The following is a 57,066-nucleotide window of genomic DNA, read 5'->3' on the forward strand; positions in this document are numbered from 1 at the left end:
GAAAGTAAAAGTCTAGAGTCAGTATTATCAAGTTAAAAACGAGGGAAAGGCTTAGCGACAGGATTGACTTGAGCCGCGCTGTAACGATAGCGTAACCAAGCTTCCTGGTTTGAGTAAACTTGTGTGCCATTGGCATCTTGCAGTATCCAATCTGCTTCCCAAGGGGCGTGTACACGATTGCCATTGACATAAAATTTGACTACTTCACTTAGAGGGAAGTTTGGATCATCCCAATAGCGACAGCAAAAGGCTAGCTCAGATGAAGTGATTGCAACATAATCGTCTTTATTGGGTAGGCTGTCTTTTCTTGCCATAGTGCCAAGATCTCCTAGACCATCTAGAACAAAATGAACCTTAGCATGAACGCCACGGTATAAATGGGATGATGCCACCATCGCAATACCACCTTTACAAGCTCGCCTCACTCCTTTAACCATTCTTGCATGGGCCCAATAATGTTTGCGAGCGGTTCTTTCTCCTTGTGCTCCTGCTGCTTCTCTGTTTCGCATAAACCCGAAATTAATATGAGTATCTTTTTTAAGTTTTGCTTCTGACATACTAAAAACTTCAGTTGGGTTGTAGCGACTATTAAGCAAACCAGTGGAAAATACTTGGCGTGTTGCTTCACTTCTCACTAATGTTGGTGCGCTCGAACCCTGTTGAATGCTGGTGGTAGCTTGTCTTTGAGAAGTATTAAAAAAACCTGTTCCATTCCATTGACGTCCAAACGCTAGTCCAGTACCTATATTAGATGCATTATTATAGTCATCGCACTGAAGAGGGCGTCCTGCTGGCAATAAATAGGGAGCATAGGATCGTGCATTTGCAATGCCATACATTAAATCAACGTACTCAGTAGTTTGGTCCATTGTGGCGTAATAATTTAAAAAATTTTTTCGATTTGTTAAACGCCCATTTGTGACTTGGTTTAACACAATACCTTGAGAGATGGCGGCAAGGTGAAAAGCAACATAACGTATTACGCGCTTATATTTAGTTCGTTTAGCTTGGGACATGCGAGAAATACGTAAACTAACTGCCTGCTTTAAAATACTGGCTGGTGGGCGAGATAGTAATTCACGAAGACTGTCTAAGCTTGAATTACCAAAGTTGATGTTTGGGTGACATTCTCTAGCAAGGCGATCAAATTCAGTAAGCGAAAAAGTAACAGGGGCGTTGTTGATAGTAAAAGGCATAACAAATCCTTGTAGTGGCAATTAAAAAGTAGTGAAGGCGTTAATCCTGCTGCCTTAAGTTTTATATTATTAAAGAATTCTTAAGGTAAGCTTAACTAAATTAGAAAAAACTTATGAAAGCGACTTTTTGTTTTAGTTCATTTCTTTAGACCAAAAAAAAGCAGAAAGCTTTAATTAAATAAAGACTTCCCGCTTTTCGTTATTTTAGTTTGAAAACTTGTTTAGATTAAGCTTCCCTAACGGCGTTTAAAGTCCACCTTGGGTTAATTTCGCTGGATCTAGCAATTGTGTTAGTTCCTCTAAACTAAGGTCTGTATTTTCCTTAGCCACATCAATAACCGGGCGGCCTTCTTTATAGGCTTGTTTAGCGATTTCTGCTGCTTTTTGATAGCCGATAATGGGGTTTAGCGCGGTGACTAGAATAGGGTTACGAGCTAGGGCTTCTTTTAGTTTGTCTTCTTTTACGGTGAAGCTGCTAATGGCTTTATCTGCCAACAAATGGCTCACATTACTAATTAACTGAATACTCTCTAATAGGTTACGAGCAATCAAAGGCAGCATGACATTCAACTCAAAGCTGCCAGATTGTCCGGCCACTGTGATGCTGGTGTCATTGCCCATTACTTGGGCCGCGACCATAGCAGCGGCTTCTGGAATGACGGGGTTCACTTTACCCGGCATGATAGAGGAACCTGGTTGCAGGGCCTCTAATTCAATTTCACCTAAACCGGCTAGTGGGCCTGAGTTCATCCAGCGCAGATCATTGGCTATTTTCATCAAAGAAACCGCTGTGGTTTTTAACTGGCCTGAAACTGATACGGCAATATCTTGGCTCGCAATATGAGTAAACAAGTTAGCCGCTGGGGTAAATTCAATCTCTGTTAAAGCAGATAACTCTTGGTTGAAGGTCTTAGCAAAGTCGGGGTGAGCATTGATGCCTGTCCCTACTGCTGTACCACCTTGGGCCAAACTTTGTAATGCAGGTAAGCTTAATTCAATGGCTTGGATATTTTGTTCTATTTGTGTCGACCAACTTAATAGCGATTGATCCAAACGAACTGGCATCGCATCCATAAGGTGAGTACGACCTGTTTTTACATACTGCTTCACACTCTCAGCTTTTGCTTGGATGCTAGCTACAAGGTGCTTTAGAGCTGGCAGCAGGCTTTGATGTATTTCTAACGCGGCACTGATATGAATGCTGCTTGGGATAATGTCATTACTGCTTTGGCCATAGTTAACATGGTCATTCGGGTTAACTTCAAAGCCAGCAATACGAGAAGCGAGAGTCGCTAAGACTTCATTGGCATTCATGTTAGAGCTTGTGCCTGAGCCTGTTTGGAATACATCAACAGGGAAGTGCTGGATAAAATTCTCTTGGGCAAGTAGTTCATCGACCGCTTGAGTTATAGCGTGGGAAATTTCTTTATCTAATAAACCTAATTTTAGGTTAGCTTTAGCGGCAGATTTTTTAGCAAGCAATAATCCACGAATAAAAGCAATCGGCATGCCCTGACCACTAATGGGGAAGTTATTAATCGCACGCTGAGTTTGGGCAGAATAGAGAGCGGATTCTGGGACTTCAAGTTCACCCATACTGTCACGTTCAATTCGAGTTTTCATCTTGGTTCCTTATGGTGTCTGGCGTTATTTAATAAAATTAGGAGAGAAATAGTGGGAAATCACATTAATTTCGGATAACAAATCCTGTAGCTCACTTTGTTGCTGAGGGCGTTTAACAATACGGTTTAAGCTACATAGAGGCCTGGCAATATGATCTAGGCAAGTCACACGCCAATGGTCAGGGTTCATAGTGTCGGCAAAGGTTTCTAACAAAAATTGTACTATCCCTATATAACTTTTCCATTGCTCTTCAGGGGTTATTTTCTGGCATCTACCTTCTTCGAAGGCTAACCAGATAGAAAGTAAGGCTGGGTTATTTGGCTCCATGCCGTAACGTATTTTATTTTTCAGCTGATCTATCATGATGAGGGCTTACTGCTTGAATATTAAATAAATTAACGATAATGAGAATTGTTATCATTAAATAATAAGCTCAGTTAAAGGTCAAGCAAACTCAAAAATCAAAGGAAAATAGCCATAAATTAGGCTTATTCATAATGTGAAATCGATAGGGTCAAACTTATATGATAAATACTAGATCCGTATATTAGGGGTATTGCTACTTGTTTGTTTTTCAGTCAAATTGTCTGAATACAAATAAGGTGCTCGCGTTAAAGGATGTTAAATCGCAGTGATAAAATGGTTTTTGTGCTCTTGTTTTTGCTATTTCTGACCTGTTTAAATTCCATTGGAAATAGTTAGAGTTGATTATTAATTCATTTAAAAACAAATTCTTATAATGTTTTTTAGATAAGTTTTAGGTTTTTAATGCGATTTTGATAATGATTTTCGATAAACAATTCTTCTGATCTAGTCAGCGTTTTTAGCTTGATAACATTATCTTGCTTGAAAGTATCAAATTGCCTAGAGATGAAACAATTGTTTTATATCTATTGATTATAAAAATAATTAAACAAAGACATAATTGATCTAATTCAAGGGTTTTGAACACATGACTTAGTTAATTTGTTTTGCTAATGTTTTTATCTCGATTTGGTAGATCAACACGAAAGTCACTGCCATGTACCTAGAACTGTGGGTGCATGGCCAGATTTATGGCATGCACCCTTTAATAAGAGTGCGTGTTATGACAAAGCAATCTGTTTTATGGATAAAATCACCTCTTTCGACCTTTACGGCCAATAGTGAAGATGCCAGCAATGGTATCTTGATACAGGGTCAAACCATCCTTGAGTTGGTGCCAAAAGGTCAAAGCCCCAAGCGTCAGTATGATCAAATTTTTGATGCCAGTGCCCATGTGCTTATGCCTGGTATGGTTAATACTCATCATCATTTTTATCAAACCCTGACCCGAGCTTGTCCGCCTGCTTTAAATAAAAAACTCTTTCCTTGGTTACAAACCCTTTATCCAATTTGGGCCAAACTCACACCAGAGCAACACGCTTTAGCCACAGAGCTGGCCATGGTGGAGTTACTGCTAAGCGGTTGTACCACGGTAAGTGATCATCACTATTTATTCCCTGAAACCTTAGTCAATGGCATAGATCAGCAGGTAGAAGTTGCGCAACGCTTAGGCATGCGTGCGACTTTTACCCGAGGCTCCATGAGTTTAGGCCAAGATCAAGGTGGCTTGCCGCCTCAGTCCGTTGTGCAAAGTGAAGAGACCATCATGGATGACAGCGCTCGTTTGATTCAGGCTTATCATCAAAAAGACGACCTTATCGAAATAGCACTCGCCCCTTGTTCTCCTTTTTCTGTCACACAAGATTTGATGAAGAGCACGGCCGCACTGGCGAAAGAGTTCGATGTGAATATTCATACCCACCTTGCTGAAACAGAAGATGAAAACAATTTTTGCTTAGAAATGTTTGGTCAAAGGCCATTGGACTATTTAGAGACAGTTGGTTGGTTGCATAACAAAACTTGGTTAGCCCATGGTATTCACTTTAATGATGTAGAAGTGAAACGGCTTGGCGCTGCCAAAGTAGGGATATGTCACTGTCCTTCTTCCAACATGGTATTGGCCTCAGGAATTGCCAGAGTGAAAGAACTTGAAGCGGCCGGTGTTCGTGTTGGTTTGGGCGTTGATGGCTCGGCTTCTAATGACCATAGCAACTTGATGCAAGAAATTAGACAAGCCCTTTGCATACAAAGGTTGAGATACCAAGCAGATGAGTTTACTCACCTTGATGCCCTAAACCTTGCCACAAAAGGCTCTGCGCAGGTGCTAAATCGCCCAAATATTGGGCAGTTAGCTGTGGGTATGAAGGCGGACCTCGCACTTTATAAATTAGATGAACCAAGGTTTAGCGGCAGTCACGATCCATTAGCGGCCATGGTGTTATGCGGTGCTCATAAGGCTGATGCTGTCATGATCAACGGCCAATGGAAAGTGCAACAAGGGGTCTGGTTAGAAGGGGAGATTGCCGAGTTAATGCAAAAACATACGGCAGCGGCAAAAGCCTTATTTCAGTCGGCTGGCTATTAAAAAGCCACCACTATAAGACTCATTCTTAATCAGTTATCAAAAGGAGATGAAGCAACAGGGAAAGACATAAATAGTATTGGCTGGTTGAAGAGGCCAGCCATTTAAACCATTAACTCAAAAACTATGAACTCAAACTTGTAAGTATCTCGTAAAAAAATAATAAGCGGAGCAACAGCATGAGTAAGAACAATCAGTTAGATCAACAGTCAGAACAAGAATCCAGTAATGATAAAAACGAATTAATTTATGGTCTTAATGATAGGCCAGAATCCCTTAAAGCCTTATTTGCTGCGTTTCAGCATATTTTGGCAAGCTTTGTCGGTATCACCACACCCGCTTTAATTATTGGTGGTGTGTTAGGTCTCGGCGAGCACCTTCCTTATCTAATCAGCATGGCCCTGATCGTCTCGGGTGTCGGTACCTTTATTCAAGCCAAGCGAGTCGGCCCTATTGGCTCTGGTCTTTTGTGTGTACAAGGGACAAGCTTCGCTTTCTTAAGTGCTGTATTAGCGGCGGGCTTTTTAGTGAAAAACCGAGGTGGAAGCTCAGAAGATATTCTTGCCATGATCTTTGGTGTGTGTCTTTGCTCAGCCTTTATCGAAATTATCTTAAGTCGCTTCATGCATAAACTGGGGCGCATTATTACTCCTGTGGTGACGGGTATCGTCATTACTACTATAGGCTTATCTCTTATCAAAGTGGGTATGACAGATTTAGCGGGTGGCTTTAATGCTGAAGATAAGGGCGCGCTGCATTATCTTGCGATTGGTGGTATCACACTCAGTACTATTATTTTGTTAAACCGTTTTAGTAACCAAACACTGCGTCTTTCAGCCATCATGATAGGTATGGTTGTTGGCTATATTAGTGCGGCTTTCATGGGGATGGTTAATTATGATATTGCCGAAGTGGCGCTGATTACTATCCCAACACCTTTCAAATATGGGCTGGATTTTGATATTGCTGCTTTCATTCCTGTTGCCATTATTTCGGTTGTGACTGCGATAGAAACTACGGGAGATTTAACCGCTAACTCTATGGTGTCTAATGAGCCAGTAAAAGGCCCTGTTTACATGCGCCGTATTAAAGCAGGTGTATTGGGTGATGGTACTAACTCAACCATTGCTGCGATTATGGGTAGCTTCCCTATGTCGACCTTTAGTCAAAATAACGGTGTGATTCAGCTTACCGGTGTCGCAAGTCGTTATGTGGCTTTCTACATAGCTGGCTTATTTGTTTTGTTAGGTATGTTCCCAATTATTGGAGCTTTCTTACAAACCATGCCTAAGCCAGTACTAGGTGGTGCAACACTTGTGATGTTTGGTACTGTGGCTGCCGCTGGTATTCGTATTTTGGCAACTGCTGAGCTTGGCCGTCGTGACCTATTAATTATGGCCGTGTCTTTTGGCTTAGGTTTAGGTGTCACCGCTGTGCCAGAAGTCACTAGCGCTATGCCTCCGCTACTTAAAAATCTAATGGGCTCTTCTGTTACTGTTGCAGGTCTTTCAGCCATCTTAATGAGTCTGCTTTTGCCTATGAGTAAGCGTGAGCTTAAAAATCTTGAAGCGGCTGAACAGCAAGCTGAAAAAGATGCAGAAGCGTTAGATAAATCGGATAAAGCGTTAGATGCCGTGTAAGGCTAAATATAAATTAAAGGATAAAAAGGGCATGCGCTTCGTTCACTAAGCGTATGCTCAATATTATCCAGTTTAAAAATAAAACCTATTTTTCGGTTTAGGTTGCCTTTTACCTGAGGGTGGCCTTTTTTAAGGGATGAGAGTTAACTAATTGATTAGGGATGAATGATAAACTGCCGAAATGTCAGGGCTTTAATTAATCTTCAAAAAAGTAAATGAATGGGGTTATAACCCGACACTTTAGCGTATTATGCTTTACTAATGTAAAAGTGCTTTGCTTTTAATAGCGTAATTAAGCAGTGATTGAGAAAGCAATGAAGATAGAAATTACAGACATCAGCAATAGTGTCACTGCCCCTTCGGCTAGCTCCCCAAATGAGGTGAACTGCTCAAACTGCCATGCATCCTGCTGTCATTACGAAGTCATGCTTATTTCAGAAACGGGTGTCCCCGAACGGCACATTACCGAAAACGAATACGGTGTCGAGGTAATGCTACGTTTAGAAGATGGTTGGTGTTCTGCTATGGATAGGCATACCCATATGTGTACCATTTATGAAAACCGCCCTTGGGTGTGCCGCGAATTTGAAATGGCCTCGCAAGATTGTAAAAGTGCACGTCATCAATACATGAATACTAAAGCATAAAGTCCCTTTCCTGATTCAGTTTGTTACCTTACGTGCAAGAAACGCATGATAAAGTGACAAAAAAATATATAAGTTATTGGCTTTCATAGTATGTTTTTAAATTAACTCTCCTATCCTTAGTGTTCAATAGACATATTAGATGGCTCTTATGTATGCCTCTTAACGCTTAGTAATAAGTATCTAGGGAGAAACTAATCTTAAGATGAAAGACTTTGATTTCGAATTTAAAGACATAGTTGAGACAGCAAAAGATGTTGTCATAGTGACAAAAGCTGAGCCTATCAATGAGCCTGGACCTGAAATTATTTATGTTAATCAGGCCTTTACCGAGTTGACTGGTTACTCAAAAGAAGAAGTTATAGGTAAAACGCCAAGAATTCTTCAGTCTAAAGGTACAAGTGAAAAAGCGAAAAGTTTGATTCGTAAAGGCTTGGAAGACAAGGTCGCTGTGAGAGTCACAATAAAAAACTACTCTAAGGCAGGGAAAGCCTATTGGTTAGATTTGAGCATCACGCCGCTTTTTAATGATCAAGGCGAGGTGACACATATTGTCTCGATTCAACGTGATGTAACTGAATACATAGATGTTCAAAATAAATTAAAACTACTTTCAAGAACAGATCCGCTAACCGGCCTGATGAATCGACGTATGTTTGATGAAATGGCTGAAAAGGAGTTTCTTCGCTATAAAAATGAGAATATTCATTACTCATTATTAGCGTTAGATATAGACCATTTTAAGTTGATTAATGATAAATATGGCCATCCGATAGGAGACTATGTTCTCACTTCATTTTCTTCTTTTTGTGAGACGCATATTCGCTCTCAAGACAAGGTTGCTAGAATCGGTGGCGAAGAGTTTTGCATTATTTTACCTGCTACCAATAAGGCTGGTGCCATTGAGGTAGCCGAAAAACTGAGAAGGGAAATTTCGAATGCCCGTTTCAGTCAGAATGATCATGACATCGCTATCACCGTCAGCATAGGTGTGTCCGAAGTAAAAGAATCGGATTATGACTATGTGGCTATGCTCAAACGCGCTGATGAGAACCTTTATCGTGCTAAGCGTAAGGGCCGTAACCAAGTTTATAGCTTAGATAGCTAAAGCATTAGCACGCGAAAAACTAACTTTCCGACCAAGTTTTAACCTGGTTCTTGCCATGGCTTTTAGCTTGATACATGGCTTCATCAGCATACCTGATAAGTTGTTTAGGCGTTTGGGTATGATCAGGAAAAAGACTAATCCCGATGCTTAGGGTGATATCACAGAGCTTATCGTCTAATTTGAAGGATCTACTGCATTTAGTCAGTATTTCTTTCGCTATGGCTTCGGCAATATCTAGCGCTTCTAGCTCTTTAATTAAGATCACAAACTCATCACCGCCTATACGATAAATGCAGTCTTGCTTTCTCACATGTTGGTTAAAACGAGCTGAAATACGTTGTAGCAACTTGTCGCCAATATCATGACCATGGGTATCGTTAATTTGCTTGAACCCATCTAAATCAATAAAGAGTAAGGCTAAATTTCTACCTGATTTATGGTGTAGATCCATCAAGGGTTGTAAGTTTTCAAATAGCTTTTTACGGTTATAAAGGCCTGTTAGAGGGTCTGTAATACCAGCCCGTCTATGACCTTCAATTGTACGATAAATCCAATACAAGAAGCCTAACAAGGCAAGTACTGTGATAACGAGGATTGTGGTAATAATTAAAATTTGAGATTGAATAGTTTTATGTTCAGCTTCGGTCTCTATGTAAGCCATAGAAAGCTCATCTAATAAAAGTGTTAGCAATAAGGTGTGTTCAGGATTATAAAAATCATCTTTAGCTTGGTTGGATAAAAGGATTTTATCTTTCAACAGGCCTAGGTGTAGATTCACCTTATTAAACGCTTTTTTCTGATCCATATCACACCGGTCACAGCTGTCATAACCCTTGTGCTGTTTTAGCTGGATATTCTGGTTTAACGCGACATAAATAGAAACTTGGTACTGGGCATGGGCTAAAAATTTAAGAAACTCGTCATCATCCTGATATGTTTCATGTAATGAAAATAAGAGAGTGTCTAAGAACTTGAATGAGTTTCGAGTAATCGCTATATCGGATAGATAGTCATTCATAAGACGCTGTTTATCTTTACTTAACCTATTCAGTTCTACCCCAATATTTTGCAAGGGTCCTTGAATGTTTGAGGACATTTGTAGAAACAGCTGTAATTCGGCTTGGTAATTTTTAGCTGCCTGATTAACTAAATCATAATGGGGGAAATTATTACTATGAATGCGATTAAGTTCAAAATTCCATTTAGCATCAGCAGACCTTAGTTCGACTACCTGAAAAATACTGTTTTGAATCCCCATAGTATCTTTCAAGTCTGAGTAGCGATTGTAAGTACCATAAATGGCTAACATTATGGCTAAACTCAACAGAACAAAGATAAGAGGTAGCTTAATTTTATTCATAAGCAGCTGGCTCTATTTGGCTATTGAGTGATTTTAAAAAGGCTTTAATCTGTCTTATCTCTGTATTCGTCAGTGTTTGACCAAGTTGATACTGGGCCATAATCTTTATCATAGACTCTAATGAATCAACTGACCCATCATGGAGATAAGGCGCGGTCAGAGCGACATTTCTTAAAGATGGCACACGTAATTTCTTGGCTCTATATTTGCCGTCTTCACCCATATAAGGGGCAACAACGCCAAGAGACTGAAACAGGTTACCACCAACATTGGCACCTTGATGACAGGAAATACAGCCATAGTCTTTAAACTTTTCATAACCATATTTAGCGGTTTGGCTAATCGCTTGCTCATTACCTAGAAGGTACTCATCAAATTTGCTTGGCACTATTAGGTTTGTTTCAAAATATAAAATGGCATCAAAAATTGTCTCTTGGGAGATTTTACCTTGATATGCCTTCCTAAACTTAGGGGTAAAACTGGTGTCGGCTTTTAGTGATGTTACAGCTCTTGGCCAATTTGTTCCCATTACTTTAGGGTTAGCTAGCACCCCACCTAAATGATGGCCTAAGCTTTCGAATTGACCACGCCACCCTACATGGAAATTCTTACTTGTATTGAAAATAGTAGGGGAGTTAGTTGCAACATTTTTACGAATTTTTAGCTCGTCTCCACCACCCATACCTAAGTCATGGCATGTATGACAAGAGGTGTCATTGTTTAAAGATAAGCGAGTGTCTTTAAACAGGGCTTTACCTAGTTCAAACTTATCTTGGTCTAAATTTTCAGCTGGAAAGATAGGCGAGATAGGCTCGTTAGCCCAGCTGTTATGCACACCAAAACTAATCAAGATGAAGATTAAAGCTAAGGATTTCGAGCAAAGTTGTTTAGCAAATAGAATCAATATAACAATTCCTAGGGAAATCTTTTTTATATTAGAAGTTACTAAAACCAATATTTCAAGATAAGTCTGCCGTATTAAACTGTTTTTAGCAGTGATATGAGGCTGGTATTTCCTCTTTGAGCACCTGGGTCGAAATAACAAACTTATTTAGAAGCGCATTATTAAATTATATCACTAAAACACAGTTTCATTTTTAGAGTATTGTTGTTCAAATGTAGAGCCGTGAGCAGCCATTAATAAATTGTCTGATAGGAGACCCAATGAAATTTCTGCTTTTTTTAGGTACCTCAAGAGACAGCTCTCCACCGAGACCAAAACGCCTTGGGTTACGTGTTGCAAAAGTCTGTCTCCAACATTTTGAAAGTCAGCGTTTTAAAAGCCAAGATAATGATGTGGAAATAGAGCTAGTAGATGTTTTAGATTATCCGTTAGAGTCAGTTTTTAAGCCTCACTTTGCCTACGTTAAAGGCAGAGCGCCAAGAGCGTTAGATGAGTTGGCTGAAAAAATAAAAACAGCGGATGGCTATATCATGGTGAGCCCTGAATATAACCATTCGATGAGTCCTGCCTTAGCTAACTTGCTTAACCATTTTGGTAGCTCACTCTTTTCTTATAAACCTAGCATTATTATGACTTACTCAGCGGGTCAATGGGGTGGCGCAAGAGCAGCCGTGAATATGCGTACCTATTTGGCTGAACTTGGCTGCTTGCCTGTCTCTGCCATGATACACATCCCAAAAGCACAAGAGGTCTTCACTCAAGAAGGTAGTTATGAAATCAACCAAAATGAAACTGAGTGGGAAAGCTACTTTGACAGAGGCTTCTCTCAATTAATTTGGTGGACAGAGGCGTGCAAGCTGCAAAGAGATAAGCAAAACCCTAATGATTCGTTTGTAAGAGATCCATCTCAGAGGAATGCCCCTGAGAGCTAATTAAAACTATTGTGCTCAGTTATACAGCGTTAAAAAGTACTTAAAATGCTCATTTATCTCGATAAACCCTGCTTTAGCATACTTTTTGGCCTTGCCTAGCTATCACTCATAACGTTTTAAGCGTGGTTGGTTTCGTTTAATCGATAAAGCAGACCTGATAGTGCTTTTCTTTTTAAAATTTTAAAAGCGCTTTTACCCAAGTGAACAAGGCGTCATATTCTTGATGCCTTTGCGTCTTCTCTCGGGTGATGAGATAAAAAGCCGCTTCTAGTTGGATCTTAGTGCCTGATAGGGCAATGAGCTCTTTCTTTTCTAATTCGTGTTTTGATAAGGGCAGTATGGCCAAAGTAATACCTAGACCTGCTTTAGCTGCCTGTATTCCTGCTTCATAGGAGTCAAAATGTTCTGACGCTATCGTCTTATATTCAGCATGTTTGAGTTTGGTTTCTGATTTGAAATAACGCCACCAATCATCCTGTTCAGGGCGACAATGAATTAGACTTTGCGTTTGCCAATTTATTTCATCTGCAAGTTCTTTACGTTCAAAATAGTCTGGTGAGCAGGCAAGAGCGAGATAGGCTGGAGAAACGAGACGAGCGTTAGTGTCAGGTTTAGCCGTAAATCGAATAGCGGCATCTAGAGCATGTTTTTCAAGGGATACATAGCTCTCGGAAGCTTGCAGCGCTAATTTGATATTAGGGTTAGTGTTATGAAAGTCTGCTAGGTTTGGAATGAGGTACTGATTAGAAAGATAGGTCGTAGTGGTTAACTTAATAGGTTGATTCTTTTGTGAACTGATAAAGTCTTGAAAGCCTGCTTCATATTCCTGTATCACATGCTCAGCTAGGCTCAAAAAGCGCGAACCTGCTGAGGTTAAAGTAAGTTGCTTCTTGTCTCGATTAAATAAGTTAGTAGATAGGTGTGTTTCTAAACTCTTAATCTGTTGGCTAATCGCACTGGGTGTCAAATATAGCTCGAAAGCAGCTTCCTTAAAGCTCATATGCTTAGCAGCCATGACAAAGGTTTTAAGGTATTGAATTGGCGGTGCTTTTTGCATATCCATTGAGCGAATTTCCTGTTGAGTTAGATTTTCTAATCTCATCATAAAATAAGATCGTTTGTGTCTAAAGCTTGAAGGCTTTTATTATCTTTACACATGGTTCCCTAGACCCAATTCAGATAATAAAAGTGCAAAGGAGTTTAAATGCCAGATAACTACGTAACATTCGAGCAAGCTAAGTCTCTTACAGGTATCAAACTGCAAGTGATAAAAGGTATTCCTAGTCCTTGGAGTGAAGCGGCTAAAGCCATTTTAAATTTGAAAGCGATTCCTTATACCCCTGTTGCCTTCGATGCCTTTAATCCTGAACAGCAAGCTTGGTTTGAAGCCAATAATGCACCTTCTTTAAAACCTGAAAATGGCCCTGCTTTGAGTGATTGGTTAGACATACTTAATTTTGCAGAAGCCTATTATAAAAACAGCTCTCAAGAAGAAAGCAGCTTATTACCAGGAGATAATGCAGAGAGGGAAGAGCATCTTGCTTTATGCCATACACTTTGTAGCAAGCATGGTTTAGGTTGGCAACGCCGCTTGCAAAGTGTCCACCTGGGTTTGAATGAAGCGGGTGGTTTTCCTATCAAGATAGCTCAGTATTTAGCGGCAAAATATGGTTATCATGCTGAAGATGTTGTCGTGTATGAGTCTGAAATAGTCCGTATTTTAGATCTATTAACTGCGCGTCTTAAGAAACAAGAATCTCATCAAAAACACCAATCTCATCAAAAACAAAAGCCTCTTCAAAAACTCGCTTCAGACAATCAAGAAACGAGAGAGTCCATTTATTACTTTGGTGAAAACCTCACTGCTCTAGACATCTATAGCGCCATGTTTATGGCCTATTTTAAGCCCTTAAGTGAAGAGGTTTGTCCTATGTACCCGAGTATTCGAGTCGCATTTGAGACTTATCCTGAAATAGTGGCAGAGGCGCTAGACCCTATCCTTTTTAAGCATAGGGATTATGTTTCTGACACTTATTTTTTATCGAGTTAAGCCTACAGTGCTTAGTGATATCTCGTTATAGGGTGAGCTAACAATGCTTATTTTTCTTGATGAGGTAAAATCTTTTATACTTAGGCGCTCTGTGAGTTGCTTAGTTTTTTGTGCCTCTTGAGGAGCTCATAAAATATAAAATTATAGGAAGATAATAGAATTGAATCAGGTAATTTTAGATGCAGTTATGCTTGTTGTGAGTTTTGCTGTAGCGGGTTATGTATTAGTACTCGTTGAAAGGTTAACGCAAAAGAACGCTGCCTTCTGGTATGTGAAAATGTTGCTACTTATTAGTGTGGTTTCACTGCCCATTATCTTTATCGAAATATTTAACGGAAACTTTTATACGACTCTTTTGGCTGGCGCTGGATCGGCTTATTTCTTGTTCAAAGGTGAGGCCTTAGGTCGGCGTCAAGAATCAGAGTAAGTTTTCATTAATGCTGGTGTTTATAAAAACTAAGGCTTATTTCAAGTTTAAAACCATATAAAAAGGCGAACCTTGATTCAAGGTTCGCCTTTTTAGTTTTAATGCTTTTATCGCAACGTTTTACTGTATTTCTTAGATTAAAAACTTAAGCTGTTAGTGTTGCTTGTACTGCTGGCATTAGTTTGCTCTTACGAGACATCAAGCCTGGTAGGTACATCAAGTTAGCTTCAGTTGTGTAACTTGATGCTGTTGCAATGAATTCTGCTTTATCTTTATGTTAACCTCGAAAAACTCGCAAGAACTTGCCGAAATTAAAGTATTTAATATTAGATTGATAAGAATATTAGACTTATTTAGTTTTAAAATATAATGTGTCTGATTTTAGATTAGGGCATTTGAATTGTTCTATAAGAATGATAATCGATTAAAATTTAATATGTTGAAAACAAGCATTGTAATTAGTGCCTTTTTCTTTAGTCAGTTAGTCTTTTCTGAATCTGAAGAGTCATGCCAAACCTTCTTTACCCCTTCTCAAGTTTACAATCTTGATTCTCTAGATAAAAATCACAGGGTAAATAATGCCGAAGGAAAAATTATTCGAGAAATTAATTTTTATTTATTAGATGTATTTGATGAAACTAACGAGGATGAGAATAATTCAGTTTTTCGTTTTCTAAATAAAGTGCATGTAAATACAAAAGAATATGTCATCAAAGATCAATTGCTTTTTGGTGAAGGTGAAATTGCACAAGTTTCAACACTTGTTGAAACTGAAAGATTACTCCGTAAAAAGCATTATTTGACAGATGCTTTTATACTTCCTGAAAAGGTGTGTGGTGACTTGGTTGATATTGCTGTTATCACAAGAGATACATGGGCACTAGAGTTAGAAGCCTCATTTGGGGAGTCTGGCGGAGAAACAAATACAGGTATTGGCTTTAAGAGTGGTAACTTGCTAGGTACTGGTAATCTATTGACTGTTGAGCATTTAACAGAAGATGGCCATAGTAAAATTGTAACTAAGACCCAAAATCCAAGTTTATTTGGATCACGCTTCTCCTCTGCCGTTGCTTATGCCGATACCTCAGATGGAGAGGAAAAGCATTTAGCTCTTAATCGACACTTTTATTCATTAGACGCTAAATGGAGCTTTGAATCTGAGTTCACTAGTTCTGAATTATTAGAAAATGAAGAGCATTTAAATGGGGCTACTGGCAAATATTTTGAAAAAAATGGATTATTAAGTATTGCCTACGGTCTTTCTGAAGGGCTTATTGATGGAGAGGTAACTCGATATTATTTTGGATTTACCCAAGACAAGTTTGAATTTAGAAATGCCTATAATACAGAAGGCTCTTTACCTGATAATAGGATAAGAAATTATGGGTGGGTAGGAATAAAAACGATTGAAAATAAATATGAAAAGTTTAGAAATATCCATCAAATTCAAAGAACAGAAGATATACAGTTAGGACAAGAATTTGATTTTAACTTTGGTATAGGACCAAAAGGGTTAAATAATGAAAAAGCATTTCTCCGCTCAGACTCCTCTTATGAAAATACAATTAGTATTGGGAAGCATCATTTAACAAAAGTGGGTGTTTCGTATCAAGGTAACTATTTAACGGAAGCAAGGAAGTTAGAAAATTTTATTGTTGGAACACGATTGGATTACTACCATTACCTTACTCAAAATCAGCGATGGTACGCGGGTTTAAAGTTTGATAAAGGTGTTGGTTTAACGTCAGATCAAGCTTTAACATTTGAAGATAAAACAATAGTAAGAGGTTATCCAAGCTATCATCAAAAAGGAGATCGAAGACTTTTAGCATCTCTTGAACATAGGCGTTTTTATAATACGCACCTTTCAATATAGTAAGAGTCGGACGAGTCTTTTTTGCTGATGTCGCAAGAGCTTGGGACAGTGAAAGCAAATCTGAATCACGCCTGCTGTCGGATATCGGCTTTGGGCTAAGGTTTAGTTCAAGCAAGGTTAGAGTTGGCAATGTTGCTCATTTAGATATCGCAATCCCTCTGACAGACAAATCAGCAGTAGATAGCTATCAGTTTACTTTAAAGGCTTATCACAGGTTCTAATACAGATTGGCTTTTAAATAACTAAAAAGGCGAACCTTGATTTAAGGTTCGCCTTTTTAGTTTTAATGTTTTTATCGCAACGCTTACTGTGTTTCTTAGATTAAGAACTTAAGCTGTTAGTGTTGCTTGTACTGCTGGCATTAGTTGGCTCTTACGAGACATCAAGCCTGGTAGGTACATCAAATTAGCTTCAGTTGTGTAACCATATGCTGCTGCAGCAAGTTCTGCTTCTGCATCAGAGTAGACAACTAGGTGAGCATTTTTGGTTTTAGTATCAACAATCGCAAAGAAGATGAAATCTAAACCTTGCTTAGCTTTTTCGCCTTCCATTTCAGAAAGAAGGTCTGCTTTACGTTCTAAAAGCTGTTCTGGAAGTAGCGTTTCTGCGACACCAAAACCCACTTTCTTGCCGTTGATTTCGTAGTGTTTGAAATCACCTTTTAATACATCGTAAGTAGAAACGTCCGCTAAGTCTGATTTTGCTTCCATCATCTTTTGGCCGAAATCGTATAGATCTTCGATACCTGCGATTTTCGCTAGCTTCTCAGCATATGGCTTGTCGACAGGACAAGTAGTAGGTGATTCAAATACTAGTGTGTCTGATAGGATGCCTGCTAAAAGTACACATGCTGTTGTTGGGCTCATCTCTTTACCCATTTTCTCGAAACGATCAGCAAGAATGGTTGCAGCGCTGCCCCAAGGACGAATATCAACAGATACTGGTGTGTTAAATGTGATTGGCTGATCTTGGATAGCGTGGTGGTCGATAATGGCAACGATATCGCCGTTATCTACGTCTTTGTGTAGTTGAGTTTTCTGGTTAAAGTCAACAAGACCCACTTTTTGGCCTTCAACTTTAGAGATTAGCTTAGGTACTTCAACGCCACAGTATTCAACAACAAAGGCGGTTTCTTTGTTTAGTTCGCCAGCGCGACGTGCTTCGCCACCAAATAATTCGGCTGCACCAATTGCTGATCCAATGGTATCACTGTCAGGGCTAAGGTGGCCTAACCATACTAGATTGTCTGTTTCGTTGTTTTCTGGTGATTCTAAGTCAAAAAAAGCCATTTCTTACCCTATGTACTGCCCTAAAGTGGGAATGTTAAAAAATTGGGCCAATTATAAGCAAAAAACAGACTTTTGGTTAGACAAATTTTGTCTTGTTTACTTGGAATTATAGGTGTTTGCCTGCGACTTTAGTCTTGTATTTTCTTTACTGCTTTTTCTTCTTAAAAACTTATTTGTTCAATAGGTGTTCACTTTAAGTGAGTTTTAAAGGTTGTTGATTATTCTTCTTTTTATGTTGTAAAGCAGTTTATGTGACTGCATTATGTGATTTTACTGGTGGTTATATCTTTGTTTACGGCAAATATAAGTATGTTATTCTTTTGAAATATTCCTATACTGATATTAGAAATTTACTCCTGTTTTGAGTAAAGCACTGTTACTAAGTGCTGCTTAGATAGGTTCTTGTAGCAAATAAAAATAAGTCGTTAGGAGAATAAGTATGTTAATCGGTGTCCCTAAAGAGATTAAAAACCATGAGTATCGTGTTGGTATGGTGCCTGCGAGTGCCCGCGAGCTTATCAGTCATGGTCATCAGGTAATGATTGAAACGAATGCAGGTAGTGGTATTGGTTTTAGTGATGAAGATTACCTTGCTGTAGGTGCGACGATTAAAGCAACAGCAGAAGAAGTCTTCGCTGAAGCAGACATGATCGTGAAGGTAAAAGAGCCGCTAGCAGAAGAGCGTGCAAGACTTCGTCCTGATCAAATTTTATTTACTTATCTTCACCTTGCGCCAGATCTGCCACAAACAAAAGACCTGATTGCCAGCAAAGCGATTTGTATTGCTTATGAAACCGTAACCAGCGACAACGGTAGTTTGCCGCTACTAGCGCCTATGTCTGAAGTAGCAGGCCGTATGTCTATACAAGCTGGTGCTCAGTGTTTAGAAAAATCTAACAGTGGGCGTGGTATGTTGCTAGGTGGTGTGCCGGGGGTTTCTCCTGCAAAAGTTGTGATTATCGGTGGTGGTGTAGTGGGTTCTAATGCTGCGCAAATGGCTATTGGTATGGGCGCAAATGTGGTTATTCTTGATCGCTCAATTGATGTATTACGCCGTCTTGATGCACAGTTTGGTGCTCGTCTTGAAACAGTTTACTCAAGCAAAGATGCTCTAGAAGAACATGTTTTATCTGCTGATCTCGTGATTGGTGGTGTTCTTATTCCGGGTGCTGCTGCGCCTAAGCTTGTCACCGAAGATATGATCAAGCGTATGAAGCCTGGCTCTGCTGTTGTTGATGTTGCTATTGACCAAGGTGGTTGCTTTGCGACATCTCATGCGACAACACATGCAGAACCAACCTACATTGTTGATGATGTTGTTCACTACTGTGTCGCTAATATGCCTGGTGCTGTGCCAAGAACCTCTACGTTTGCCCTAAATAATGCCACGCTTCCATACATTATCGCGTTAGCAAACAAAGGCTATAAAGCAGCTTTGGCTGATGATGCACACTTGTTAAATGGCCTCAATGTACATAAAGGTTTGGTGACTTGTCGCAGTGTTGCAGACAATCTAGGCTTTGAATATGTAGACCCTGAAGAAGCTTTGGTCATTTAACATTTATCAAACGTTAACTACAGAGTAAAAAGTTTTCTATAAGTACTTTATTTGAGTCTTTCTCATTAATTTGAAAAAAATTAATGAGAAAGACTCTGTTTTATTATGCACTAATGTAGTTCTCTGAACGCTTTAGCTGCTTCCTCATAACCAGCTTATAACAAACAAGCAGGTGCATTTTAGCAAATACAGTTCGTTGAAGTTTTCTAGAGTGAAAAATCAGGTCTTGCCTTTCTTATAAGTAAGGTCTCTGCACTTACTTCCAATAAAAAATCTCATTATTAGTGTTATTAAATTAGCTTTTAGTGCTTATAGTTAAATTATCCATAGACTCAAAAAAAGATAATTTATCTTCTCGAGTAATTTGTAAAGATAAGTAATTATAATTCACTAGAAGCCTTCATTGGCGAATGGGACTTAATAATGAACGAAAAAAAAACGCCAAGAAAAGTTGGGAGACCTTCATCAAAAGATAAAAATGATAATGATGCAAGAAAAAATATCCTTAATGCAGCTCGAGAGTTGTTTGTAAATTTACCATATTCAAAAGTTTCTATAACAAAAATTTCAAATCTGGCAAAGACAAATCCAGCACTTGTTAGATATTACTTTATAAATAAAGAAAATTTATATCAACAAATTCTGATTTCAATTTCGAATGAGTTGAAAGTTTATTTAATGGAATCAAATTGGAAAGAAGCAAAAACACCTGTTAGGCCTATTTTATCTGCTTATATGAAGCTGTTTAAAACAAAACCTTCGGTAACAAAATTAGTATTTAGAGAAATTTTATCTGCTAATAGCTCTGAGAAAAAGAAAGTAATTGACTATCTGTTTAAACGAAATTCAGAGATGCTTTTAAAATTTATGGAGCCTTTTGGTGTAGGAGGAGATCGTTTTAAAAACCTTCAATTGTTAATAAACTTTGCTTCAGGGATGATATTTACCTATGCCTTTAAATGTTCATTAGAAGATTCCGGAATAGATGATTTTTTTTTTGAAGATTTTGAAGGAATGATTGAAGAAAGTATTTATCTTGCTGAATTAGCATACTTAAAAAATAATAAATAATAACCTTTATATCTTTATGAAGTTTTAATCTTCATATTTTATTAATTTAATAAAACCAAATCCAATAAGAGGATGTTTCAACATGCCTACAATGTCTGAATTGGCTTCAGCTAAAGCAAAACTTAAAAAGCCTAGTTATCAAAGAATTTCACCAACCATAGTACCCGATTCTGAGGAAGTTGTAGCATTGTTAAAAGCTGATGTAGCTAAAAAGAAAAAAGCTGCAATCTCAAGACTTGTTAAAACGAAACATTTATCTCAAGGTTATCCTCTGATAAATCGTAAGGCTTATTCAGAGGCATTGAGTTTATTAAAGGATAAAATAGCATCTCATGATGGAAGTATCTGTAAACGCTTTATGACGATGTTTGGACCTTATGTAGATATTGAAGCAGATCGAAAAATACTTAAGTTATTAACTAATCCTGATGCAATTAAAGATTATGTACCAAAAGAAACCAAAGAAAGAATGGAAAGTGGTGATAAATTAACCCCACGAGATAAATTTCTTATTAGGAACTCCCGTTACAAATTGAAAGTTCTATTTATGGAATTCGAAAAAATGAAAGTGGCACAGGCACAATTAGTTGAACTCAGTAAAGATATTGCATCTGTTTATGGTGGTGTAATATCTAAACCGCCAGGAGCTTATCATGGGCTTAAAAGCTTTAGCGGTGCCCTCGACAAAATTACTTTACGAGATAGGTCTTCTGATTATGGTGACCTAAAAGACGTTGCTAGGATGTCAGTTGAATTTGATACTATTGATGCAATGACAGCTGCTGCAAATTATTTAGAAGGCAGTAAGGAGTTTCATGAGCTAAAAAGTTTTCAAAAGTCCTTAAAAGACAGGTATAAGCCTAAGGGCGAGGACCCGCATCATTGTGGCGCAACAGCTGAAGGTTATCAGGATATTAAATTTTTCTTGAAAATGGATAATGGCATACTGGGAGAATTGCAGCTTAATACCAAAAGTATGCTGGTTGCAAAAAGTAAAGCTCATCATATTTATGACTTAACTCGGGCTGCCAAAGTGGATGCTGCTGGAAATGGAAAAATTACTTCGCAAGAGCTCATTGATCATGCTGTTAAAGCGTTCGATGATAAGTGGTTCTCATTTGTTTCTCCGAGAATTTCGGGTGCAAGTGCGCAGCTATTGGATATAAAAAACATGGTTAAGCGCATGGGAAGTTCAGGGTCAAGCTTTACGATTACAGCAAAAGAGCTGGCTTCTTTGAAGTTGGTTAGTTGTAAAATTTATGGCGAAATTGGGCCTCCTTCTACTATTGCCCCTTTATTAGATAGGCTGACGTAACTTTTATGTGTATCAGACCCTCCGAGTAAACTTTATATAATAAACTGACCTTTTAAAGTACATATATTTAGTGTGTTTCTCCGTTAATTAGTTATCCAAGATAATGAGTTTGTTTTCATGAAGATGGAAGCAAGCTTTTTATAGATAATCTTTTTTGCAAAACTTGACCCTATTCATTAGCTTTAATATATCAAGAGCCCCCACGGATTGGGGTTTACAGAGTGATAGACTGAGTTTAACAAGTCAGTTTAAAAATATGAGATAAGCTAAATGATTCAAAAGAGGAGTAGGTACTATGTTAATTACCATTGCGCGTTTTACCTATCCTTATGAAGCTCAAATAGCTTGGTCTAAACTGGATGCTCTTGGTGTGTCTGCTTACATTGCTGATGAGCATACAATCAATATGCAATGGTTATATTCGAACGCATTAGGTGGCGTACGCTTGCAAGTCAGAGAGGAGGATGAACAAGCCGCTCTTTTAGCCTTAGCGGAAGACCTTGAAACTGAGTTAATGCAACAAGAAGGCTTTGACGCTGAGCTGTGCCCTGTTTGTGGCAGCGCTAATACCGAGTTTTATCAGTTCGGTAAACGTTGGGCATTTTTAATTTTTTTGGGGTTAGATTTTCCTTTATTTCCTGTCAAAGAAGGGATCCAGTGCCATGACTGTGGCACTAAAAGTAAGATGTGACATTAACTTTTGTGTGCCTTTAACTCTTCTTCCTGTATTTTTAAGTGCTTTATTTTATTAGTGTTCTAATCGCCTTCTTTTGTCATTACCTCAAAAAGATACCGAATCTTAGCTTGGTGCTTAATTGATAATAATGCTAACTTACCAAATATTTTTAAGTTGTTGACCTTGGAGGATTAAGTGTCAAAGAATAAGGTTTTGTTTGACCAAATAGGTCGCTATATCAAAGGTAAAGATGCCAATAAGCCATACTTATTTGAATCTGTATTTAGCCAAGATGCTGTCTTAAAAATGATGGTTCAATCCGATAATATTTCCTTCCCAGGAGAGGTAAATGGATTGGATGCCATCACCAAAACGCTTTCCAGTGAATTTAATCTAGCTTATGAAAACATTTATACCCTTTGCTTTCTTGATACCTTCAAGCAAAGTGAGAACCTAATAAATTGTCATTGGTTAGTGGGGATGACAAGTAAAGAAACGGGTGAGGTAAAAGTGGGCTATGGGGATTATCATTGGACCTTTGAGCTAGAAGGCGAGCATAAAGTGAGTAAACTCATTATTCTCATCGAAGATATGTTAGTACTACCAAAAGAGCAGTCATCAGGCATATTGAACTGGTTAGAGTCTGGTACATACCCTTGGGCAATGACTTCAGCGACGCTAGAAACCATGCCGGATATTGAAGGCTTGTCTGGTGCTGCAGAATTTTTAGGGAAGCTTAGATAGCCTGTTTAATGATGAATGTATTTCACTGATCATCTTCTTCACTACCATGTCTTCGTCGCTATCTTCTCTGATTGAGTCATAAGCCGCAGGCGAAATAAGGTTTAATACCTTGGTATAAGAGTCGACTAACTCTCTATTTTTAATTGAGAGCTCGACTATCTGCTGTTTTGATTTATCAATCGCCATATAGGCGGCCAAATAAGAGTCTGATGCTTGTAACAACTGATTATAAATAGATACATTGTTCTTTAATGGGGCGGGGATTTTTTTAAATTCAAGCTGATTAATACACTGAATGAGATGCTCAAAGTCTTTTACATCTGCACCAAACCTTTCGATATAGCGGCGTTCAATTTTACTTTCGGCTCGTTTTTCTGCTCTTTTCTCAGATAGGATAAGTGAGATAAAAATGATGCCTAGGGTAATGGCTAACAAGGTGATTTCATACAGCATTTTCTAATCCACATTAACTCTTACAAAAAAGCGTCTAACCAAGCTTATTATTGAGTGAAATAACTTATTTTAGATAACTCTAATGTAATGTTTGATGTAAATCAATTGTGTATGAATCGCTTTTGGTTTGGTTTTTCTAGTTTTTATATAGCGAAGCTGAATGAATCTGAGGCTCACTAAACACAAATATGTACTTAGTGAGCAACTTAAATTAAGGCTTAGACTTGCTTGGAGAATGAAGCCGGCTCTGAATATGATAGTGTTTTATTAATCGCGTCAAAATCAGGATTAATCTTATCTAAATATGGGATGACCTTATCAATAAGGTCTTGCTGGTGTGGCTGGATATCCTGTTGTCCCCATAGGGCAATTTCTTCACCAAGTTTATCTACTACTGGGCTGGTTTGGCCATTTAAGGTTTCTATGACCGCAAGTCCACAAAAAGGCACATAGCTTTCTGAATAACCGCCTTCGTGAGAGTAAACAAGGCGACCCTGACAAAGGCGTTCTGCTGCTTCCATCAGTTGTAACGTCATAATGCGATAACAATCTGAATTCACTATCATGGGGCCAAGTGGGTCTAGCGCAGCAGCATCAAAGCCACAGGCAACAACAATCAGCTCTGGCTGAAACTTATTAAGCGCAGGCAGAATAACTTGTTCCATCACTTCAAGGTACGCGCCATTACCACAGCCTGCAGGAAGCGGCACATTGAGATTATAGCCTTGGCCTTTACCTGCTCCGTTTTCTTCTAGTGATCCTGAGTTCAAAGGAAAGTTATTGTCATGGTGAATCGAGATAGTTAATACATCATCGCTTTCATAAAAGGCATCTTGGGTACCATTACCATGATGAACATCCCAATCGATGACAACGACACGCTTAACGAGCTTTTTCGCTTGAGCTGCCATAATCGCAATGGGGATATTACCAAGCAGACAAAAGCCTGATCCTTCATGGGCTCTGGCATGGTGACCCGGAGGTCTACCTAATGCGTAGGCATTTGTTACCTGACCTGTCATGACCGCTTCAATCGCTTTCATCGTCATACCTGCTGATTGTTTGGCTATATCGAAACCACCTTGTGCAAAAGGGGCTCCATCTCCAGCGTCACCTGCGCCTTGAGAACTGGCGAAGGTGAGATCTGTAATATAGTCAGGGGTATGAAAGCGTATTAAATCTTCATACTCAGCAGGTTCTGCTTTTAATTCTGTTAACCCTTCTAGTACACCGCTTACCTCTAGTAGGTTACGTAATCGACGTTTGGTTTCAGCGTTTTCTAAGGCCTTATCTGGCTGGAAATAAATGCCAACATCGTTATAAATTGATCTTGGGCCCGGGTCATGCCACATACAAATTTCGTGATATAGGAAGCCTGTGTTTTGTTTCATTATAAGTATCTCTTGGTTTAATTAGGCCATTAGGTAAAAGAGTGCAGCAGATATCGCTCCTGCGATGGCGGCATAAGGTAACTGTGTTAAAGCATGGCTATAAGGAGAGCAACCTGCACCTTTAGAGGTAATCACAGTCGCATCCCCAAAGAAGCAAGCATGGCTACCAAATACACCTGCAGAAATAAGTGCTCCCATTGTCATTGGAATATTGGCATCAAGCGCTTGAGCTAATGGGAAGATAACGGGAAGAGCGATAGCGTAAACACCCCAAAAAGATCCAGTTGTAAAGGCGAGTACTGAAAGGACTAAGAAGGTGAGTACTGGTAACCAAACTGCATCCATGAAAGGAACGACTTGATCAAGTACATAAGGAGATAGCCCCAACTCATCATTAACTCTTTGTAGAACAAAAGAGGCTAGTACCACTATCATTGGCTGAATCATGGTCGAGAAACCGTCTAGTATTTGGTCGACGAGCTTGCCAAGAGAGCCCAATTTTTGGCTGAGGAAAAGAGGTACGGTAAAGATTAGTGCGAAAACAATACCGTTAAGAGTGTTGTAGTCGAAGTACCAAGTCGCCACCATAAAAGCGATTAGAGGCAAAATAAAGTTGCGTATTTTTGGGTTGCTAACGGTACGAACTTCTATCTCATCTTCTTCTGGTATTTCTCCTTTAGCAGCGCTAGCCTCGGCCTGTTTCATCGCACCAAGGTTTGGAATCCAACCCATGCTAACAAAAGGCACCATGAGCACTGCAATCCAAGCGTAAAAAATATAAGGAATGAGATCCAGATAACCATTAAAACCAGTACCTGCCGCAAAAACACCATTAGCTTCAAATAAACCAATTAAAAAAATAGCCCAAGTTGAAATAGGTACAAGCACACACATAGGTGCTGCGGTTGAATCCACCACATAGGCAAGCATCTGTCTGGAAACCTTGTACTTATCGCTTAGCTTTTTCATAGAAGAGCTAACAGCAAGCGCATTAAGGTAGTCATCCACAAAAATCACTAGCCCCATGATCCAACTCGCAATTAGGGTTTGAGAGCGATTTTTAGCGTACTTGCTGACCCAGTTACTAAAAGCGAATGTACCACCAGAGTAATTGATCAGGGCAATTAAGCCGCCAACTAAAAAGGTAATTGTGATGATCCAAGCGGTAATGCCATCGCTCAAAACTTGGATGTTAGTATCTATCATGCGCTGGAAGATGTTAGCAGGTTCTAGTAATAGAAAGCCGACTAGGCTCCCAAAGAGAAGAGATTCGATGGATCTGTGGGTAATGATGGCAGAGACAAAAACCGCTATGACAGGTAAGAGGACAAACCAGCCATAGTCTTGATCGACAATAATGCTATTACCATAAAGGGCTAGGCCCATGGTGAAGATTGCAAAGCTAAATTTGAGTATATTTTTCAAATTAGCTCCCGACCTTGTTGGGGTTAATTCGGCAGTTTTCATAGTGTTATCCTAATTCTTAGATTTATTATTATTGGCTTAAGATAAGCTTCCCATGCTAAATCAAAGTAAACGATACCCTTATTTCATTAGGTGTCAGCTTTAATGAAAGCTATTACTGGTAATTCAACAAATTAAGGATAATTATCATAGGAGGCGGCAATATAAGATTGAATTAGAGAGGCTGTTTATCTTATGGAGTTTAGAAGCATAGAGTGGCATAAACAAATCGCAAACATGATCGATGCCATTGGTAGTTCTGCGTTTCCTGATGTCATTATTGATGTGATTAATCAGGTCGTGCCTTATAACCAAATAGTGATCATCTGTTACCACAAAGGGAAAGCTCCATCTTTCTGGCACTCTAAAGTGCCTGAAGTTCGCAAGAAAGCTGTGCTGGATCAATATTTAAATGGCTGTTATTTACTTGATCCTTGGTTTCATGCCGCCCAAAGAAACTTGCCGCAAGGCTTGTACTTGCTACAAGATATCGCCCCTGATGACTTCTTTGTTAGTGAGTTTTATCGAGAATACTATCAAGCAATTAAGATACAGAATGAGGCTGTTTTTGCCGTTAAACTAACCGATGATATACAGATTCAAATCTCCATGGGTCTCATGGAAGATGAGGTTTCAGAACACACCTATAACAACTTACTTGCTGTTTCTCCTGTGATTTTTTCAGCGGCTTATAAACATTGGAGCAAGACACTGAATTTAGATTCAGAAGTGAGTCAAAGAGCAGCTATTATTCATGAGCATGTTTCACATACTTTTAAAACCTTTGGTAATCCAGTGCTAACGGATAGAGAGAGGGAAGTTGCTCTATTAATTATTCGAGGTTACTCCTTTAAAGCCATTGCCGAATTACTTGATGTGGCATTTGGTACGGTTAAGGTCCATTGTAAAAATCTGTATAAAAAACTAGATATCAATTCTCAATCTGAACTCTTTTCACTTTTTATTGATGCGGTAAATTTCTTGGAAATTGATGTAGAAAAGTGACCCTCAAGCCCCTTTTTATGAGTAATGATTAGACATTATATTTGAATATAAAATTTTAATTTATCCATGAAAAATGAATAAAAACTAAAATTCATACAGAATTCTTTCATTTGTCTGACAATTTTCTTTCTTATCGTGCAAAAAACAAGCGCATGTAAATCTCAAAATTGTGATTTCGTTCTATTTTTAATCACTATTCCTGACCAAATGGTAAGAATTCTTTTTTCTTGCACATTTGGTCAGGATTATTTCTTGATTTGTAATCAAATGTGAATGCAAAATGATTGCCGCTTTTTGGATACAGGGAAAACCTAACGGCTTTCTATCAGTGATGTTGTTACAAATTGGATTTGCTCCTAAAGCTAGAAAAATATTTATAAAAATTAATTAAATACTCTTGGGAAACTTCTAATGCGTAAGAATCTTTTAGTTTTAGGCGCTGCAGCTGCACTTTCAGCACCTGCTTTTGCTGCTGATTATACAGATGGCGATATCCATAAAAACGATTACTCTTGGTCTCAGTTCAACCTAATGTATTCAGATGGCGAATTGCCAGGTGAATCTGATCATGACTATATTGAAATGGAATTCGGTGGCCGTTCAGGCATTGTTGATCTATATGGATACCTAGACATCTTTAACATCACATCTGATCAGGATAGCGACAAGCAATCTAGCGATAAAATGTTCTTGAAACTTGCGCCACGTTTCTCTCTAGATGCTATGACAGGTAATGACTTATCTTTTGGTCCAGTAAAAGAAGTTTATATCTCTACTTTGTTTAACATCAGTGGTGGTGTTGATGCAGATGGTAAAAGTGATGTAAATAACTACTTTGCAGGTATTGGTGCAGACGTTGAAGTGCCTTGGTTCGGTAAAGTAGGCGTAAACCTATACGCTTTGTATGATCAGTCAAATAGACAAATGAATGGTTACCAGTTCTCAACTAACTGGTTCAAACCATTCAAACAATTTGATAACTCTTTCATTGCATACCAAGGTTATCTAGATTACCAGTTCGGTATGGATAACGATGTAACTCTTGGTGATGCAACTTCTGGTGGTGCTATGTTTAACGGTATCTACTGGCATTCAGACCGTTATTCTGTTGGTTACGGCCTGAAAAGCTACAACCAAATCTATGGCATTGAGAACGGTGCTTCTAATGTTAAATCAACAGGTAACTCACACTACGTTGCTTTTACATACAAAATCTAATTCTGATTTAGATTTAGATTTAGCTTAATAGGTAGAGAGGTTACCCTTTTCTTTTTTACCTCTAAGCGCTCAAAAAGTCTTGTTGATTTTATCAGCAAGGCTTTTTTGTTTTTATTCTCCCGTCCTGAAATACCTTTTTAAGCCCTAACGTACTGGTTTTATTGAATATTTTTATCTTATAATCACAGATATTTCATTTGTATAACTTTTATACGTAAGCAATAAGACACAAAAAGGAAGAGTCATGTCATTTTTTAAAAAAGCTTTAGGTGCAGTGGGTATTGGCGCAGCAAAAGTGGATACTATTTTAACTTCATCGCAAGCCATGCCAGGTGGTGAAATTGCTGGATTGGTTAAAATTAAAGGTGGAAAGATTGAACAAAGCATCAATAAGATCGACCTTGAGATTCTATGTACCTATAAAAAGGAAACAGAGATAGAAGATTCAGAGGGAAATAGCAAAACGGTAACTGAAAAGAAAAAGCATAAGCTGAATGACTATAAGCTAGAAAAGACCTTTGTGATTAGTCCGGGGGAAGAAGTAGAAATTCCTTTCTCTATGACTTTGTCAGAAGATGCTCCCTTAACGATTAGTGATCAGAAAAATGCTTGGGTTTCAACTAATCTAGATATAGACATGGCACTAGATAAGTCCGATAAAGATTATATCCAAGTTATCCCTAATACGTTGCAGCAAGCAGTGTTGAATGCTTTAGCGGCAATGGGTTTTAAACTATATGCATCCGACTGTGAAGCAGCAAAATCTCGAGTGCCTTTTGTGCAGGACCTTGAATTTAAACCTCACTATGGAGATTTTCAAGGTCGTTTAGATGAGCTAGAAGTAATCTTTTTAAATCGTGGTAACCAACTAGAGCTGATGATTCAAGTGGATCGTAAGGTGCGAGGCTTAGTTAGTTTACTGGAGGAAGAATTAGGTTTAGATGAAACGAATCTACGCTTATTAATTAGCGAGGAAAATTTAGAAACCTTACCTGAAACTCTTTATGCCATGATAGACAGGCACTGTTAATTTAAAGCTTGGCACTCATTTGATATGGGTGCCAACACTCTTTATTAGCTCTTTTTTATCTCTTTTTCAGATAGGCATTTTAAGCGGCTTGTGCTGTTTGTTTAAGGGGACGTAATAGCTTGCCTGTTTCTATACGTGTTTTAAGGGCCTCTATTGTATGACCTAGACTGACTGCCAATTTATTTTTCAATACTAGAGCATGCAATAAACTACCAAAAATGCCAAAGCGTAAAGTGTATTGAAAGGTCACTGTGAGTTTGCTTTGTTGGTTACCCACTTTCTCGATAGAAAAGTCACAAATACATCTCGCCATAGGGCCAAGCTTTTCAAAGACAAATTCAAAGCCTTTGCCTTCATGCCATTGAGTCACTGTCTCTTCTACTGTTCCAAAGCCTTTAATATGACAAACTCGGCCAGAACCCACACTTTGATATTTATCGTTTAAAGCGACACTGTGATCAACACTAGGGGCCCAAGTATAAACATTATTGAACTCTGAAATGACTGCCCATACCGCTTCTTGGGTGGCATTAATTGTGATGGTTTTTTGTAAGTAATATTTCATATTAGGATTTCTGCGCATGGCTAACCTCATTCGTTTTTGATGCATTGCAAAGAGTGCTTTGCTTAAGTGGGGCTAAGTGTATGCTTGATTTGGTTGCTTAATAACTGACAAAAAATGCAAGATAGTGTTGAATAAATGCACCATGGACTGCTGCTATATTTTGTTAAAATACTTTTTTAAGTTTGTGAGGTTGCTAAGTGCTAAATTGGGATGATTTAAAGTTCTTTCTGGCTGTATGCCGTGCAGGTTCAATTCGTGCCGCAGCCCAAAGTTTAGGGGTTAATCATGCAACCGTTTCTAGAAGAATTAATAACTTTGAAGCTTCTTTAGGTGAGCGAGTGTTCGATCGAACTCAGCAAGGTTATGTTCGTACCCGCCTAGGGGATGAAATTTTTGAAGAAGCTTCATATCTAGAAGAAAGGCTCAGCTCGATAGATCGTAAAATTGTCGGCAAAGATGAAAACCTAGAAGGTGAAGTGCGTGTCACCATGCCTGACTTATTAGGTCAGCACTTATTGATGGAAGGGATTGTCGCTTTTTGCCGACAGTACCCACTTATTGATATACAAATCAGTGGCACAGTGAAGCTGCTTAATTTAGCGAATAGAGAAGCTGATGTGGCTTTTCGAATCTGTGATACACCACCAGAGTATTTGATTGGCAGGCGTTTGGCCTATATCCATAGAGCATGTTATATCGCCCGCGAGTTTGAAAATAAACTGACAGACTCTAGCTGGCTAGCCAGACAAAAACTGATTGGCTGGACGGATAAATACCAAAGGCCAATAGGCGTTTTAGCCAGTGCGTATCCTAGATTTGATGTTCAACATAAAATTTCAAATGGTGATTTCCAGCTCAAAGCCTGTGAATCAGGATTAGGTATTTCTGTATTACCTTGTCTGATAGGCGATGTGAATGAGAGCTTAGTGCGTGTGCCTCCCTATGTTACTGAAAAAAAGTTTGAACTTTGGGTTTTAAGTCACCCAGATTTAAGGAAAAACGCAAAAATTCAAGCTTTTGTCCGTTTTATGACGGATTACGTCTTGGATAAAAAAAGCTTAATTGAAGGAGAGGAATACAACAAAAATTGGCTTGCATAGGCTTAGACTTATGTCACTTTATAAAGGTTTTCGATTCGTTTTTCAGCCACATTAAAACATTCTGTGAGCAACTCCTGATCTATATCTTTTCTCAGCTTTGTTGAGGGATTTCTTTCACTTTGTACAACTCATCGGACAAACGAGTTGGTCTAAACACTATCTGGTACAAACGTCTTGATTGAGGCACAAACTTTCCTTCAATGCTTAAATATAAAAGTTTAAAAATGAATTAGTAAGTTGTGAGGAACATTTGTTCAATCATACTGTTTAAGGCTCATTTAAGTAAAGTGGTTGATAAAAGTCAACTAAATAGATATAGTTGATAAATAGCAACTAAGCTTATCTGACTGAGTTTTAAAAAGAGAAAAAAATGATCGAAATTACCCGTGGAAATTTGTTAAAAAAAGTCGCTATAGCGGCCTTAGCTTATACCTTTATTGAAGCATTTATTGCAGGCATTGGGCGCCGTTTAATTTTGTCGGACTTTTATGCCAATTCAAATTATTTTGACACTGTTGAGCCGAGTCTAGGTGCGTTTGTGTATGGTATGAGTATACATTTGATGACAGGCGTTTTGGTCTCTATTTTATATGCAAGGCTATGGATAGCAGGTGGAAAAGAGCGGCCAGCTTCACCAAGAAACTACAGCGTTTTGATGTTTTTACTACATTGGGTACTGGTAGTGTATGGCTATTTAGGGAAGCATTTTATCAATAATATTGCTGCTTTTTTGTCACTTGAAGCTTTATTTGTAGCATTAACTTTTGTCTTTTACTCTTTAGTTCTGAAAAAAGTATTTCAAGTCTAGTTAAGAGTGTTCATTTTAAATAATGATTGAGTTTGGCAGACCTTTATTAGCTCAAAAAGGCTGCCAATTCATTTGTATTACAAAATTAAAGCGCACTGACCATATTTAATAATATGGCTTTTGCTTTGTGTGCTTCTGCTTTTTGGTCTTCACTATCACTAATTTGGTAAACCATTTCGATGAGTGCGCCAATTATCATGCTGGCGGCTAAATTAATCTCATCTGTTTTTATTTTATTTGCCTGTTTCATTTCTGTTAATAGGTGTCGGATTAAGCTGATGCTGCTTGCTTGTTCTTTCTCTCGCCATTCCTGCCAACCGAGCGCTAAAGGGCCTTCTTTTAAAATAATACGTTGATAATCTTTCTCTAACGCTATTGTCAAAAAACAATCTATCGCAGCATGCGTCTTTGCTTCTGCATCTAATTCCCCTTCTAAAGCTTGCATTATTATGAGTGTCGCAGAGCTTAGTTCTTGATCAAACACTGCAGAAAACAGCGCCTTTTTGGTTTTAAAGTGATGGTATAAAGCCCCTTTTGTCAGTCTTTCACTCAGGGCTACTTCATCTAAAGAGGTTTTTTGATAACCCTTTTCGATAAAGTTTTTTCGAGCTGCCAGTAACAAAGCTTCACGGGTTTGCTCTGCGTATTCTTTACGTCTAGACGGTTTATTCATAAAGGCCTTTTATGTCACTTAAGAGGGAATGAGGTGATAAATGATGACCGCCTCATTGCAATAGAATGACGTTTATTTGAAGGGAGGAATATAACAAAGGTTTTTAACATACTCTAAGTATGTTAAATTCTTTGAGACTTTAATGGGAGGATGTCCTTATGAAAACCGTTAGATTAGATACAGGCACAATGCGTTATCAAGATCAGGGTGAAGGTGTGACGTTACTTTTTATGCATGGAGCGCTATCCAATCATCAAACTTGGCGAAAGCTCATAGGCCCTTTATCAAGGTCATATCGGTGTATTGTGCCCGATTTGCCTTTAGGGGCCCATTCTAAAGCCATGCCAGAAGATGCAGACCTTTCTCCTGCTGGTATTTCAAAACATCTAGTTGCACTTTTAGAGGCGCTTGCTTTGGAGCAAGTTGTGATTGTCGCGAATGATACGGGCGGTGCTTATGCACAAATCTTTGCGGCTAGTCATCCAGATAAGGTAGCAGGGTTAGTGTTAAGTAATTGTGATTGCCTAGATGTATTTCCGCCAAAGACCTTTTCTATGCTGCAAAAGATGATCAACTTTCCTGGCTATACCTTTGTAATGGCCCAATTGTTTAAAATCGAATCCTTTTTAACCACGCCAAATGTAATGGGCTTGTTATCTAATACTTTAACAGGTGAGCAAATAAGGCATTTGTATGTGGCGCCTTTTATTAATAGTGCCAAGGTGAGGCGAGACTTTCAAAAAGTGGTCAATACTTGGTCGGAAAAACACACCTTAGCAGCCGCAGATGCGCTTAAATCGTACGTTAATCCAGTATTGATTATGTGGGGTGATGAGGATAAAAAGCTTTTTCCTATGACGTTAGGGAAGCGCTTAGCAGAGGTTTTTCAACAAGTTGAGTTTTACCCAGTAAATGGCGCAATGACATATGTGCAAGAAGATCAAGCTGATGAATTTATCAGGCTACTAGAAGGGTATCTTGTAAGGCATTTTAACCTAGCTGAAAAACAAGCATCTTAATCACTTTCACTGGCTGCTAGAGAAGGGCTAGCAGCCAGCGATTAGAAAGGGAGTTAACTTTAAACGGCTAATTTTCTGTTAGGTTCTCTATACAGGTTAGAAGTGTTTGAGTAGCTTGATCTACCTGTTCTTTGGATAGGGAAGCTATCATGTTGGCTTCTATTTTTAATACTGTCTCATCTGCTAACGCTTTAGTTTTCTCTCCTAAATCAGTGATTTGAGTAATAAGCCTACGTCCATGTTTAGGGTCAGCAGAGCGGACTAATAACCCTCTTTTTTCCATGGTCGTTATGATGGCTTGCATTGTTTGAGGGCTCACAAAAGCTGCTTTTGCTAAATCTGCATTTGAACAACCAGGCGAAAACTCTACTGCGGATAAAACTGCGTACTGGGGCATAGTTAGGTCGTTGGATTTAAGTGCGAGATCCATTTTGGTTCTTAGGCTTTGTTGTGCGCGTTTAAGAATATAGCCGAACTGTTTTGAAATAGAATCTGGCATCGGTGTGCTAGACATGTCAGTACCCTTATATTAATATCAGTGTCCTTATATTGTATTATTTGATCGGAGTAGACGCAATGACCACGATAAATCCTGAAGATGCTTTACTAACCCTTATTAATACTTTTGATGTAGACCCTGATAAACAAGAAGCGCTTATTGAATCATTGAGAGACACAACTGACCGTGTGATGTGTAAATTTGATGGCTTTGTATCGGCGAACTTGCATAAAAGTTTGGATGGCTGTCAGGTTGCTAATTATGTGCAATGGAGGAGTAAAACACATATGGAAGCCATGATGTCAGATCCAAAGGCACGGGCCTTAATGGCTGAATCCGCACAAATAGCGAATAAAATTACGCCTATTATTTATCACGCCGTTTATTCTAAAGAGGCAATTAGAGTATGAAGTATTGGCTAGGAGTTGTTAGCCTTGCTCATGTTGAAATAGGTGTTGCTGGTGGTTTTTGTCAATTCAACCATGGAAAGCGTGCACCACTTGACCGTATGTCACTTGGAGATAGGTTTGTATATTACTCTGCGAAAGAGACGATCAGAGGAGGGCATGCAATTCAGTCCTTTACGGCTATCGGGGAGGTGCTGATGGGAGATGTCTACCAGGTTGACTATAAAGGTTTTAAACCTTTTAGACGTGATATTCATTACTTTCCATCTTCACATGCTATGATTCGCCCTTTATTAGGAGAATTAGATTTTACCCGTGGTAAGGAAAAAACTTGGGGACAAGTGTTAAGGCGAGGCTTTTTTGAAATAAGCGAAATGGATTTTAAACTTATTTCTCACTCAATGAAGGCTGAATTAACCTAGTTTAGTGAGTCTAAAGCGGGCTTAAACCACAGCTCGCTTCTATTTAACGGCGTTTCTGCAGGAATAAACGGATTCTCTAAAGTAATAAGTCTACGCTTGCCAAGCTCAGCTTTACGAATCGCATCAGCATTATATTTGTTAAAAATAGCCTCAAAGCTGCCATCTTTTATCATTCTTGCTAACCCAGCTTCTAACCTAATTGCTAACTTCTCGTTTTCCTTAGAGGTGAAGAAGTAATAGGGCCAAGGGTAATATAGGACAATGCCATCTTCTATCGTTAAGGTTGGGTTGCTTTCACCATGCACAGCGTATTCTTTATATATTTCATTCACGCCTCTTGGAAATAAGTTAAAGCGTCTTGGTCCTATCAGGCTAAATAATGTGGTGTAGGGTGCATAACTTACAGGAATATTATTGTGCTTATAAACGTCTATATCACCCCAGCCTATGCCTTGTCCGACATGAAACTTTTTAAGGTCGTCTACCGTGTTAACTTGATCAAAAATGATTTGATGCTCTTTGTGAATAAAGCTGATTCTGTAACCTAAAATACCTTTACGTAATGGGATACGGATGGGCCTAAGTTCTTCTTCTTTTTTAGGTGAGGTGGAACTCCAAATAACATCAATAATTTTGCCAGATTTTACTTCTTGAAGCATTCTTGATTCAGTCATGGGGAAAGGAGTAGGACTTAATTCGTAATCACCAAAATCAGGACGAGTTATGTCTAAGGCTTGCTCAAGTATTTCGAACAAATCCTGAAAGCGAGTCTCACGAATGTTCTCCATAGAGGGGTAAATGACCTTTTGTACAGCTAAGCCGTTTGAGCTTAGTAAAACAAAAGATAAGACTAATATGAGTTTGTTCACTCTTAAATAAGCCTCCTTTAGGTCGCTATGAAAACCTTGTTTTGCGTATAGCCTTAAGCTAATCATAGGTATTTAATCAGTCCTTTGGCTAACTATGCCAGTCGCTCAATCATAGTACAAATCTACTATCGATTGCATGCTTTTATCTTTCACTAGAAAGCCAAGCCCCTTGTTTTTACACTCTATTTATCTTTCATTGCTACTTGTACTGAGTTTGCAATCTCATCCGCTAAATCTGGATCTTGTACTGCACGGGCCAAGGTAACACCACCAATAATCATGGCAAGCTTAGCCCAGGTTTGAGTATCAACTTGTGCTGATTCAGTGTCGGGCTCTTGTTCTGACATAGTCCTTGCTGCTTTCAATAATTCTTGTTGAAACAGGGTTTTTGTTTCGTCATCAGAACGAATTACTTCAGGAGTCAGGCTTTGTAATGCACAGCTATCATTCAATTCTGTGCGACGCTTTTCACCTAAATAGAAAGCAATAAACTCCTCAAGCCAAGTCTCACCATATTCTTCTTGGAATTGTTTTAATCCTTGATCAAATTGAGATATCCCTTCTGTTATAACTTCTTTAAACGCACCAGATTTAGAACCGAAATGAGCGTAAAAAGCGCCAGATGTGACGCCAGCTTCATTGGCTAAGCCATTCACCCCAGCGCCGCTATAACCATGTTCACGAAAGGTTTTGTGCATAGATTTTAGGATTTTTTGGTGTGTTTGTTGTTTCTTGGTCGCCATGGAAATCTCATAAAACTGATGAAGAATTTGCAGTATAACATTTTAAAATATAACGATCGCTATTTTATTTGTTGACAATATAGTGATCGCTATATTAGTTTAAATAGCGATCACTATATTTTAATTTAACTTTTATTGGAGATATTATTATGCCGCTTTCTTTAATGTTAACTGAGGGTGTTCTACCTAAGGGATCAGAAAAAATTGCTATCGCTAAAATTACGGATGCCATGCTCAAATGGCACGGTTTAGTTGACCATCCAGTGATGAAACCTAATATCACTGCTGCGTTTCATGTCTTGCCTCAAGGCAGTACCTTTTCTGGAGGGAAAGAAATATCAGGGGTGTGGATAGAGTGGAAAGTACCTGCTTTTGCCTTTACTGAGAGAGAGGTTCAAGTGGGGTTCGGCCGAGATGCGAGCGATATAATACGTGAGTTATCTGGCTTTAAACTCCCTAAAGATAATATCTATATCAATGTTGTTCATGCTGTTGATGGTCTCTGGAATTTTAATGGTGAGCCTATGACAAATGCTGAAATAGGCGCTGCAATTTCTAGTTAATTCGCTCAGTAAGGCGAAGCTTAAGTTTCCTTAGTTTTCGCCTTACTTTTTATTAATGATGATAATAAGCATGCTTGAAAGCCTTGAAGGTGAATATGATGGATAAAGCTAAACCAAGAATCTTGCACACCATGTTACGTATTAGCGATATGGCCAACTCAACTAAATTCTATACCCAAGCTTTAGGGATGAAATTACTTAGGGTGTTAGAGCAACCGAGCGAAAAGTACACCCTATTATTTTTTGGATATGAAGATGAATCAAGTGCCGCTGTAATCGAATTAACTTACAACTATGGCAAGTTAGATTATGAGTTAGGCAATGGTTTTGGTCATATCGCTATCGGCGTTGCTAATATCAAAAGCGCCATAAATCGAATCCGACACTTAGGTTATGCGATTGAGCTAGAGCCTAAGAAATTAAAGGGTAGTAATGAAATAATTGCCTTTATATCCGACCCAGATGGTTACAAAATTGAATTGATTGAACGCTAAAAAGCACGCTTTAAGCCTTCACTATATTGCTTGAAGGCATTAAGCATATCCATGAATTGACTGCATAGGGTCATTTGTAAAAGCGGAGACAAAACTCGCCCAAGAAGCTTAAGTTCAGGTTTAGCGCGAAAGATAAGTAAGGTGCGCGCAGGTGAGATTTCACTTAGTTGAAAACTTGCATGGTTACCTCTGATCATGGCGATACTATGAGTGTTGATAATATCGACCTCCACCTCAAGACGTTTGTTTCCTTCATCATATTGAGTGATTCTTTCTGCTGCTTTTAGCCCCATTTCATCCTGCGTAAATTCACAGACACGACCAGAGCAAGGTGCGCCAGATAAGCGTGGTGTATGAGGCAGTTCATAAGACTTCACAACAGGTGAGTACCAATTGGCAATATTGGGAAAATCAGTTGCCATATCATGCCAAACGTCTTTGATAGGTGTATTTATCTCTACCGAAATAGCAATATTCATCATGCTGCTCTCTATAGGTTAGGGGAAGCTTAAGCAAAGATTATAACGAGAGCTGAGACCAAGAGATGCAAGCAAAAATAGATCGACTTGGTCTATTTTTAGACCAAGGGTGAGGCTAATTTAGCTTATTCATTGATATTGTGTATTTCCCTAGGGGTTTACCTTAGAATTGCAAACAGCATAATTTAGCGACTACTCAAGCTTTGGTGCTTGAATCATTAAGTAAAACCAAGACATTAAAACGGAATTCCCATGCTTGCCATTCCTTTGCCTTTTATCATGTCGTTTTTATTATTCGCCATTGCGCTTTTTGTTAAGGTAAAGAGGCCCAATGAGGCCAAACTTCCTGTTATTTTTATTCTGCTGTGTGCCCTGAGTACCTGTGTTGTGGGTTTACGTTGGTCATTTGATATAAGCTTTTTACGTTTTATTCAGCCTATTATCGCTTCACTTATTCCTATGACAGCCTGGTGCTGTTTTGCTAGAGCACATGAGTCTAAGCCTCTTACTTTACCCGCTTTTCTATTGCACTTACTCGGCCCCATCTTGGTTAGTTTAAGCGCTTTTTTTTATCAGTTTTGGTTAGAGCTAAGTGACTTACTACTGGTTAGTTTGTATGTGATTTATTGCTTATTACTATTTAAGTCATCCTTTACTATCCCAGAGGAAGTTCGTCTTTCTCAAATTGATAGCCTTAGAAATGCAGAGCGAATAGCGGCTTTGGTGTTACTTATTTCTGGTGCGATAGATGCGGCACTGGCGTTGGACTTTTTCTTTTATGAAGGTTTACATGCATCTTGGATGTTATCTTTTAGCTACCTTATTTTGATTCCATTAGTTGTCGCTGCTGTATTACATGTGGGCTTTAGTACATCTTTATCAGCCCCTGAAGTAAAAGAAGCCAATCATAAACATGAAAAAAAGGAACAAGATTTAGCCAAAACTGAGCCAGAACGTTTGAGCTTGGTACAAGATGAAGCCGAAGCGATCTTAATGAGTTTAGATCGCCTTATGCGAGAAAAAGAAGCTTTTAGAGATCCGGATCTCACCTTAAACCGTTTATCCCGCAAGCTTGGTATTCCTGCAAGGCAGATTTCTATGGCGGTTAATCAAATTCGCCAGCAAAATATTTCTAAAGTCTTAAATGAATATCGTATCGAATTTGCGAAACAGCGGTTATTGCATAGCAAAGATACGATTACGGATATTTATCTGACCTCAGGCTTTCAGACAAAATCTAATTTTAACCGTGAGTTTTCACGTATTACAGAGCAAACCCCCAGTGAGTTCCGTCGAACTGCCACTGAGAGCGCCTAGTGCTTTAAAGCATCAAATTAGATAAGAACTTAGCCTTAACCTTCTTGCTTTAAAAAAGCCAAGATATCCTCAAACATAGTGTCATGTAAGGCGGCTCGTATACTGCCAACCCCGTCTTTACATATGATGCCGTCACCTTTAGCTTCCTCTTCTAAAATGGCAATGGCATTAGGTTTACATTCTTGCATAAAGCTAAAGTGTGTCGCCTTTTCATAAACCTTATAGCGACGATTTTTCAGATTAAGGTGCTCTGCAAGGAAGCCAGATTCCTGTGCTTGAGGTAAATCCCCTATATCGATACCCGCCGCTAAAATAAGCACAGGAGAATTAAGTTTATTTAAACTAGTTTGTGAAAAACTCCGTGCTAATCCCAAGTCTAAAATAATGGCGTTTTTAATACGACTATCCATTAGTTGAGTGTTTTCAGGTTCATTGTTTTGTTTAAAGGCGAGGCCTAACTCTTCTTTGATCTGACAAGAGCGAAAGGAGGCTAGCGTCTCACAGCCAGCAAGGTAGCCCTCTCGGTTAAACTCTGCTCCAACTAGCTGCATTACGGTCCAGCCTCCTAAAGAGTGGCCAATCGCTGAGATCTTTTGTTTATCAATATCTTGCTGCCAAATTGAATCATTTAGCAGGTAATCAAGCGTGCGCTTTATATCATTAGGCCTTTCCCACCATTTCGCTGCTTGAACCGCAGATGTATTAAAGGTGGTGGTACCTGGGTGATTAACGGCGACAGCAATAAAGCCTTTTTGTACTAACTTAGACGCTAACCAATTAAGGTTACGCCAACTGCCTCGATAGCCGTGAGAGAGTAAAATAAGAGGGCGTTTTTGCGTGTTACCGGCTTTGGATGTTTGTATTAGAAGCGGTGCATTTTTAATGACTTTAGTACCTTTAAAGGCAATATTGTCTGCAATCAATACCTGTTTTAAGGTGTCGCTGGTTGTTTTAGATTGGCCTAATTGAGGCTCTTTTGCGGCAGGATACCAGAGGCTAATCTCTAAAATTCGTTCAGGGTTTTGTGTTAGCTGTAATTGGCTAAAACCAATCTGATGAGCGGATACTAGATGTGAGAATGGCACCAGTATGATGCTGATAATAAGAAATATAAAGGCTTTCATTTAATACTCCACATTGGGTAAAAGTTAGGAGTAATATGGCTGAAAGCCAGTATAGATACGCCCTAAAGCATGATCGAGGACGTCCTAAAACAGGTTTTAGGACCTTCCCCGCGATATTCCGTGTTTAATTTATGCCTAATTTATGAGTGGTTTCACTCGACTATATAGCGTGAAGTTTATGCCTATAAAGACGAATAGAGCGGCAATAAGAAAGGTGTTATGTAAGGCATAAGTTACCTCATCAGAGCTCGCTAACAGCAACTGTTGGCTTCCTATAAAGCGAAAGAAAATACTTCCCATAAAGGCTGCCCCCGTCATAAAACCAAGATTTCTTGCAAGGTTAAGTAATGCGGATGTTACCCCTTTTGTTTGAAGGTTTGTTTGACTCATAACATCTGCACTATTAGCCACCTGAAACAATGAAAAGCCTAAGGTGATAGTAACGAGAGCGAATATATAGCCCATTACACCCGTTGCCTGATGGTTGAAAGACATTAAAAGACAGCCAAGTGTCATCAAGCATAAACCAACAAGCAACATATTCTTTGCACCGATTTTATCGCTTAATCGTCCTGCAGGAACGCCTGAAAGTGCAACGACTAAGGGGCCTGTCGACATCACAAGGCCAACTTGGTATGCGCTTAAAGCAAGCGTAATAGATAAATAATAAGGCCCAATAACAAGGCACGTCATGACTATCGAGGCTGTGATAGCAGAGCAAATGAAGCTTATTTTGAAGCCCATGTTATTAAAAATATGAGAGGGGATAAGCGGTGTGATGTGTTCTCTTTCTTGTCGTTTTTCTATATTGAAAAATCCCCAAATGCCTATTAGAGCCAAGACAAATAGGCCTATGTTTAGTCTCTCATCTAAACCTTTAAACTGGCTCGACTCTAGGCTCATAGAAAGTGCAAAAGCACTGAGTGATAAGGCTAATACTAGGTTACCTAATAGATCAAATTGTCCCTTCTTTTTGGCATTTGATAAGCCACATTTTTTAGGAAGTGATCTTGCCTCTTTTTCAGAAAGTGTTGTTTTTATCTGGGGATCTGATGGCAAAGCCAAGTAAAGCAAGCAGAAGGCGATTATCGAAAAGGGAACAATAATAAAAAACAAAGACTGCCAGCCATATAAAGATAAACTGATGCCACCAATAGCAGGCCCCAATGCCGTTCCCATGGCAGATACCGAGCCCCATAATCCCATTGCTCTCCCTGCTTTTGCTTGGCTTTTACTCATTAATGCCATAGATAAAGCGAGCATTATTGCTGCACCCAAGCCTTGAAAAACTCTTGAGATGATAAGAAGTATTAAGTTATTTGCCATCGCTCCAGCAAGGGAGCTAATGGTGAAAATAATAATGCCAATCAGTAATAAACGTCTGTTACCTAAGAGGTCTCCAAGGCGTCCTAGACTGACAATCAAACTGGTGATCACTAATAAATAGGCTGTCACAATCCATTGAACTTGTTGCATGCTGCTATGAAAAACCAAGGTTAAATTCGGTAGGGCCACATTGATCATACTGGTGGCGAGAGAAGCGACCAATACAGAAAGTGAAAGTCCTAACATCATCCAAATACTGTGCTTAACGTCTTGTGTTTGAGTACTGCTTGAGTGTTGCATTATTTTCCTCGAAATAGAGTGTGCTAGGGAATCTACGAATAGCTTAGTGGGAGTAAGAGGGTGGCGGAAGGCGCATGGTTTGCATTGTTAATATGTATATAACGCCATACATAAAAAACTCTCTGGTGTTATGCTTGAGTGGTTTGCTCATTTAAAGGAATAGCATCAAATTATGGCTAGAATCGACTTAAACCTTCTGATTGCACTCAATGTGTTGTTAGAAGAAACCAGTGTCGTCCGCGCCGCAAAAAGGCTGGGTTTAAGCCAATCCGCTATGAGTCGTTCTCTAGCAAGGCTAAGAGATGTGACGGGAGATCCACTTTTGGTGAGAGCAGGACGAACGCTTATCCCTTCCCCTAGAGCCTTAGATATTCAGCAAGAGGTGAGTCAGCTGGTTTGTGGGGCAGAAGCCATTCTAAGGCCTAGCGAATTGCTTGACCTCAACCAGCTAGACAGACGTTTTGTGATAAGAGTCAGTGATGGTTTTGTTGAAACCTTTGGTCTCCAGCTTATTCAGAAAATAAAGGACGAAGCAAAGGGTGTAAAAATCCACTTCTTACCTAAGCTATCAAAGCAGAGCACTCAATTAAGAGAAGGGCAGGTTGACCTAGACATTGGTGTGTTAGGTGCTAAAACCAGTCCAGAGGTTCGCATGCGGGCGCTTTTTAGCGATGAATTTGTGGGTGTCGTCAGCCCTGATCATATTTTGGCTAAAGATAAGGTAACTTGCACCAGCTTTGCCGCTGCTGATCATGTACTGGTTTCAAAAGAAGGAGGCTTAGTGGGGCCAGTAGATAAAGCGTTAGAGGCAATGGGTTATCAACGTAATATCACCGTTTTAACTGGTGGTTTTAGTGCCTCCATTGCTTTAGTAAAAGGTGCTGATCTGGTGGCAAGTGTTCCTTCAAAGCACACGGCCAAATTACGCAAAGGTTTACATACATTCAAACTGCCCTTTGATGTACCCAGTATTCAAGTGTCTATGTTTTGGCATCCAAGAATGGATGGTGATCAAGCCCATAAATGGCTAAGAGAGTGCGTGTTAGTTGTGTGTGGTGATGAAGTTTAATTTAGACGTACAAAAGCAATAGCAAAAGAGAAAACAAGTAGAGAGAAGGTCTCTCTACTTGTAACAGATTTTTAGACTTGAAGAGCGGTTTGCAACTGGTCTAAGACAGCATTTTGATCAAAGTCTTCAATAGACATTGTTGCCCCTTCAACTTGATGCCACTCGCCTTTGTAAAGGTAGTCATAATTGCAAATACCTGACTGCCAGTCCTGCTCTACTGAGGCACGAATTCTTAAATTCTCAACCATTTGTGGCACACCATGAACCAAAATACTGCTTGGACCTTGCCCTTCAGCGACCAATAAAATATGGGTTGATGACATAGTGGCCATGAAAGACCAAGTACCATGGACATTTGAAACTATGTTCGGCTGTGGTGGCGCGACAGCTTGAGTAACGTGGGCAACACCACTAATCGTTTTTCCTGGCGCATTCACCAGCAGGCGTAAATTCATGACAGGTGCACCTAATAATGGTTGGCCTGCAACTTTAGGTTGGATGAAATAGTTAACAGGAAAAAGGCCAGTATTTACATTTTTTTCAGACATAATAACTCCGTTTAATCATGTATTTTCATTAAGAAAGTAAAAAAACAATGCAAGCTTATTCAGCGACGTTTTCGTCCTGAAGTAATCATCGCAGGGCTAAAACTAGTCGAGTTTTTTGATTAAATTATTACGAGTTATTACCGATATGTTTTTAGGCTATTTCCTGTTTTAAAAATAAGGAGTTGGCGGCTTAATCTTGCTCTGAAAGTTTGTGAGTCTGCGGTTTATAGATTATTTTGCGATAGCCAATTTCGATTACACCTTGTGCCTTTAAAAGGTTGAGATTAATACCGATAGCTTCCTTAGTGACCCCTAGCATACCTGCCAACTCTTGTTGAGAAACGTTTAATTCGCTCGATTTTTGCCAGCGAGAAAGTTGTAATAACAGAGTATTAAGGCGCTCGTTTAAGGGTAAAAAGACAGCGTTTTCAAAAGAGCGGTTATAGTGTTCGACGTAACTTGCCAAAAGATTTGCGATGCTTAAAGTCAGTTGAGGGTCTTGTTTAATCAGTAGGTTAAGGTCTTTAGATGAGAGCTGGCCGATCAAAGATTCTTCAATGGCTAGGGCGTCATTTGGGCGCTTGCCTGAACCAAAGCAGCCAATAAAGCCAAACCATTCACCTCTTAATAAATCTTTAATTATCAGCTCTTTACCTGCTTCGTCCTGCTTTTTGATACGTATTGTGCCTTGTTTAACAAAATACAGACCATTGGCTTCTTCTCCGTGATAATGTACAAACTCATTTTTTTTATACTGATGAAATTTAAGCTTTTCAAAAATAGCGTGTTGGGTTGAGCTTTGAATACTGTCGAGCCAACCGAAACCTAATGGCGAAAATGTCTCTTTCATGGGTAATAACAATCCAGATTGTGGTTTCAAAAATAATCAAATGTCTAAATAAGTACTCCACGAAGGAGGACTTATGAAACACATATCTAATATTAAACTCATCGCCTTAGGCGCACTTTTTTCAACCAGCCTATTTGCTAAAGATTTGCCGCAGAAGTATCAAATGACGGCTGAATTTGCGGAACAAGTCGCCAAAGACGCTATCAGCCAATGCCTTGATTCTCAAGTTAATATTTCGGCATCTGTTGTAAATGACCAAGGTCGCCTAGTCTTTTTCTACCGAGGTAATAATACGGGAGCGAACACCATACATACGAGCTTTCGTAAGGCGTACACCTCAGCCAGTTTAAAAATACCGACTTCACAACTTGTCATGGCAGTGGAAGCTAAAGGCTATAGCCAACTAGGTAAAATGGAAGATGACATCTTACTTCTAACAGGTGGTCTGCCAATTTATTACAAGAAAACCCTCATAGGCGCGATAGGGCTTTCTGGAGCCCCCAACCCACTTATTGAAGAAGAATGCGGTAAACATGCCATTGCTAAATTACTAGGTGAGAAGGGCTGATTAAGACGATTCTTTGTTTAATAAACCAGCTAACAAGTTAACTGGTTTATTAAACCTAATGTCTTATTGTGAATTACTCATTGCTCTTGATTTGTTAATTGAGAGCGACTCTGTACAAGGGATTAATGGGCTTATCTACAAAGTACTCCCAAATATGTTTGTACAGCTTATGCTGATTAGGGAAGGGAGCGAGTGCTAACGCTTCTTCTAAAGAGCACCAAGCAAACTCAGTATGTTCATCATTCAATATCACGGTTTTGTTCGGCGGACAGACAAGGGTAAACACAGGGATTAATTCAATTCTATTAGTACTATCTTCATAGAAGGTTTCTAAAAACTGTGCGTTATAGAGTTCTGTTGCTTGGATCTGGGTTTCCTCATGAAACTCCCGCACAATGGCTTGTACGGCAGTTTTACCTGCTTCAATAGAGCCTGCCACATGGCATCAAAATCCACCTTTAACGCGCTTCATTAAGAGTATTTTAGTCTGGCCATCAATTTCTGAAAGCACGACACCAGATACAATGGAGGAGTTTACGGGAATCATTTTCTACCCTTAATATGTCTTTGTTAAAAGGTTTTAACGAGTCTTATTAGCTGGTTAGATTAGGTGCACTAATGGCATTTACTCTGCTTTATTGCCCCTCTAAATCATGCATGGCATCTGGCTCTTGCACGTAAAAGTGCAGGTTGTTTCTGGCATCTTTTAAAATGATGGCACGCTTAAAGAGCTGCTGGTGTAACTTCTTTTGAAACAGACTTTCTTGCTCTTTCATGCTGGCAAGGGCGGTATCGTCTTCAAAATAACAGCGTACATCTAGGCTGGCTGGAAAGTTACTGAAATTCACATCATATACAATGCCTAAGAAGCCCTTTGTTTTGTCTTCTATGCTATCTGCTCCAACGGCTGCAAAGAGTTGTGCTTCTACTACATCAACGGCAGCGATGACTTTTTGATTAAGTTTTTGGGTAACTTTGGAGTGCTTCATAGAATTAATAGCTTAATAGTTGGATAAAAAGTGCCGTCATTGTACCAGCCTGTTTTTGATATTAAAGAGGCTGGTACAATGAAGAAATAAGACTGCGCCATTAACTGTCTTTAAATAACCAATTTGTACTTGAAGTCGTGCCGCTTTGTTCGCACTGATAACCGTGAAGTTGGTTGATTTGAGCCTGATACTCAGGGTTCGAAAGTGTTGCAATAAAGGCTTGAATATCCTCATCTTGCTCTGCTTCTAATGGGTAAGCCCATAAGTAATACTCTTCAATAATAGGAGTAAAAGCTAATCCAAAACGTTTAGCGGCCGCTTCTACACCAAAGCCCACATCTGCCATGCCTGAAGCAATATAGGCAGCCACTGCGCTATGGGTTAACTCTTGGTTTTCGATACCAGGAATATCTTTTGGTGAGATGTTTTCGTTCTGTAATAGCTGCTCGAATAGTTCACGAGTGCCTGAACCTTGTTGGCGGTTTATAAAACGATAACCCCCTTGTTTAAGATCTTGAATGCTATTAAATGAAGGGCTGTTAACTTGGCTTTCATCTTTATTTCTATCTTCTTTGTTACCTTTTTCTTTATACATGAGCCCCTGCTGGCGACGAATAAAGCGAATAATACCAAAGCGTTTAGGGTCGAGTAATTCTTGATAACGGCGTTTTTGTACATCGACTTCTAGACCGATAGGCTGGTGGAAACCTGCTATTCTGCAACGCCCTTCATTGAGAGCAATCAAAGCATGGTGTGGCGCGTGGTAATGAATTTCTACCTGATAATCTCTTACATATTGCGTCATCAGAGCAACCGCATAGCCATGGCTGGCATAAATACGTACCACAGGAGCATGGTTAGAGAGCAGGCTTTGTAGTTCGACATTGAGCTCGGTCGCAAAACTTTCCATTTCTGGGTGGAGTCTGGCGTCAATGCGCTGATTACTCCATAAAAGCTTTTGCCCTAATTGAGTTAATTGTGCTCCTCGGCCTTTTTCTTTCACCACTAATGCTTTTCCAAAAAAAGCTTCACTCTTCTCTAATATGTTCCAAGCATGGCGATAGGAGAGGTCACAATCCTTTGCTGCAGCGGTTAATTTTCCTTGTTTATTAATCTGATAGAGCAAAGGTAGCAGGCTTTCATGTAGGCGTTCGCCTGCATCATTTTCGAAATCCCAACGGGGAATAATATTAATATGCATAAAAAATCATATTTGGTTGTTCACTTATGGGTGATAAAGTGAGTTTATGTGAATATTTAGCCTATATTTAATGCTATATATGCACAAAAGTACATATCTTTATTTTGATCGGGCAGAACAAAATGAGATAAAACATCATAAGAATAATGATAAAAAATCATTTTATAGTCGTTTACTGATGCCAGTCGGACTATTAACTAAATTCAGGTTCACTTTTATGGACCTGACTAGCTTGATAGAAGGTAAGTCAGTAACCGCTAGTTTAGTTAAGGCAGGCATATGACAGACGCTAACACGCAAGGCGCTGGGCAAGCAGCTCAGGCTTCAAATGGGCAAGGATTAGCGAACCAAGCAGAGATTGAATCTGTAGTGGGTCGCATACTCGTTGAACTCAAAGATATCCCCGGTCCTCTTTTACCTATATTGCATGAAGTGCAGCATCAATTAGGCTATGTGCCTGATAGCTCGTTGCCAATCATAGGTAAAGCATTAAATATCTCTCGTGCAGAAGTGCATGGTGTGGTGACCTTCTATCATCATTTTAGTAGCAAGCCTCGTGGTCGTCATATTATCGAAGTATGCCGCGCAGAATCTTGCCAATCTATGGGCGGTCGTGACCTTGAAGCTCACGCTAAATCAGCCCTAGGTCTTGATTGGTATCAAACCACCATGGATAAAGAAATTACCCTAGAGCCTGTTTTTTGCCTAGGTAATTGCGCCTGTTCACCGGCGATTCGTGTGGGTGATGAAGTGTACGGTCGTATGGATGCAGAGCAATTTGATGAAATTGTTGATGAGCTTCGCACTGTGCCTTTGGCGTTTAGCGCGAACCCAGCGGAGGTAAAATAATATGACGGCGATTGTAAAAGTCTTTATCCCCCGTGATTCTGCTGCCCTGTCTGTTGGTGCAGAACGTGTTAGTAAAAAATTAACTCAGTTAGCAGCCGAGCAAGATACGGTTGTTGATTTGGTACGTAATGGTTCTCGTGGCCTTTTCTGGTTAGAACCAATGGTCGAAGTAGACACCCCAGAAGGACGTGTTGCTTATGGCCCAGTTGCACCTAAAGATTTGCCTAGTCTGATCGAAGCGGGTCTTTTGAATAATGCCTCTCCAAGTGATCGTCAAGCGCACCCTTTGTACTTAGGTTTAACGGAAGAGATTGAATATCTGAAAAAGCAGCAGCGTCTGACTTTTGCCCGTGCCGGCATTATCGACCCTGTAAGCCTGACTGACTATAAGAGTACTCATGGCTATGACGGTTTAGTACGTGCGTTAGATATGAGCTCGCAAGCTCTAGTCGACGAAGTAAAAGACTCTGGTCTTCGTGGCCGTGGTGGTGCCGCTTTCCCAACAGGCATCAAATGGCAAACCGTATTAAATACACCAGCAGCGCAAAAATACATTATTTGTAATGCGGACGAAGGTGACTCAGGTACCTTTGCTGACCGTTTGCAAATGGAAGCTGACCCTTTTGCCTTAATCGAAGGCATGACGATCGCAGGTCTTGCGGTTGAAGCGACTCAAGGTTACATCTACCTACGTGAAGAATACCCTCACGCAAAAGATATTTTGAACGAAGCGATTCAAGTGGCAGAGCAAAATGGCTACCTTGGCGAAAACATTCTCGACAGTGGTAAAACCTTCCACCTAGAAGTGCGCATTGGTGCCAAGGCTTATATCTGCGGTGAAGAAACGGCCTTGATGGAAAGCTTAGAAGGTAAGCGCGGCATGGTTCGACCTAAGCCACCACTACCTGCTATTGAAGGTTTGTTTGGACAACCTACCGTTGTAAACAACGTTTTATCTTTATCGACCATTGCCATTATTTTGGCTAAAGGCGGTAAGTTCTACCAAGAGTTTGGGATGGGGCGCTCTCGTGGCACCATGCCTTTCCAGCTAGCAGGTAACCTGAAATACCCAGGGCTTGTTGAGACGGCTTTTGGTATCACAATGAAAGAGCTTTTATTTGATTTTGGTGGGGGTACTCGTTCTGGCAGACCTATGCGCTCTGTTCAGTCTGGTGGTCCATTAGGGGCTTATCTGCCTGAATCTCAATGGCATCTAGAAATGGATTATGAAGCCTTATCTGCCGAAGGCGCTGTATTAGGTCACGGTGGTTTAGTGGCCTTTGATGACACAGTCGACATGTTAGAACAAGCACGTTTCTCTATGGAGTTCTGTGTTGAAGAATCATGTGGTAAGTGTACGCCTTGTCGTATTGGTTCGACCCGTGGAGTCGAAGTAATCGACCGTATTCGTGCCGATGAAAACCGAGATGACAACTTAGAGCTGTTAGAAGACTTATGCGACACCATGGTGTCTGGCTCTTTATGTGCCATGGGTGGTATGACTCCTTTCCCTGTACAAAGTGCGCTTGAGCATTTTGGCGAAGACTTCCAAAAACCATCAAACAATCAAGAGGCAGGCCAATAATATGTTACATTTTTTTGATCCAAGAACTGACCTTGATAGCGAGATTGATTACGGTACGCCGCCGGCGACCTTCGATCCAACGCCAGACGCTGAGCTTATCAGCCTGAGTATTGATGGTAATGAAGTGCGTGTACCTGAAGGCACCTCTGTTATGCATGCTGCCGCTATGGCAGGTATTAATATTCCTAAGCTTTGTGCGACTGATTCCTTAGAAGCCTTTGGTTCTTGTCGTATTTGTTTGGTACAAATTGAAGGTCGTCGTGGCTTTCCTGCTTCTTGTACCACACCGGCAGAAGCTGGCATGGAAGTTAAAACACAAAACGATAAAATCGGTAAATTACGCCGCAATGTGATGGAGCTTTATATCTCTGATCACCCGTTGGATTGTTTGACCTGTCCTGCTAATGGCGACTGTGAACTACAAGATATGGCTGGTGCGGTTGGCTTGCGTAATGTCCGTTACACAGGGCAAAGCGCGATTCCAAGCCATACTCACTTAGATGAGAAGAAAGATACGTCTAACCCTTATTTCACCTTCGATGCGAGCAAATGTATTGTTTGTAATCGCTGTGTGCGTGCCTGTGAAGAAACGCAAGGCACATTTGCCTTAACCATTTCTTCTCGTGGTTTTGAATCGAAAGTATCTCCGGGTCAAGATGATGCCTTTATGGATTCTGACTGTGTTTCTTGTGGTGCCTGTGTGCAAGCCTGCCCAACGGCAACCTTGATGGAAACCTCGATTATCGATAAAGGACAGCCAGAGCATTCTGTTATTACTACTTGTGCTTATTGTGGTGTAGGTTGTGCCTTCAAGGCTGACATGAAAGGTGACGAAGTCATTCGTATGACACCTTGGAAAGGCGGTAAAGCCAACCGTGGTCACTCTTGCGTGAAAGGTCGATTTGCCTTTGGTTATGCCACTCACCAAGACAGAATTACCTCACCTATGGTTCGTGACTCGATTGATCAGCCATGGCGTAAAGTGTCTTTTGAAGAGGCATTTGATTTTGCTGCGACTCGCATTAAAGGCATTCAAGAGAAGTACGGCCGCAACTCAGTAGGCGGTATTACCTCATCTCGTTGTACCAATGAAGAAACCTATTTGGTTCAAAAACTGGTTCGAGCTGCCTTCGGTAACAACAATGTGGATACCTGTGCCCGTGTTTGTCACTCACCAACTGGCTTTGGCTTGAAAACCACCCTTGGTGAATCGGCAGGTACACAGACATTTGATTCGGTTGAAAAAACAGATGTCATCATGGTGATTGGTGCTAACCCAACCGATGCTCACCCAGTATTCGGTTCACGTATGAAAAAACGTATCCGTGAAGGGGCTAAGCTGATTGTGGTTGATCCACGTAGCATCGACTTGGTAAATGGCCCTCATGTGAATGCGGATTACCATTTGCAGCTAATGCCGGGTACCAACGTGGCATTTGTGAATGCTATGGCTCACGTTATCGTTAACGAAGGGCTAGAAGCCGCTGACTTTATTGCAGAACGTTGTGAAACAGAAGCTTTCCATGAGTGGAAAAACTTCATCGCAGATGAGCGTCACTCACCTGAAAACACAGAACAATTTACCGGTATTCCAGCAGCCTATATTCGCGGAGCAGCACGTCTTTATGCTACCGGTGGCAATGGCTCTATCTACTATGGTCTAGGTGTGACCGAGCACAGCCAAGGTTCATCTACCGTAATGGGGATTGCTAACCTTGCCATGCTAACAGGTAACGTTGGCCGTGATGGTGTGGGTGTTAATCCGCTACGTGGTCAGAACAATGTACAGGGTTCGTGCGACATGGGATCTTTCCCGCATGAGCTACCTGGCTATCGTCATATTTCTGGACAAGCGGTACGTGATCTTTTCGAAGATGCTTGGAAAGTGAAGCTGGATCCAGAGCCGGGTTACCGTATCACCAACATGTTAGATGCCGCAGTAGAAGGCAGCTATAAAGGTTTGTATGTTCAGGGTGAGGATATTGCGCAGTCTGATCCAAACACAAAACACGTTGAAGCCGCTTTACGTAATATGGAATGTTTGATTGTTCAGGATATCTTCTTGAACGAGACTGCTAAGTTTGCTCATGTCTTCTTACCGGGTACCAGTTTCCTTGAGAAGAATGGTACTTTCACCAATGCTGAACGTCGTATTTCGCCAGTACGTAAAGTGATGCCACCTATGCCGGGTCTTGAAGATTGGCAAGTCACCTTGGGCCTTTCTAAAGCTTTAGGTTATGAAATGCATTATGAGCATCCTTCTGAAATTATGGCGGAAATTGCAGCGCTGACACCGACTTTCTCTAACGTGACTTACGAGCGTTTGGATGAAGAAGGGTCGCTACAATGGCCATGTAATGATGAGACACCAGATGGTACGCCTATCATGCACGTGGATGGTTTTGTTCGCGGTAAAGGTTTCTTTGCATTGACTGAATATGTGCCAACAGAAGAGAAGGTGACACGTCGCTTCCCACTCTTGTTGACCACAGGTCGTATCTTGTCTCAATACAATGTAGGGGCGCAGACTCGTCGTACCGAGAACTCATCTTGGCATGGTGAAGATACCTTAGAAATCCATCCTCAGGATGCAGAAGACAGAGGTATTAATACAGGAGATTTGGTCTCTCTTGCCAGTCGTGCCGGCGATACTCATCTAAGAGCGCTTGTTTCTGATCGTATGCAGCCAGGTGTGGTTTATACCACTTTCCACCACCCAGAAACGGGTGCGAACGTGATAACCACAGATAACTCAGACTGGGCGACTAACTGTCCTGAGTACAAGGTAACCGCGGTACAAGTGGATAAATTGATTAGTGAGACAGCAAACTCAGAATGGCAAAACCAATTTGCTGAGTTTACTGAGCAGCAAATCGCCTTTATTGATAAATAAGTTTAGGTGACATGTGATGAAGGGCTTATGTCCTAAGGGCTATGTCTTAAGGGCTTACACCTTTGGGACTTACACCTTTAAGTGAAGTCCTTCATACTTCTCACTTATTCACTAGAAAAGAGGCGAACCCGTTTTGCAAGCAAATCAGTCCGACAATTTATCAGAGCAGCTAGTTGTACAAGCGACTCATGAAGAAAGTGTGATAGTGCGTAACCCAGAGGGTGAACTCGCACAAAGTGATTGGATTGCGGAAGAAGTGGCGGTGGCACTGGTGTATAACGGCATTAGCCATGCGGTGATGATGCTAACACCTCAGGATCTAGCTGACTTTGCAATGGGTTTTAGCTTGACCGAAGGCATTCTGACTTCAACAAAACAGTTGCGTAGTCTAGAGCTGGTGGAATCTGAGTTAGGCATTGAAGTGCGTATGGAGATAGCGACCGAGGCTTTTGTGAATCTAAAACAAAGGCGCAGGCAGCTAAGTGGTCGTACCGGTTGCGGTATCTGTGGTTTAGAGTCATTAACCGCAGTGCAACCTGATGTTGCCATACGAGATGCGCACCCTATGCCAAGTTATCAGCTAATTGAAAAAGCCGCGGCTAAGTTAAAAGGGTCGCAGCAGATTCAATCCCAATGTGGTGCTGTACATGCAGCGGCCTTATTTGATGATAATGCTGAGCTGGTTTCTATTCGAGAAGATGTGGGAAGGCACAATGCCCTTGATAAGTTGTTAGGTGCGATTGCTCTAAATAAGCAAGAGGATAAATTGGCGGGTTTTGTGTTGGTATCAAGTCGAGCCAGCTTTGAAATGGTTTCTAAGGCCGCTAAATGTGGTATTCACACCTTGGTGGCAGTCTCTGCGCCAACCAAGATGGCCATTACTTTAGCGAAACAAGCCAATATGAATTTGATTGGTTTTGTGAGACCCCAAAGACAAGTCGTATATGTGCAAGCGGTTGATGCCTAAGGCGTGACCATGAAACAGAGGATTTAACATGAGTGAAAATGAATTAAGCCATCTAATTAAAATGGCGAACCAAATTGCCTCAAACATAGGTATAGGTTCAACCGAAGAAGATTGTGTGAAAAAGGTAGTTACCCATATCACCGCCTTTTGGGCTTTACCTATGCGCCAAAAAATTTGCGCTAATATGGAAGAGTTTGCAGAAGATTTAAACCCGATTGCCACGAAAGCCTTGCTTGAAATTCAAGCTAATTTAAAAGCGGCTTGATTACTGGTTTATCCCGAATTTTTCATTAGGGTGAACTCCCCTAGATAGCTGATAAAACCAATGCAAAGCTTAAATAGCTCTGCATTGGTTTAGAATAACTCATGCTAAATAATAGGAAACCTACGATTAAGCTACGTCCCTTGTTATCAAACTAGTTGCTTTTATCCACCCACTGAAACGGGAGGGTTTATCCACAGCCCCTCTAGTAATAATCTGCCTGAAGCATGTGATTATCTGCAGAAAGGTTAGCCGATTTAAGTGCCTGTTCTACTGATATAGTGCCATTTAATGCACCTGAAACCATTTGTCCTGTGATTGTTCCTATATCTTGAAATTCAGGTATGGCTGCAAACTGAACCCCAACATAAGGAGAAGGCTTAAGGGTACTATCAACAGGGTTCGCTGAATTGATTGCTTTTAGCTCATCTTGAGCAAAAGCTGAGGCCTTTAAAAAATGTGGGTTTTGATAGGTACTGATTCGAGTCCCTGTTGGGATAGATGCCCAACCTTTTGTTTTTCCAACTAGCGCTATATATTCTTTTGAAGTTGCCCAACGAATAAAAGTTTGAGCTGCTTTAGCATTCTGCGTTGCGCTAGGTATTGCAAGAGACCAGGCCCAAAGCCAATTTGCTCCTTTATCCGTCACTTGAATAGGGGATTGGGCAAAACCCACTTTATCAAACACCTTACTCTTCGACGGATCTGTAACAAAAGAAGCCGCAATGGTGGCATCAATAAGAATGCCACATTTACCTTGGCTAAACAGAGCTAGGTTTTCATTGTAGCTATTGTTGCTAGCATCTGGTGGGCCATATTTGTTTAGCAGTTCTACATAAAAACTGACGGCGTTTTGCCATTCATTTGTTTCAAGTTGAGGTTTCCAGCTTTCATCAAACCAACGTGCTCCAAATGAGTTAGCCATCGTTGTTATGAATGCCATGTTATCTCCCCAGCCAGCCTTACCGCGTAAGCACATGCCATATACTCCTGAGTCGGGGTTATGGATAGCTGCAGCAACATTTCTTATGTGTTCCCATGAGTCACGATCATTAATTTCTACACCCGCTTTTTCTACAAGGTCTTTACGGTAAATCACCATTGAGCTCTCACCATAAAATGGGGCGGCATAGAGAGTGTCCTTATATGAGAGACCTTCGCGAATAGAGGGAATAATATCTTCTACATCATAGTTGCCACTTGTATCAATTGGCTGTATCCAGTTTTTTTCTCCCCAAATAGGTGCTTCATACATACCAATGCTAATCACATCATAGAAGCCATGTTTATCGGTGACATCTAGAGTAATGTGTTCACGCAATTTACCTTCTTCAACGGTAATCCATTTTACTTTTATGTCTGGGTTCGCTTTTTCAAATACGGGTGTGAGTTCTTGCATCATCATCATGTGGCTGTTATTAACTGTCGCAATTGTGATAGTGGACTGAGCATAACTAGTTGATGTAGTTAGTGTTAGAATTATTAAAGATGAATAATAATAAACTTTATTAATCAAATTTTTCATAATCTTTCCTCCCAATTAGATCTGCTGGCTCTAATTGTTTAATTTATGCTTACTTATCTTTATTGATTAAAGTTAACTATAGGTGATGGAATAGGGGAGGATCTGATTAAAGCGTCTTATTTTGTAAGCGCCAGTGTTGATAAGAAATTATAAAGACGGCTAATTTTTGAGACGTCTAAGCCTTGTATCTAGTCCAATAACTAGTCATATCTACACATTCAATAAAAAAACTAAATGGATCTTAGTGATGAAGATACTTTTTAATAAAGCAGTAGCTATCAATATCGAACAAGCCTTTTCACATACCAAACACCTTGATGGACGAACACCTATAAACTCTGATCATAATGATGGTAACAGTGCCTATGGATTCTTATCTGATTTTGGCAATGGCGGCATGTTTATTGCCAATTATACTGGGTTGAGTGAGTGGGAAAGGCACGCTAATGGGGATGAAATGGTGCAAGTTATCGAAGGCGAAACGAGCTTAGTTCTGCTGATTGATAACGAAGAAGTCCCAAATAAAATAAAGGCGGGTGAGTTACTTATCGTGCCACAAGGTGTATGGCATAGGTTTGAATCTCCAAAAGGAGTGAAAGTACTTACCATAACCCCCCAGCCGACGGACCATCAGATAGAAAGGCCATCTGATTGAAAGCCAATAGATTAAGTCTGCTCTTCCTAGCTCTTTTATCCTTTAAGCAAGTTTGAATAAAAACTTTCTATGTTGAGCTAAGTAAACTTTTTTTAGCAAATACTGATACGCATCTGTTGGCTTTGCCTGATTTGATTGACTCAGAACGCCTTTGTTTTAACACTCTGTTATTGTGTTTAATCATAAAGAATAGGAGAGTGTTTTCATGTATTTAGGCTTGGATCTTGGTACCTCTGGTTTAAAAGGTGTTGTGATTAATTCCCATGGCGAATTAGTGGCAATGAGCGCTAAGAGCCTTGAAGTTAACTCTCCTAGTCCGCTGTGGTCTGAGCAAGAACCGTTATCTTGGTGGCAAGCTGTAAAAGAGGTTGTCGCCAGTTTACACTTGATTTTAGATACCCAAGGCGAAGATTTTAGCCAGTTAAAAGGGATTGGTTTGTCAGGGCAGATGCATGGTGCGACTTTTTTAGATAAAGAAGGCGAAGTGCTAAGGCCTTGTATTCTCTGGAATGATGGCCGTAGTCAGAAAGAGTGCCAAGACTTAATAAGCTTGTGTCCTAATCTATTAAACTTGAGTGGTAATTTGGCCATGTCAGGTTTCACATCACCCAAAGCCTTATGGTTAAAGCGACATGAGCCAGCGTTTTTCGCAAAGGTGCAATATGTTTTACTGCCTAAGGATTATTTGTCTTATCGTTTAACAGGACAACTTGCTACTGATTGCTCGGATGCAGCCGGTACCCTCTGGCTTAACCCTGCCACTCGCCAATGGGATGCCTCTCTTTTAGCCGCTACAGATTTTACTCTCGATAATATGCCTAAGGTGCATGAAGCTTGTGATGTAATTGGGTGTTTGTCGGATGATGTGGCGGCCTTATTGTCCTTGCCACAAGTGCCTGTGGTGGCTGGTGCTGGCGATAATGCCGCTGGTGCTGTGGGAATGGGGGTGGTAAATACTGGCCAAGGCTTAATTTCTC

At 40.0% G+C, this 57,066-nt stretch carries 58 protein-coding genes (2 of these 58 only partly in view); 34 read left to right on the forward strand and 24 right to left on the reverse strand.

Features of this window, described 5'->3' with window-relative positions; translation table 11 throughout:
* Nucleotides 1-36 carry the final stretch of a GFA family protein gene (locus TW85_RS06180; RefSeq protein ID WP_046016355.1) on the forward strand. The gene continues 366 nt to the left of window position 1, outside the view, so 36 of the gene's 402 nt are visible here — the last part of the coding sequence; its start codon lies off the left edge, out of view; the stop codon is at nt 34-36.
* Here the strand turns inward: TW85_RS06180 and TW85_RS06185 are convergent.
* The 3 genes from TW85_RS06185 to TW85_RS06195 all read right to left on the reverse strand — a co-directional run bounded on the left by TW85_RS06185 (nt 33) and on the right by TW85_RS06195 (nt 3,182).
* The gene (locus TW85_RS06185; protein WP_046016218.1) at nt 33-1,196 is read right to left on the reverse strand and encodes a hypothetical protein; all 1,164 of its coding nucleotides are present in this window, start codon (nt 1,194-1,196) and stop codon (nt 33-35) included. The two genes, TW85_RS06180 and TW85_RS06185, sit on opposite strands and share 4 nt — an antisense overlap.
* 246 nt (nt 1,197-1,442) lie before the next feature.
* Nucleotides 1,443-2,819: a class II fumarate hydratase gene (locus TW85_RS06190; protein WP_046016219.1), complete on the reverse strand. Its 1,377-nt coding sequence runs from the start codon at nt 2,817-2,819 to the stop codon at nt 1,443-1,445.
* Nucleotides 2,820-2,843: 24 nt separating this feature from the next.
* On the reverse strand, nt 2,844-3,182 hold the full coding sequence (locus TW85_RS06195) for a hypothetical protein (RefSeq protein ID WP_046016220.1): 339 nt from the start codon (nt 3,180-3,182) through the stop codon (nt 2,844-2,846).
* Nucleotides 3,183-3,840: 658 nt separating this feature from the next.
* On the opposite strand from TW85_RS06195, the gene TW85_RS06200 reads away from it, so the two are divergent.
* The 4 genes from TW85_RS06200 (at nt 3,841) to TW85_RS06215 (ending at nt 8,657) form a co-directional block, all read left to right on the forward strand.
* Complete coding sequence (locus tag TW85_RS06200) at nt 3,841-5,268, forward strand: 8-oxoguanine deaminase (protein ID WP_238326172.1); 1,428 nt, start codon at nt 3,841-3,843, stop codon at nt 5,266-5,268.
* Nucleotides 5,269-5,444: 176 nt separating this feature from the next.
* The gene (locus tag TW85_RS06205) at nt 5,445-6,905 is read left to right on the forward strand and encodes a nucleobase:cation symporter-2 family protein (RefSeq protein WP_046016221.1); all 1,461 of its coding nucleotides are present in this window, start codon (nt 5,445-5,447) and stop codon (nt 6,903-6,905) included.
* 314 nt (nt 6,906-7,219) lie between these two features.
* Nucleotides 7,220-7,552: a YkgJ family cysteine cluster protein gene (locus tag TW85_RS06210; RefSeq protein ID WP_084616147.1), complete on the forward strand. Its 333-nt coding sequence runs from the start codon at nt 7,220-7,222 to the stop codon at nt 7,550-7,552.
* A gap of 202 nt (nt 7,553-7,754) precedes the next feature.
* A complete protein-coding gene (locus TW85_RS06215; RefSeq protein WP_052701938.1) occupies nt 7,755-8,657 on the forward strand; it encodes a GGDEF domain-containing protein in 903 nt (300 codons plus the stop codon).
* A gap of 19 nt (nt 8,658-8,676) precedes the next feature.
* Here TW85_RS06215 and TW85_RS25350 read toward each other — a convergent pair whose 3' ends face one another.
* On the reverse strand, nt 8,677-10,017 hold the full coding sequence (locus TW85_RS25350) for a diguanylate cyclase (RefSeq protein WP_052701940.1): 1,341 nt from the start codon (nt 10,015-10,017) through the stop codon (nt 8,677-8,679).
* Nucleotides 10,010-10,921 carry a cytochrome c peroxidase gene (locus TW85_RS06225; RefSeq protein ID WP_052701942.1) on the reverse strand — a complete coding sequence of 304 codons (912 nt, stop codon included), beginning with the start codon at nt 10,919-10,921 and terminating at the stop codon, nt 10,010-10,012. Before TW85_RS06225 ends, TW85_RS25350 begins: the two co-directional genes overlap by 8 nt.
* 260 nt (nt 10,922-11,181) lie before the next feature.
* On the opposite strand from TW85_RS06225, the gene TW85_RS06230 reads away from it, so the two are divergent.
* Entirely contained in the window at nt 11,182-11,853 is a 672-nt protein-coding gene (locus TW85_RS06230; RefSeq protein ID WP_046016222.1) for an NAD(P)H-dependent oxidoreductase, read from the forward strand.
* Between the two features lie 172 nt (nt 11,854-12,025).
* Here the strand turns inward: TW85_RS06230 and TW85_RS06235 are convergent, their stop codons facing one another.
* Nucleotides 12,026-12,958 (reverse strand): LysR family transcriptional regulator, encoded by a 933-nt coding sequence (locus tag TW85_RS06235; protein WP_084616151.1) that lies wholly within the window; start codon nt 12,956-12,958, stop codon nt 12,026-12,028.
* A 99-nt stretch (nt 12,959-13,057) separates the two neighbouring features.
* Here TW85_RS06235 and TW85_RS06240 point away from each other — a divergent pair, with 99 nt between their 5' ends.
* The 3 genes from TW85_RS06240 to TW85_RS06250 all read left to right on the forward strand — a co-directional run bounded on the left by TW85_RS06240 (nt 13,058) and on the right by TW85_RS06250 (nt 16,206).
* On the forward strand, nt 13,058-13,903 hold the full coding sequence (locus TW85_RS06240; protein WP_046016224.1) for a glutathione S-transferase family protein: 846 nt from the start codon (nt 13,058-13,060) through the stop codon (nt 13,901-13,903).
* Nucleotides 13,904-14,063: 160 nt separating this feature from the next.
* A complete protein-coding gene (locus tag TW85_RS06245) occupies nt 14,064-14,330 on the forward strand; it encodes a hypothetical protein (RefSeq protein WP_046016225.1) in 267 nt (88 codons plus the stop codon).
* A gap of 400 nt (nt 14,331-14,730) precedes the next feature.
* Complete coding sequence (locus TW85_RS06250; protein WP_157196900.1) at nt 14,731-16,206, forward strand: hypothetical protein; 1,476 nt, start codon at nt 14,731-14,733, stop codon at nt 16,204-16,206.
* A 329-nt stretch (nt 16,207-16,535) separates the two neighbouring features.
* On the opposite strand, the gene TW85_RS06255 is transcribed toward TW85_RS06250, so the two are convergent.
* Nucleotides 16,536-17,495, reverse strand: coding sequence for a manganese-dependent inorganic pyrophosphatase (locus TW85_RS06255; RefSeq protein ID WP_046016227.1), 960 nt, complete (start codon nt 17,493-17,495; stop codon nt 16,536-16,538).
* 439 nt (nt 17,496-17,934) lie between these two features.
* Between TW85_RS06255 and ald the strand changes: the two genes are divergently transcribed.
* The 5 genes from ald to TW85_RS06280 all read left to right on the forward strand — a co-directional run bounded on the left by ald (nt 17,935) and on the right by TW85_RS06280 (nt 22,859).
* Entirely contained in the window at nt 17,935-19,053 is a 1,119-nt protein-coding gene (ald, locus tag TW85_RS06260; protein WP_046016228.1) for an alanine dehydrogenase, read from the forward strand.
* Nucleotides 19,054-19,476: 423 nt separating this feature from the next.
* Nucleotides 19,477-20,124: a TetR/AcrR family transcriptional regulator gene (locus TW85_RS25355; RefSeq protein ID WP_052701943.1), complete on the forward strand. Its 648-nt coding sequence runs from the start codon at nt 19,477-19,479 to the stop codon at nt 20,122-20,124.
* A gap of 91 nt (nt 20,125-20,215) precedes the next feature.
* The gene (locus tag TW85_RS06270; protein WP_238326173.1) at nt 20,216-21,439 is read left to right on the forward strand and encodes a hypothetical protein; all 1,224 of its coding nucleotides are present in this window, start codon (nt 20,216-20,218) and stop codon (nt 21,437-21,439) included.
* Between the two features lie 295 nt (nt 21,440-21,734).
* Nucleotides 21,735-22,130 carry a DUF2007 domain-containing protein gene (locus tag TW85_RS06275; protein WP_046016229.1) on the forward strand — a complete coding sequence of 132 codons (396 nt, stop codon included), beginning with the start codon at nt 21,735-21,737 and terminating at the stop codon, nt 22,128-22,130.
* 180 nt (nt 22,131-22,310) lie between these two features.
* Complete coding sequence (locus tag TW85_RS06280; RefSeq protein WP_046016230.1) at nt 22,311-22,859, forward strand: hypothetical protein; 549 nt, start codon at nt 22,311-22,313, stop codon at nt 22,857-22,859.
* Here the strand turns inward: TW85_RS06280 and TW85_RS06285 are convergent.
* The 3 genes from TW85_RS06285 to TW85_RS06295 all read right to left on the reverse strand — a co-directional run bounded on the left by TW85_RS06285 (nt 22,842) and on the right by TW85_RS06295 (nt 26,170).
* Complete coding sequence (locus TW85_RS06285; protein ID WP_046016231.1) at nt 22,842-23,312, reverse strand: hypothetical protein; 471 nt, start codon at nt 23,310-23,312, stop codon at nt 22,842-22,844. The two genes, TW85_RS06280 and TW85_RS06285, sit on opposite strands and share 18 nt — an antisense overlap.
* 218 nt (nt 23,313-23,530) lie before the next feature.
* Complete coding sequence (locus TW85_RS06290; protein ID WP_071210267.1) at nt 23,531-24,703, reverse strand: class II histone deacetylase; 1,173 nt, start codon at nt 24,701-24,703, stop codon at nt 23,531-23,533.
* Between the two features lie 21 nt (nt 24,704-24,724).
* A complete protein-coding gene (locus TW85_RS06295) occupies nt 24,725-26,170 on the reverse strand; it encodes a Na+/H+ antiporter NhaC family protein (protein ID WP_052701947.1) in 1,446 nt (481 codons plus the stop codon).
* A 192-nt stretch (nt 26,171-26,362) separates the two neighbouring features.
* Here TW85_RS06295 and TW85_RS06300 point away from each other — a divergent pair, with 192 nt between their 5' ends.
* From TW85_RS06300 to TW85_RS06310, 3 genes are all read left to right on the forward strand, one after another.
* Complete coding sequence (locus tag TW85_RS06300) at nt 26,363-27,172, forward strand: helix-turn-helix transcriptional regulator (protein ID WP_046016232.1); 810 nt, start codon at nt 26,363-26,365, stop codon at nt 27,170-27,172.
* Between the two features lie 411 nt (nt 27,173-27,583).
* Nucleotides 27,584-28,390, forward strand: coding sequence for an outer membrane protein OmpK (locus TW85_RS06305; protein ID WP_046016233.1), 807 nt, complete (start codon nt 27,584-27,586; stop codon nt 28,388-28,390).
* 244 nt (nt 28,391-28,634) lie between these two features.
* A complete protein-coding gene (locus TW85_RS06310) occupies nt 28,635-29,420 on the forward strand; it encodes a sporulation protein (protein ID WP_046016234.1) in 786 nt (261 codons plus the stop codon).
* A gap of 79 nt (nt 29,421-29,499) precedes the next feature.
* On the opposite strand, the gene TW85_RS06315 is transcribed toward TW85_RS06310, so the two are convergent.
* Nucleotides 29,500-30,003, reverse strand: a complete 504-nt coding sequence (locus tag TW85_RS06315) for an SRPBCC family protein (RefSeq protein WP_046016235.1) — start codon at nt 30,001-30,003, stop codon at nt 29,500-29,502.
* A gap of 179 nt (nt 30,004-30,182) precedes the next feature.
* On the opposite strand from TW85_RS06315, the gene TW85_RS06320 reads away from it, so the two are divergent.
* Both TW85_RS06320 and TW85_RS06325 read left to right on the forward strand, forming a co-directional pair.
* Nucleotides 30,183-31,085: a LysR family transcriptional regulator gene (locus TW85_RS06320; protein ID WP_046016236.1), complete on the forward strand. Its 903-nt coding sequence runs from the start codon at nt 30,183-30,185 to the stop codon at nt 31,083-31,085.
* 370 nt (nt 31,086-31,455) lie between these two features.
* Nucleotides 31,456-31,893 (forward strand): hypothetical protein, encoded by a 438-nt coding sequence (locus TW85_RS06325; RefSeq protein ID WP_046016237.1) that lies wholly within the window; start codon nt 31,456-31,458, stop codon nt 31,891-31,893.
* 85 nt (nt 31,894-31,978) lie between these two features.
* On the opposite strand, the gene TW85_RS06330 is transcribed toward TW85_RS06325, so the two are convergent.
* Nucleotides 31,979-32,566, reverse strand: coding sequence for a TetR/AcrR family transcriptional regulator (locus tag TW85_RS06330; protein WP_046016238.1), 588 nt, complete (start codon nt 32,564-32,566; stop codon nt 31,979-31,981).
* 158 nt (nt 32,567-32,724) lie between these two features.
* On the opposite strand from TW85_RS06330, the gene TW85_RS06335 reads away from it, so the two are divergent.
* On the forward strand, nt 32,725-33,585 hold the full coding sequence (locus tag TW85_RS06335) for an alpha/beta hydrolase (protein WP_046016239.1): 861 nt from the start codon (nt 32,725-32,727) through the stop codon (nt 33,583-33,585).
* A 67-nt stretch (nt 33,586-33,652) separates the two neighbouring features.
* On the opposite strand, the gene TW85_RS06340 is transcribed toward TW85_RS06335, so the two are convergent.
* Nucleotides 33,653-34,099 carry a MarR family transcriptional regulator gene (locus TW85_RS06340; protein WP_046016240.1) on the reverse strand — a complete coding sequence of 149 codons (447 nt, stop codon included), beginning with the start codon at nt 34,097-34,099 and terminating at the stop codon, nt 33,653-33,655.
* A gap of 62 nt (nt 34,100-34,161) precedes the next feature.
* Here TW85_RS06340 and TW85_RS06345 point away from each other — a divergent pair, with 62 nt between their 5' ends.
* Together TW85_RS06345 and TW85_RS06350 are read left to right on the forward strand one after the other, a co-directional pair.
* Nucleotides 34,162-34,494: an antibiotic biosynthesis monooxygenase gene (locus TW85_RS06345; protein WP_046016241.1), complete on the forward strand. Its 333-nt coding sequence runs from the start codon at nt 34,162-34,164 to the stop codon at nt 34,492-34,494.
* On the forward strand, nt 34,491-34,913 hold the full coding sequence (locus TW85_RS06350; RefSeq protein WP_046016242.1) for an EVE domain-containing protein: 423 nt from the start codon (nt 34,491-34,493) through the stop codon (nt 34,911-34,913). The genes TW85_RS06345 and TW85_RS06350 overlap by 4 nt, the downstream gene beginning before the upstream one ends.
* On the opposite strand, the gene TW85_RS06355 is transcribed toward TW85_RS06350, so the two are convergent.
* Nucleotides 34,910-35,782, reverse strand: coding sequence for a transporter substrate-binding domain-containing protein (locus TW85_RS06355; protein WP_071210271.1), 873 nt, complete (start codon nt 35,780-35,782; stop codon nt 34,910-34,912). The two genes, TW85_RS06350 and TW85_RS06355, sit on opposite strands and share 4 nt — an antisense overlap.
* Nucleotides 35,783-35,964: 182 nt before the next feature.
* Nucleotides 35,965-36,525 carry a TetR/AcrR family transcriptional regulator gene (locus TW85_RS06360; protein ID WP_046016243.1) on the reverse strand — a complete coding sequence of 187 codons (561 nt, stop codon included), beginning with the start codon at nt 36,523-36,525 and terminating at the stop codon, nt 35,965-35,967.
* A gap of 149 nt (nt 36,526-36,674) precedes the next feature.
* On the opposite strand from TW85_RS06360, the gene TW85_RS06365 reads away from it, so the two are divergent.
* Together TW85_RS06365 and gloA are read left to right on the forward strand one after the other, a co-directional pair.
* Nucleotides 36,675-37,088: a 4-oxalocrotonate tautomerase gene (locus TW85_RS06365; protein ID WP_046016244.1), complete on the forward strand. Its 414-nt coding sequence runs from the start codon at nt 36,675-36,677 to the stop codon at nt 37,086-37,088.
* A gap of 98 nt (nt 37,089-37,186) precedes the next feature.
* Nucleotides 37,187-37,582 (forward strand): lactoylglutathione lyase, encoded by a 396-nt coding sequence (gloA, locus tag TW85_RS06370; protein ID WP_046016245.1) that lies wholly within the window; start codon nt 37,187-37,189, stop codon nt 37,580-37,582.
* On the opposite strand, the gene TW85_RS06375 is transcribed toward gloA, so the two are convergent.
* Nucleotides 37,579-38,064, reverse strand: a complete 486-nt coding sequence (locus TW85_RS06375; RefSeq protein WP_046016246.1) for an SRPBCC family protein — start codon at nt 38,062-38,064, stop codon at nt 37,579-37,581. The two genes, gloA and TW85_RS06375, sit on opposite strands and share 4 nt — an antisense overlap.
* Before the next feature lie 249 nt (nt 38,065-38,313).
* On the opposite strand from TW85_RS06375, the gene TW85_RS06380 reads away from it, so the two are divergent.
* Nucleotides 38,314-39,378: an AraC family transcriptional regulator gene (locus TW85_RS06380; RefSeq protein WP_046016247.1), complete on the forward strand. Its 1,065-nt coding sequence runs from the start codon at nt 38,314-38,316 to the stop codon at nt 39,376-39,378.
* A gap of 35 nt (nt 39,379-39,413) precedes the next feature.
* Here the strand turns inward: TW85_RS06380 and TW85_RS06385 are convergent, their stop codons facing one another.
* Nucleotides 39,414-40,502, reverse strand: coding sequence for a lipoprotein signal peptide (locus tag TW85_RS06385; protein ID WP_046016248.1), 1,089 nt, complete (start codon nt 40,500-40,502; stop codon nt 39,414-39,416).
* A 135-nt stretch (nt 40,503-40,637) separates the two neighbouring features.
* Entirely contained in the window at nt 40,638-42,128 is a 1,491-nt protein-coding gene (locus TW85_RS06390; RefSeq protein ID WP_046016249.1) for an MFS transporter, read from the reverse strand.
* Nucleotides 42,129-42,300: 172 nt separating this feature from the next.
* On the opposite strand from TW85_RS06390, the gene TW85_RS06395 reads away from it, so the two are divergent.
* Nucleotides 42,301-43,197: a LysR family transcriptional regulator gene (locus tag TW85_RS06395; RefSeq protein ID WP_046016250.1), complete on the forward strand. Its 897-nt coding sequence runs from the start codon at nt 42,301-42,303 to the stop codon at nt 43,195-43,197.
* Between the two features lie 71 nt (nt 43,198-43,268).
* Here TW85_RS06395 and TW85_RS06400 read toward each other — a convergent pair whose 3' ends face one another.
* Nucleotides 43,269-43,745: a DUF1842 domain-containing protein gene (locus TW85_RS06400; protein ID WP_046016251.1), complete on the reverse strand. Its 477-nt coding sequence runs from the start codon at nt 43,743-43,745 to the stop codon at nt 43,269-43,271.
* A 190-nt stretch (nt 43,746-43,935) separates the two neighbouring features.
* Nucleotides 43,936-44,595, reverse strand: a complete 660-nt coding sequence (locus TW85_RS06405; RefSeq protein ID WP_046016252.1) for a Crp/Fnr family transcriptional regulator — start codon at nt 44,593-44,595, stop codon at nt 43,936-43,938.
* A gap of 73 nt (nt 44,596-44,668) precedes the next feature.
* On the opposite strand from TW85_RS06405, the gene TW85_RS06410 reads away from it, so the two are divergent.
* Nucleotides 44,669-45,163 (forward strand): heme-binding protein, encoded by a 495-nt coding sequence (locus tag TW85_RS06410; protein ID WP_046016253.1) that lies wholly within the window; start codon nt 44,669-44,671, stop codon nt 45,161-45,163.
* 94 nt (nt 45,164-45,257) lie between these two features.
* On the opposite strand, the gene TW85_RS06415 is transcribed toward TW85_RS06410, so the two are convergent.
* From TW85_RS06415 to TW85_RS06425, 3 genes are all read right to left on the reverse strand, one after another.
* Nucleotides 45,258-45,602, reverse strand: a complete 345-nt coding sequence (locus tag TW85_RS06415; RefSeq protein WP_202904834.1) for an NUDIX domain-containing protein — start codon at nt 45,600-45,602, stop codon at nt 45,258-45,260.
* A 196-nt stretch (nt 45,603-45,798) separates the two neighbouring features.
* Complete coding sequence (locus tag TW85_RS06420) at nt 45,799-46,152, reverse strand: hypothetical protein (protein ID WP_046016254.1); 354 nt, start codon at nt 46,150-46,152, stop codon at nt 45,799-45,801.
* Between the two features lie 100 nt (nt 46,153-46,252).
* Nucleotides 46,253-47,353, reverse strand: coding sequence for a substrate-binding domain-containing protein (locus TW85_RS06425; protein ID WP_046016255.1), 1,101 nt, complete (start codon nt 47,351-47,353; stop codon nt 46,253-46,255).
* A gap of 279 nt (nt 47,354-47,632) precedes the next feature.
* Here TW85_RS06425 and TW85_RS06435 point away from each other — a divergent pair, with 279 nt between their 5' ends.
* From TW85_RS06435 to TW85_RS06455, 5 genes are all read left to right on the forward strand, one after another.
* Nucleotides 47,633-48,202 carry a formate dehydrogenase subunit gamma gene (locus TW85_RS06435; protein ID WP_009833650.1) on the forward strand — a complete coding sequence of 190 codons (570 nt, stop codon included), beginning with the start codon at nt 47,633-47,635 and terminating at the stop codon, nt 48,200-48,202.
* A gap of 1 nt (nt 48,203) precedes the next feature.
* Nucleotides 48,204-49,787 carry a formate dehydrogenase beta subunit gene (locus tag TW85_RS06440; protein ID WP_046016257.1) on the forward strand — a complete coding sequence of 528 codons (1,584 nt, stop codon included), beginning with the start codon at nt 48,204-48,206 and terminating at the stop codon, nt 49,785-49,787.
* 1 nt (nt 49,788) lies between these two features.
* Nucleotides 49,789-52,680 carry a formate dehydrogenase subunit alpha gene (fdhF, locus tag TW85_RS06445; protein ID WP_046016258.1) on the forward strand — a complete coding sequence of 964 codons (2,892 nt, stop codon included), beginning with the start codon at nt 49,789-49,791 and terminating at the stop codon, nt 52,678-52,680.
* 133 nt (nt 52,681-52,813) lie between these two features.
* Nucleotides 52,814-53,647: a formate dehydrogenase accessory sulfurtransferase FdhD gene (gene fdhD, locus TW85_RS06450; RefSeq protein ID WP_052701952.1), complete on the forward strand. Its 834-nt coding sequence runs from the start codon at nt 52,814-52,816 to the stop codon at nt 53,645-53,647.
* A gap of 28 nt (nt 53,648-53,675) precedes the next feature.
* Nucleotides 53,676-53,912: a formate dehydrogenase subunit delta gene (locus tag TW85_RS06455; protein ID WP_046016259.1), complete on the forward strand. Its 237-nt coding sequence runs from the start codon at nt 53,676-53,678 to the stop codon at nt 53,910-53,912.
* 202 nt (nt 53,913-54,114) lie between these two features.
* Here TW85_RS06455 and TW85_RS06460 read toward each other — a convergent pair whose 3' ends face one another.
* Complete coding sequence (locus TW85_RS06460) at nt 54,115-55,434, reverse strand: sugar ABC transporter substrate-binding protein (RefSeq protein ID WP_052701953.1); 1,320 nt, start codon at nt 55,432-55,434, stop codon at nt 54,115-54,117.
* A gap of 247 nt (nt 55,435-55,681) precedes the next feature.
* Here TW85_RS06460 and TW85_RS06465 point away from each other — a divergent pair, with 247 nt between their 5' ends.
* Complete coding sequence (locus tag TW85_RS06465; RefSeq protein ID WP_046016260.1) at nt 55,682-56,089, forward strand: cupin domain-containing protein; 408 nt, start codon at nt 55,682-55,684, stop codon at nt 56,087-56,089.
* Between the two features lie 205 nt (nt 56,090-56,294).
* Nucleotides 56,295-57,066: the start of a xylulokinase gene (gene xylB / locus TW85_RS06470; protein ID WP_046016261.1), read on the forward strand. It continues 776 nt past the right edge of the window; 772 of the gene's 1,548 nt are visible here — the first part of the coding sequence; the start codon lies at nt 56,295-56,297; the stop codon falls past the right edge of the window.

The sequence above is a fragment of the Marinomonas sp. S3726 genome, from assembly GCF_000967665.1.
Taxonomy (GTDB): Bacteria; Pseudomonadota; Gammaproteobacteria; order Pseudomonadales; family Marinomonadaceae; genus Marinomonas.

Excerpts from the sequence above, each read along its gene's own strand:
- TW85_RS06365 (WP_046016244.1), top strand. The coding sequence starts at position 36,675 with ATGCCGCTTTCTTTAATGTTAACTGAGGGTGTTCTACCTAAGGGATCA.
- TW85_RS06310 (WP_046016234.1), top strand. The coding sequence starts at position 28,635 with ATGTCATTTTTTAAAAAAGCTTTAGGTGCAGTGGGTATTGGCGCAGCA.
- TW85_RS06395 (WP_046016250.1), top strand. The coding sequence starts at position 42,301 with ATGGCTAGAATCGACTTAAACCTTCTGATTGCACTCAATGTGTTGTTA.
- TW85_RS06380 (WP_046016247.1), top strand. The coding sequence starts at position 38,314 with ATGCTTGCCATTCCTTTGCCTTTTATCATGTCGTTTTTATTATTCGCC.
- TW85_RS06325 (WP_046016237.1), top strand. The coding sequence starts at position 31,456 with ATGATCGAAATTACCCGTGGAAATTTGTTAAAAAAAGTCGCTATAGCG.
- TW85_RS06385 (WP_046016248.1), bottom strand. The coding sequence starts at position 40,502 with ATGAAAGCCTTTATATTTCTTATTATCAGCATCATACTGGTGCCATTC.
- TW85_RS06290 (WP_071210267.1), bottom strand. The coding sequence starts at position 24,703 with ATGAAACAAAACACAGGCTTCCTATATCACGAAATTTGTATGTGGCAT.
- TW85_RS06255 (WP_046016227.1), bottom strand. The coding sequence starts at position 17,495 with ATGGCTTTTTTTGACTTAGAATCACCAGAAAACAACGAAACAGACAAT.
- TW85_RS25355 (WP_052701943.1), top strand. The coding sequence starts at position 19,477 with ATGAACGAAAAAAAAACGCCAAGAAAAGTTGGGAGACCTTCATCAAAA.
- TW85_RS06190 (WP_046016219.1), bottom strand. The coding sequence starts at position 2,819 with ATGAAAACTCGAATTGAACGTGACAGTATGGGTGAACTTGAAGTCCCA.
- TW85_RS06305 (WP_046016233.1), top strand. The coding sequence starts at position 27,584 with ATGCGTAAGAATCTTTTAGTTTTAGGCGCTGCAGCTGCACTTTCAGCA.
- TW85_RS25350 (WP_052701940.1), bottom strand. The coding sequence starts at position 10,017 with ATGAATAAAATTAAGCTACCTCTTATCTTTGTTCTGTTGAGTTTAGCC.
- TW85_RS06440 (WP_046016257.1), top strand. The coding sequence starts at position 48,204 with ATGACGGCGATTGTAAAAGTCTTTATCCCCCGTGATTCTGCTGCCCTG.
- TW85_RS06185 (WP_046016218.1), bottom strand. The coding sequence starts at position 1,196 with ATGCCTTTTACTATCAACAACGCCCCTGTTACTTTTTCGCTTACTGAA.
- TW85_RS06390 (WP_046016249.1), bottom strand. The coding sequence starts at position 42,128 with ATGCAACACTCAAGCAGTACTCAAACACAAGACGTTAAGCACAGTATT.
- gloA (WP_046016245.1), top strand. The coding sequence starts at position 37,187 with ATGGATAAAGCTAAACCAAGAATCTTGCACACCATGTTACGTATTAGC.
- TW85_RS06400 (WP_046016251.1), bottom strand. The coding sequence starts at position 43,745 with ATGTCTGAAAAAAATGTAAATACTGGCCTTTTTCCTGTTAACTATTTC.
- TW85_RS06340 (WP_046016240.1), bottom strand. The coding sequence starts at position 34,099 with ATGTCTAGCACACCGATGCCAGATTCTATTTCAAAACAGTTCGGCTAT.
- TW85_RS06215 (WP_052701938.1), top strand. The coding sequence starts at position 7,755 with ATGAAAGACTTTGATTTCGAATTTAAAGACATAGTTGAGACAGCAAAA.
- TW85_RS06435 (WP_009833650.1), top strand. The coding sequence starts at position 47,633 with ATGACAGACGCTAACACGCAAGGCGCTGGGCAAGCAGCTCAGGCTTCA.
- TW85_RS06295 (WP_052701947.1), bottom strand. The coding sequence starts at position 26,170 with ATGAAAACTGCCGAATTAACCCCAACAAGGTCGGGAGCTAATTTGAAA.
- TW85_RS06375 (WP_046016246.1), bottom strand. The coding sequence starts at position 38,064 with ATGATGAATATTGCTATTTCGGTAGAGATAAATACACCTATCAAAGAC.
- TW85_RS06420 (WP_046016254.1), bottom strand. The coding sequence starts at position 46,152 with ATGAAGCACTCCAAAGTTACCCAAAAACTTAATCAAAAAGTCATCGCT.
- TW85_RS06465 (WP_046016260.1), top strand. The coding sequence starts at position 55,682 with ATGAAGATACTTTTTAATAAAGCAGTAGCTATCAATATCGAACAAGCC.
- ald (WP_046016228.1), top strand. The coding sequence starts at position 17,935 with ATGTTAATCGGTGTCCCTAAAGAGATTAAAAACCATGAGTATCGTGTT.
- TW85_RS06275 (WP_046016229.1), top strand. The coding sequence starts at position 21,735 with ATGTTAATTACCATTGCGCGTTTTACCTATCCTTATGAAGCTCAAATA.
- TW85_RS06330 (WP_046016238.1), bottom strand. The coding sequence starts at position 32,566 with ATGAATAAACCGTCTAGACGTAAAGAATACGCAGAGCAAACCCGTGAA.
- TW85_RS06360 (WP_046016243.1), bottom strand. The coding sequence starts at position 36,525 with ATGGCGACCAAGAAACAACAAACACACCAAAAAATCCTAAAATCTATG.
- TW85_RS06405 (WP_046016252.1), bottom strand. The coding sequence starts at position 44,595 with ATGAAAGAGACATTTTCGCCATTAGGTTTCGGTTGGCTCGACAGTATT.
- TW85_RS06350 (WP_046016242.1), top strand. The coding sequence starts at position 34,491 with ATGAAGTATTGGCTAGGAGTTGTTAGCCTTGCTCATGTTGAAATAGGT.
- TW85_RS06195 (WP_046016220.1), bottom strand. The coding sequence starts at position 3,182 with ATGATAGATCAGCTGAAAAATAAAATACGTTACGGCATGGAGCCAAAT.
- TW85_RS06205 (WP_046016221.1), top strand. The coding sequence starts at position 5,445 with ATGAGTAAGAACAATCAGTTAGATCAACAGTCAGAACAAGAATCCAGT.
- TW85_RS06240 (WP_046016224.1), top strand. The coding sequence starts at position 13,058 with ATGCCAGATAACTACGTAACATTCGAGCAAGCTAAGTCTCTTACAGGT.
- TW85_RS06235 (WP_084616151.1), bottom strand. The coding sequence starts at position 12,958 with ATGATGAGATTAGAAAATCTAACTCAACAGGAAATTCGCTCAATGGAT.
- TW85_RS06230 (WP_046016222.1), top strand. The coding sequence starts at position 11,182 with ATGAAATTTCTGCTTTTTTTAGGTACCTCAAGAGACAGCTCTCCACCG.
- fdhF (WP_046016258.1), top strand. The coding sequence starts at position 49,789 with ATGTTACATTTTTTTGATCCAAGAACTGACCTTGATAGCGAGATTGAT.
- TW85_RS06345 (WP_046016241.1), top strand. The coding sequence starts at position 34,162 with ATGACCACGATAAATCCTGAAGATGCTTTACTAACCCTTATTAATACT.
- TW85_RS06460 (WP_052701953.1), bottom strand. The coding sequence starts at position 55,434 with ATGAAAAATTTGATTAATAAAGTTTATTATTATTCATCTTTAATAATT.
- TW85_RS06315 (WP_046016235.1), bottom strand. The coding sequence starts at position 30,003 with ATGCGCAGAAATCCTAATATGAAATATTACTTACAAAAAACCATCACA.
- TW85_RS06285 (WP_046016231.1), bottom strand. The coding sequence starts at position 23,312 with ATGCTGTATGAAATCACCTTGTTAGCCATTACCCTAGGCATCATTTTT.
- TW85_RS06270 (WP_238326173.1), top strand. The coding sequence starts at position 20,216 with ATGTCTGAATTGGCTTCAGCTAAAGCAAAACTTAAAAAGCCTAGTTAT.
- TW85_RS06300 (WP_046016232.1), top strand. The coding sequence starts at position 26,363 with ATGGAGTTTAGAAGCATAGAGTGGCATAAACAAATCGCAAACATGATC.
- TW85_RS06410 (WP_046016253.1), top strand. The coding sequence starts at position 44,669 with ATGAAACACATATCTAATATTAAACTCATCGCCTTAGGCGCACTTTTT.
- TW85_RS06200 (WP_238326172.1), top strand. The coding sequence starts at position 3,841 with ATGTACCTAGAACTGTGGGTGCATGGCCAGATTTATGGCATGCACCCT.
- TW85_RS06425 (WP_046016255.1), bottom strand. The coding sequence starts at position 47,353 with ATGCATATTAATATTATTCCCCGTTGGGATTTCGAAAATGATGCAGGC.
- TW85_RS06335 (WP_046016239.1), top strand. The coding sequence starts at position 32,725 with ATGAAAACCGTTAGATTAGATACAGGCACAATGCGTTATCAAGATCAG.
- TW85_RS06455 (WP_046016259.1), top strand. The coding sequence starts at position 53,676 with ATGAGTGAAAATGAATTAAGCCATCTAATTAAAATGGCGAACCAAATT.
- TW85_RS06210 (WP_084616147.1), top strand. The coding sequence starts at position 7,220 with ATGAAGATAGAAATTACAGACATCAGCAATAGTGTCACTGCCCCTTCG.